Genomic DNA, 57671 nt, shown 5'->3' with positions numbered 1-57671 from the left:
TATAGGAGATGAAATTAGAGAAGCGATTTAGATATCGAAATCGGATTAAATAAAGATATAGTATCATGAGTGCACAAAAAAAGCTGTTTCTAATACAAGAAACAGCTTTTTAACTAGGTGGTCCCACTTGGGCTCGAACCAAGGACCCCCTGATTATGAGTCAGGTGCTCTAACCAGCTGAGCTATGGGACCTAAAACGGAGGGCAAATTTAAGGATTTGATATAAACACGCCAACATTTTTTTCTATTATTTTAATTGTCTTTTATTCTTAAGCCGTATAAAGGCTTTGATTCTTCTTTAAAAAAGGAAAAAAGAGCTATAAAAACGATAATATTTATTTTGTAATATCCTGATCAATAGGTTTTTCTTGGCATAACTCTATCAAGACCCCATTTGTACTTTTAGGATGTAAAAAAGCAACTAATTTATTATCAGCGCCAGGTTTAGGCACCTTATTGATTAATTGAAACCCTTCTTTTTCTAATCGATCCAGTTCTAATTCGATATCATCGACATCAAAAGCGATGTGATGAATACCTTCTCCTTTTTTGGCAATAAATTTTCCGATAGGCCCATCCTCTCGGGTACTGGCCAGTAATTCTATTTTACTATCTCCCACCTTAAAAAAGGAAGTGGTTACAGCTTCGCTTTCTACGGCTTCTTGCTTATAAGGAGCGACTCCCAAAAGTTTCTCGTATAATGTATTTGCTTGCTCGATATCTTTGACTGCAATACCCAGGTGTTCTATTTTATTGATGTGGTTCATAATATACTTTTATCACTATGTCGCAAAAATACATATAAATTGTACTTTTGCACCATGGAAACAAACAGACAGAAAAAAATTGGAGGAGTATTACAACGCGATGTAGCCGATGTGATACAACTTGCATTACGTGAAGCGGGAGTACAGGGGATTTTGGTTTCCGTTACCAAAGTAAGCGTAACTACAGATCTTTCTATAGCAAAAGTATATATGAGTGTCTTCCCGCATCAGGAAGGAGAAAGAGTATTAAAAGAGGTAAACCAGGTAAAATCACAAATAAAACATCAGGTAGCGCAGCGCACCAAAAATCAGTTACGTCGTATGCCAGAATTATCCTATTTTATTGACGATTCTCTCGAGTATATTTCTAATATAGAAAAAGCTGTAAAGGGTAAAGAAGATCCTATAAATAATCCCGAACTTCTCGAAAAACGTAAAAAGAAGTAATTTTTAGCGGTCCTCACAAATAGAAAAATCATAGAAAGTAGAAGAAATAGAATTTTCTTTTCTCTTATCTTTATTGCAGAATTAAAATTTCATACACATCTAATGCTCATCATAAGGATTTGAATTTTTCATACTACATCGCAAAGCGATACTTGTTTTCTCCTGGTAGTAGCAACGCCATTAATATTATTACAATTATTGCTGCAACTGGTGTGGTCATAGGAGCGATGGCATTATTTCTTGTGTTGTCAGGATTTGCGGGGCTTAAGGATTTTAGCCTTCAATTTTCTTCATATTTTGATCCCGATCTTAAGGTTTTTCCGTCAAGCGGAAAGACATTTACATTCACCAATGCCCAAAAAGGAAAGCTAGCTAAACTTGAAGGAGTTGCCAATTTTTCTGAAATAGTAGAAGAGCGTGTTTTCTTAGAGTTTGTAGGTAAACAAAAGATGTCTTATATCAAGGGAGTAGATGCTAATTATCACAATGTTATTCATACCGATAGTATACTGGTGTTTGGGGATTGGTTAACCGATAATGATTTCCAGATTGTTGCGGGTAATGGTATTAGCAGAGAGCTTAATATGGGAGTAGAGCAAACTTATACAAATCTGCTTAGTATTTATGTACCAAAGCCAGGTAAAGGTATTCCCAGTGATCCTTCAAAAGCATTTAGATCAGAGAAAGCTGTAAATATTGGGGTGTATAGCGTAAATGAAGAACTTGATAAAAAATATATTTTTGCAACTACAGGGTTAGTGCGCAAATTGTTGAAATTACCAGAAGATAAAGTGACTCATATAGAGCTTAAACTATTACCACAAGCTAATGAAGAAGTGGTGATACAAGGATTACAACAGATTTTTGATCATAATGTGATTGTAAAAAACAGGATGCAACTTAACGATACATTGTATAAGATGTTGAATACTGAAAACTTAGTATCCTACCTGGTGATCACGTTAATTGCTATTATTGCTTTGTTTAATGTTGCTGGAGCTATTATTATGATGATTATTGATAAGAAAAGCAATGTAAAAACGCTCTATAATGTAGGGGCTTCTCTGCCTAGTATTAGAAAAATATTTTTGTTTCAAGGTTCGCTTATGACCGTTTTGGGCACAGTATTAGGCTTGTTATTAGGGTTTATTGTTATCATATTACAACAGCAATTTGGATTATTAATGATTACGCCCTCATTACCGTATCCGACTCGTATTACTGTAATTAGCTTTGTTGTCGTCTTTTTTACGATTACTATTATCGGTTTTATAGCTTCTTTATTGGCCTCTAGTAGAATTAATCAGAAATTAGTGAGTTGACTCTTCTGAGGTTTAAAGTAATACGGTTGTATTTTTCTGAAAAACTATACTATACAAGCAAACTAAAATATCTCATAAATTAGGTTCGGAATAAAAAAATTATACGAACTCAAATCCTGAAAATGTTGATTGTACTTCATCAAAAGCGGCAAATACATCCCGGGAGAGATCACTGGTTACCATTTTGGTTCGGTATTCTTTAAAATGAGGTATTCCTTTAAAGTAATTGGTATAATGTCTACGGGTTTCAAAAACACCTAGTTTTTCACCTTTCCAATCGATTGCCATTTGCAAGTGTCTACGAGCTGCATTTACTCGTTCTTCTATAGTTGGTGGTGGTAAATGTTCGCCGGTTTTAAAGAAGTGTTTTACTTCCTTGAAAAACCAGGGATAACCAATACTGGCACGACCAATCATGGCCCCATCAAGACCGTATTGATCTCTCATTTCCATAGCACGTTCGGGCGTATCTACATCACCATTACCAAATACAGGAATGTGCATTCTCGGGTTGTTTTTTACTTCGGCAATAGGCTTCCAATCTGCATTACCTTTATACATCTGTGCTCGTGTACGACCATGAATAGAAATGGCTTTGGCTCCCACATCCTGTAGCCGTTCTGCAACTTCTACAATTCTAATAGAGTTATGGTCCCAACCCAATCGTGTTTTTATAGTAACGGGTAATTTGGTGTGTTTAACCATAGCTTCGGTAAGAGAAACCATAAGGTCAATATCTTTAAGAATCCCTGCTCCTGCACCTTTACTTACTACTTTTTTTACAGGGCACCCAAAATTAATATCAATAATATCAGGGCCCGATGCTTCTACAATCTCAACAGATTTAAGCATTGAATCCAAATTAGCCCCAAAAATCTGAATACCAACCGGACGTTCTTTTTCATAAATATCAAGCTTCATAACACTTTTGGCAGCATCACGAATTAGCCCTTCACTAGAAATAAATTCTGTATATACTACATCGGCACCTTGCTCTTTACACAATGCACGAAAAGGAGGATCACTTACATCTTCCATTGGGGCTAATAATAATGGGAATTCTCCTACATCTATGTCTCCTATCTTGGCCACAGCAAATCTTTTTTTTGACAAAAATACAAATTCTTTAAGACCTTGCAGATCTCTATGACCTGTGAAGTCTTGTTTTTTTGAAATAGGTAAGATCTAAAAATACTGGGAGAGATAGTATAAAGCTTCTAAAATCAATTATATTTGCAAGTCATTAAGAGGATGAAAATTGCGTGAGGGATAGGGGTAAGCTACCGTGTAGCGCGGATAGCCCGACCCATAATGTAATGACGGGTCACGCCCTAAAACGTATTGAAAAAGAAGAATGAAACCCATAATGGGTATTTAAAAATGATTGATATACCTTTATAAATGATTATGTTAGATTTGATGGTATACAAGAGAGAGACTACATGAAAAATATTAGAAATTTTTGCATTATTGCACATATTGATCACGGCAAGAGTACACTGGCAGATCGATTATTGGACTTTACCGGATCAGTAACCGCTCGTGAAGCGCAAGCACAATTACTTGATAGTATGGATTTGGAGCGTGAACGTGGGATTACGATCAAGAGTCATGCGATCCAGATGGAATATAAACACAAAGGAGAGGAGTATATCCTTAATCTTATTGATACTCCTGGTCATGTTGATTTTTCTTATGAGGTTTCTCGTTCTATTGCTGCCTGTGAAGGAGCACTACTAATTGTAGATGCAGCACAAAGTATACAGGCGCAGACCATTTCTAATTTATATCTGGCGCTCGAAAATGATCTGGAAATTATTCCGGTACTCAATAAAGTAGACTTACCAAGTGCTAATCCAGAAGAAGTGACCGATGATATTGTAGATCTTTTGGGATGTGATGCCGAAGAAGTAATTCCTGCAAGTGCTAAAACAGGGATAGGTATAGAAGAAATTCTTACTGCCATTATAGAACGTGTTCCTCCACCAGAAGGAAATCCTGAAGAACCTTTGCAGGCTCTGATTTTTGATTCGGTTTATAACTCGTTTAGAGGTGTAGAAACATATTTTAAGGTAGTTAATGGTGAAATTAAAAAGGGGCAACAGATTAAGTTTGTGGCTACCGGGAAAAACTATTCTGCCGATGAGGTAGGAACATTGAAATTAAATCAGGAACCTAAACAGGTAATCAAAACAGGAGATGTAGGATATCTTATTACAGGTATTAAAGATGCACGCGAAGTAAAAGTAGGAGATACTATTACAGATGCCAAAACACCTACACAAAATGCAATTGAAGGTTTTGAGGATGTAAAACCCATGGTATTTGCAGGGATTTATCCTGTAGATACAGAAGATTATGAAGAGCTTCGTAATTCTATGGAAAAATTACAACTTAATGATGCTTCTTTGGTGTTTGTACCAGAGAGTTCGGCAGCACTAGGTTTTGGTTTTAGATGTGGATTCCTGGGGATGTTACATATGGAGATTATTCAGGAACGACTAGAGCGTGAATTTAATATGACCGTTATCACTACGGTACCTAATGTATCTTATCATGCGTTTACCAATAAAAACCCCGATGATATTATAATTGTAAATAACCCATCTGATTTACCAGATCCTTCTTCTATGAACAGAGTAGAAGAACCGTATATCAAAGCTTCAATTATTACCAAATCTGATTTTGTAGGATCCGTAATGTCTTTATGTATCGAGAAACGAGGAGAAATAACAAACCAAACCTATTTGACTACAGAACGAGTAGAGCTTACCTTTGATATGCCATTGGCAGAGATCGTATTTGATTTTTATGATCGCTTAAAAACAGTATCAAAAGGATATGCATCTTTTGATTATACGCCAATTGGTTTACGTGCTTCTAAACTGGTGAAGGTTGATATATTACTTAACGGAAATATTGTAGATGCGTTATCTGCATTATTGCATAAAGATAATGCTTATGATATTGGTAAAAAGATCTGTGAGAAATTAAAAGAACTGATCCCCCGCCAACAATTTGATATCCCGATACAAGCAGCAATTGGAGCTAAGTTTATAGCTCGTGAAACCGTAAAAGCTCTTCGTAAAGATGTAACAGCCAAATGTTATGGCGGTGATATTTCTCGTAAGCGTAAATTATTAGAAAAGCAGAAAAAAGGAAAGAAACGAATGCGCCAGGTAGGAAATGTAGAGATTCCTCAGGAAGCATTTATGGCGGTATTAAAATTAAATGATTAGAGATTTGGTTATTAGTTCCTTGTAAATAGGTTTAATTTATTTGTTGTGCAATTCAAATAAAGGGCCTATTATAGCGTTGTTTTTTTATAATCTAAGAATATATATACCCATGCTAAAGCCCCAATTAAAGCAGAGTTTAAAAGTCTTATCTTTTATAGCTTTCTTTGTTTTTTGTTTTCTTTCTTGTAGCAAAGATGATGATACTACAGATCCTACCGATACTGGAGTTGACCCAGATCCATCGGGAGAACAGACTGTTTTTGCAGAAGATTTTATTTTAGGTAAAGACAGCAAGCTTATAAACTATGTTTTGTCGGAAGCGGATTACAATAAGTTTATTGCCGGAAACGGCGATTTTGCTATGGTGTCTAAAAAGGTATATGAGTATTTAAATGACAATTTTGATTTTATTTTTATACTCTCTGTTGAAACTGAACAGCCTAATGGTTTGTATTATGGAGTAAATCAAAAAGTTAAAAACGATGTTCAGGGTGTGGGATCATCTATTTATGATAATACTGCATCGTATGGTTCTAAAGGTGTATTAAAGAGTGTTATTCATATGCCTAGAGTTGAATATATTAAAAACGGTCCCTTTTTACATGAAATCATGCATTATTGGGCAAATTATAATTTTATCCCAACCACAGTTGGTGGTCACTGGGGGTATTCTAGCGTAGGAGGCCAACTTGGTGGTTTTGATGAGCTTATTGATTTAGGAGGTGGTAATTATCAAGGAAAAATAGGTGGTGAAGATGGGTTTGGCACTTTTGCTAATGGAGGAAACACGCTTGCGTATGGTAATTTAGAGTTATACCTTATGGGATTAATAAAAGAAAATGAACTTAAATCGGTTCAGGTAGCAGAAAACCCACAGGCAGTTGCAGCTGGAGGTAAGTTTACAGCAGATAAAATCACAACTTTTACAGCGGCAGATCTTATTACAAAAAATGGAGCTCGTGTACCTTCTGAAGAGAATTCTCAAAAAAGCTTTAAAGGAGTTACAGTAGTTATTTCTACTTCGAAATTAGATGATGAAAGGATTACATCTATCAATAAAGATTTAGATAATTTTGCTAAAAAAGGAACTCCAGATTGGGGTAGTTTTTTCTTTAACTTTTGGCAGGCGACAGGAGAAAGAGCTACTTTTGAAGTAGAAATCTCTCAGGAAGATATAAAATAGTTAATTTTAACGGGATTTTTTAGCTTCGATCATTTTATGTAGCATATATTCTACACCATTCTCATTATTACTTTTTGTTGAGTAATTGGCAATTGCTTTTACGTTTGGATGGGCATTTTCCATAGCAAAGCTATACGTTGCTTTGGTCATCATTTCGAGATCATTGTTGTAATCTCCAAAAACCATAGTCTCTTCTGGTAATATATTATTATTTTTTTGTAATTGTTGTAGCGCATGACCTTTGTTGGCAAGGTTATGAGAAAGGTCTAGCCATATTTCTCCAGATACTTTTACTTTTAATTTGTTCTCTAGATGTTTTAAAGCAGGATAGAGGTATTCTTCTGCTCCTTTTTGATTACAAATCGCAATTTTGAGATATTGATCATCGATTACTTCTGCAAGATTTTCTACAATTTCATATCGATAATAATATTCATTAAACATATCGATAAAATCTTGCCCGTAATCTTCAATATACCCTCGTTTTCTTCCACAAACTATTACCTGCGAACCTTGTAATGTTTTAGAGATATCAAGTAATTCCAGATACGTTTCGCGATCGATCTCTGTAGTCTGAAGTTCTTTGTCTTGTTGCATAGTCAGAGCTCCGTTTTCGGCAATGACATAGATATCATCTTTAATTGGTTTTAGTTTATCAATAATACTATAGTATTGTCTTCCACTAGCTGCAACAAAGGTTACGCCCAGGCTATTTAGCTCTTCAAAAAGTTCAAAAAAACGACGACTTACTTCACCATTAGTGTTAAGAAGTGTGCCATCCATGTCTGTAGCAACCATTTTGATTCGTGATAGATCCATAGTAATTTATAATTTTAAATTGTAAAGGTATTAGAGTTAGGGTAAATACAGGGTATTATAACTGTAAAATTTGTATTAAATTGCCAGTAAATAAAGAGCTTTGATCGGTTTGATAATACCTGTCAAAACAGATTGAATATTAATTAAAGGAATCCTGAGTTATGTCAGGGCAATACCATGAAATTTTTCCAAAAAGAAATACAATTACCATCATATTCCAGGGGATTTCACTTGATTACTTCTAAAATTCTTGCCGAAATAAATGAAATCAAACAGATACGAATGGGACAATTACAAGTGTTTATTAAGCATACATCTGCTAGTCTTACTATAAATGAGAATGCGGATCCCACAGTACGACAGGATTTTGAAAGTCATATGAATGTTATGGTTCCAGAAAATGCTTCTTATTATATACATACCTATGAGGGTCCTGATGATATGCCTGCTCATATTAAAGCTTCATTGATGGGTACTTCTGTTTTGGTTCCTGTTACTAACGGAGAATTAAATCTAGGAACATGGCAAGGTATTTATCTCTGTGAGCATAGAGATTACGGAGGCCCGAGAAAACTGGTTTTAACAGCTTATGGAGTATAGAAATTAGGAGTTAATCGTGATTATATATATAAACGATTTTGCTTTTATACTAATTAAACTTGCCATTCTACCGCAAACCAGAATGACAAGCATTATAGATTTTATGAATCTAATTTAATATTATAACTAAAATACTTTACGATTCTAAAACCATTGTGCCCAAGGTATTCTTGATAGCATAAGAATCCAGGCAATGGTATAGAAAATAGCCAGTGTTTTAAATTTAGGTGTAGAAGTAAGTTTCTTTTTATGTTTAGAGTATCCCATTGTGATAAAAACAATGGTTAAGATCATTACCATAGGGTGCTCTACATTATATAATCGTAATGTAGCATCTTTCATAATTTCTCCCATTTTGTGAGTTCCTGAGAACCAAACGACCAGAGGAGATACAAAGAAAATAATAATACCTATTAAAAGCTGAATATGAGTAACAATAAGTGCAAATAGAGAAACTCTAAAGTCTTTAGGAGCATATTCTCTTTTGGTAAAAAACCCAGCAAGGGCATTAATAGTTGCTAGTGTAACAATAAGAACAACAAGGTAAGCCCAATACGAATGGACGATTTGAATAGCTTCGTACATAATGATGTGTTTAGTTTATTCAAAGGTACATATAATGCATAAAAAAGCCTCATCCTAGTAGGATAGGAGTCTTTATTTAGACTTATTCTACGAAGTGTATGGGCTTTGTGCTTATTGTTACTCATAATAAGTTTAGGTATATATGATATATCAGTTTTATTCTAAAGCTTCCTTGGGAACCTCTCCTGTTAAGGTTTCTAAAAATAAATAAATCTCGTTAATTTGCTGTGGATTTAATTTTTGATTTAATTGAGTTTCTCCCATAATTGAAATGGCTTTTTTAAGATCTTTAACACTACCATCATGAAAGTAAGGTGCTGTTTTTTCTATGTTAAGTAATGAAGGAACCTTAAAGACATATTTGTCGGCTTCATTTTTAGTGAGATCAAATCTACCGTTATCTATTTTTTCACTGTTTGTATACTCCCAGTAATTTGCAGTAAGCCCAAATTTTTGATACATATTACCTCCTAGTAATGCCCCTGTATGACAGGTAATACAACCAACACTTATAAAAGTTTCCATACCTTTCTTTTCATATTTGTTTAATGCAGAACCATCGCCAGCCATGTATTTGTCAAACTTAGAAGGAGTAATTAATTTTCGTTCAAAAGCACCAATGGCTTTTTCTATATTTCTGTAGGTTATAGGGGCTTTCTCTTCTGGAAAAGCTTTGGCAAAAAGCTCAACATATTCTTCGATTTTTGATATTCGATCTACTACTACCGTTTCGCTGGGCATCGCCATTTCTATTGGGTTTAGTATAGGGCCTCCGGCTTGTGCTTCTACATCGGGTTCTCGCCCATCCCAAAATTGGGCCATATGTAGTGCGGCATTTAGAGTTGTAGGAGAGTTACGCCCTCCTGGTTTACCATCATTACCTATCGAAAAAGATTGATTGTCAACTCCATATGTTTTTAGATTATGGCAGGTATTGCAACTTTGTGTATTGTCTTTAGAAAGTCGTTTGTCATAATAAAGTGTTTTACCCAGAGTTACTTTCTCATGAGTTATAGGGTTTTCTGGATTTTCTGCTATTTTGGGTAATACACCAAAAGTTTTTCGAGCTGTTTTGTCAAGTTCTGATACTGCAACCGCCTTATTTCCGATTGAGGAAACAGGGACGTAATCTTTGTCTTTTTGTTTAGAATCGTTTTTACACCCTACACATATTGCAAGGACTAACCCCCATTGAAGTAAGTTTTTCATAATATTGTTTTTGTGTTAATATATATATGTTAAAGTTGGATTTTTTACTGTCGTTATCATATAGGGATACTTACAAATAAAACAGTGTTTTTTTGAAAAAAAAATAAGCTGTTGTAATTGTTTTAATATCAGAAATTTACAACGGGGTTTATGATGGTTTATTATTCATTTAAGTATTGATAATAAAGACCAGAAATTGAAAGCATAAAAAAAACCTCATTCGATTTTCGAATGAGGTTTTTGATATTTGTTTTATAAATTCTCTTAGTTGAATATATAACGTAATCCTACTTGCATTTGCCATCTAGATGATTGAAGGCCATTGTCATCTATTTGTTCAATTCCGTCTTCAAAAGAACTAGCATCAAAGGTGAATTCAGGATCTGCTGTTCCCCCTCTTACCGTTTCGATTAATGCAATATTTCCAGGGATAAATTTACGTTTTCCCCAATCTTTATTTAAAAGATTAGTAAAGTTGAAAATATCAAGAGAAAGCTGAAGCGTATTTTTCTTATCACCAGTATTGATGTAAAAATCCTGTAAGAATTTTAAGTCAATAGCATGACTCCAAGGACCTCTATCTCCATTACGTTCTGCATATCCACCTCTTCTTTTTCTTAAATAATCATTTCCTTCTATAAAAGCATCTAATGAAGCCCACTGTTCTGCAGGAGTAGCTGATCCCGGGATGATGTTTCCGTCACTATCTCTAAAAGGAACAAGGTTAATTTCACTTGCGTTTGATGGGATGTAGATAAGAGCGTTATCTCTAGAATCATCATTTAAAAGGTCTCTACCTTCTCTGTAAACAAAAGAGTGAGGAGTGCCTTGTGTACCTTCATAAAATAATGCAATTGTTGATTTCATAAACCCTAGGTATTCTTTTTCATAACTAACATTAGCAGAAAAACGAGACCCTTGTGAAAAATCAGATCTTGATCTTGGGATATTAGAGTTCTTACCATTTACCGTTTGGATATTTCTCCACTGTGAGCTGTTCTGTGAAGAAGTACCATCAAAAACAGATTCTGATTCACCATAAGAATAGGATACACTTCCTTGAAATCCGTTGTCAAAAGGTTTTCTTAGGGTAAAAGATGTATTATAAGAGAATCCTTCACCAGTATTGGTTCCAAGAATTATTCTTCCATAAGTATTATCGATTCGATCTCCGAAACTATCACTGTAGTACGGTCTGTTATCAGCACCATTTAAAGTTCCTTCTGGTCCACGAATATTTAAGTTTTGATAATAAATATTAGTAATAACATCTGTGTATAAAAAGTCTGCACTTGCAATTAATCCCCAAAGTGGTAATTTTTGATCAACAGCAATATTATATTTCATCACCTGAGGTAATTTTAGATCAGGAGTGAAAATGTCGATATTTCCTGCTGTTTCTCCAGTTCCTGGTGCTACGGCTACAGGTTGTTGGTTAACATTTGGGTTAAAAGTTATTGTAGAAGGATCTAGATTAAATCCGCCAGTAAATCCACCAGTAATACCATTATTGTTATATGAACCACCTGGCCATACTAATGGGATTCTTGAAGTAAAAATACCAAAACCACCACGTACTTGAGTAGTCTTGTCATTTTTCACATCCCAGTTAAATCCAACACGAGGAGATAAATGTGCAGAAGGTCTTATTTTTTTACCTACTCTTGCTCCTTGAAGATCTTTTCCTGCAGCTTCAAGAAGAGGAATAGTTCTATCATTAAAATCAGCATTTTCAGCACCCGCATCAAAAATAGGAACATCAACTCTTAATCCAGCTGTTAGTTTAAAATTATCAGTTACGCTTATTTCATCCTGAACATAAAAACTTGGTTGGTATAATTTAAATTCGGATGCTCCAGAAGACTCATCACCTACAGCAGTACCTCCTACTAGAGAATATCCTTTTTGATATTCATCAATAATACCATTAAAGAAATCATTTAAACTATTAAAGGTGTAATCTCCGTAATTAAAAGCGAAAAATAAGTTTTTAATTTTTGAAAACTCATGTTGAGTACCTATGGTTACTGTATGTTTACCACTATAAATCTCAAAATTATCGGCTATATTAACAATATCCTGATCTAATAAGTTTGCAGTAGAAAAAGGTTCTGCTCCAAAAGAAATTGTTCCTCCACCATCACGAATATCAACAGTTGGAAACGGATTACCAGAAGGATCACGATCATCTCTTACCGATTTATAACCAATAAGCAAGTTATTAGAAGCCCAGCTTCCTATAGACGAACTAAATTCTAAAGTAGTTTCATTTTTAGTACTTTTAAAAAGCTCAGAACCATTAATAAAACCAATATTTCTGTTACCACTATTTCTTGCTTCTAAATTATCAGCCTTTACAAAATTGTGCTTTACACTTAATTGATGGTTATCATTAATATTCCAATCTAATTTAACAGTTAACTTATCACTGTCTAATGTTCTTGTGTTATTGTCAAACCCACCAGTATCATAACCATATGTAGTCTGTAAGAAATTAGATAGATTTTGGACATCAGCCAAAGTAGCATTTCCTTGGTAGTTGCTAAAGTTAAATGGCTGTGGAGTTTCTTGTTCTTCTCTCTCATAATTAACAAAGTAAAATAATTTGTCTTTTATGATTGGGCCACCAATACGAGCTCCGTAAATTTTTGCAGAGTAATCAGATAATTTTTCTCTTGATTCGCCAGTTCCTACTAAATCTGGAGGAGTTTTTCCTGAAAGACTTTCGTTTCTAAAATACGTATAGGCAGATCCTTCTATGTTATTTGTTCCTGATCGAGTGATTGCATTTATAGCACCTCCAGAGAATCCTGATTGTCTTACATCAAAAGGAGCTATGTTAATTTGAAAAGTTTCAATCGCATCGATTGAGAATGGGTTTACCCCTGTCTGACCACCATCGGTACCTGACCCAGCAAGACCAAATACATCATTACTTACTCCCCCGTCGATATACAAAGCATTGTATCTGTTATTTTGCCCAGCTAAAGAAACAGAAAAACCATCGTCTCCTTCAGTTATTTGAGCTTGAGGAGTAATTCTTACAAAGTCGGCAACAGATCTTGATACCGAAGGTAAAGAATTAATTTGCCTCTCTGTCACCGTAGTTTCTGTACCTGTTTTACCAGAATCAAAAACACTATTGTTAGTTACTGTAATTATAACTTGTTCAAGTGCACTAGCTTCTTCAATCATTTGAGTGCTGATATTTTGCGAGTCCCCTAATTGAAGAAAAGTATTGTCCTTTACATAATCCTTAAAACCAACATAAGAGATAGTAACCTTGTAAGGTCCACCAGTTCTCATATTTGCTATTCTGTAAAAGCCATCAAAATCGGTAATCGCACCATATTTTGTTCCAGATGGAGTGTGGATTGCAACTACATTGGCACCAGGAAGAGCTTGTCCTGTATTATCAGTTATCTTACCATTAATGGAAGATTTGGTTACCCCTTGCGCAAACGTTTCCCCAACGACTGCCATAAGGATTACAACAAATAAAAATGTAATCTTTTTCATGAGTGTGTTTTAATTGTTTTTAATTGTCTCATGAAACTCTTAACGATTAAAATAATGACACTAAAAGGTTTGAAAATCATTTAAATCGTATCCAGTTTCGTAAATATTTGATAGAGTTAATAATCTTCGCAAAAGAACGAATCTTTATGCGTGCATAGTTTATTAAAATGTTAAATTTTATACAGATTTGTATTATAGTTTTTAAGATAATTTTTTTTTGTACCAGATTGATTATTAATTAATTGAAGATATTAAAAAGTTATTAACTAATAAATTGTTAATTAAAAGTTGATACAATCTTGCAACATTAAGTAAAAAAAACGTCTAGAGTATGAAAAATAGACGCTAAATAGATTAATATTAACATATTACTAGTGTCAAAAAGAGAATAAGTTTCAAATCAATTTGTAATCATAAATTGATTTGAAACTTATTTTTTTATTCCCTGAAAATAGATTTATTATTCAGATTTCTTTAAATACCGTTGTAAAAGCGTATTTGTTGACGAATCATGTTTTTCAATCTCATGAGTATCGATTTCTGATAAGATAGTAGTAGCCAATTGCTTACCTAATTCTACACCCCATTGGTCATAGCTAAAAATATTCCATATGATACCTTGAACAAAAATACGTTGTTCATACATTGATACTAATGCTCCTAAGCTTTTAGGAGTAAGGGTGTTAATTAAAATAGTAGTAGTAGGTTTGTTACCTGCAAATACTTTAAAAGGCAATAGTTTTTTCAGTGTTTCTTCAGATGTATTTATTGCATTTAATTCCTGAAGCACTTCTTCTTGTGTTTTACCATTCATCAAGGCTTCCGTTTGTGCAAAAAAGTTGGCCATTAATTTATTTTGATGATCCTGATCCCCAAATAAAGAGTGCTTAAAACCAATAAACTCTGCTGGAATCAATTTTGTCCCTTGATGAATCAATTGAAAAAAGGCATGTTGGGCATTGGTACCTGGTTCGCCCCAGATAATCGTACCCGTTTGGTAGTTAATAGGATTACCATTGCGATCGATACTTTTTCCGTTACTTTCCATAATACCTTGCTGCAGGTATGCTGGTAATCTATGCAAATATTGAGAATATGGGATAATAGCTTCACTTTCTACATTAAAAAAATTATTATACCATATACTAAGCATTCCTAAAATTACTGGAATGTTTTCTTCAAAAGGAGTATTCTTAAAATGCTCATCCATTTCATGAGCACCTGCTAGCAGAGCTTCAAAATTTTCATAACCTATAGATAAACATATAGATAGCCCAACTGCGCTCCATAAAGAAAAACGACCACCAACCCAATCCCATAGTGGAAAGATATTTTCTTCTGCAATCCCAAAGTTGGTCACATTAGAAATATTACTTGATACGGCTACAAAATGGTTTCCTACCGCTTCTTTTGGTGCATTTTTGGTGAACCAATTTCTTGCTGTTGTAGCATTGGATATCGTTTCTTGAGTAGAAAAGGTTTTAGATACAACCACAAATAAAGTAGTCTCTGGGTTTAAATTTTTTAAGTTTTGATGAACATGATCTCCATCTACATTAGAAATGAAATGTAGGTTAAGGTGATTCTTATAATAAGCTAAGGACTCTGTAATCATAGCAGGGCCAAGGTCAGACCCTCCAATACCAATATTTACAATATCGGTAAAAGCTTTACCTGTATATCCTTTAAGATTTCCTGAAATAACCTGATGGCTAAAGGACTTTATTTTTTCTTTTACGTTTGTAACTTCTGAAATTATATTTTTATCATCAATGGTAACTTGATATGTTGATGGCGTCCTAAGAGCAGTGTGTAGAACAGCTCTATTTTCTGTTTCATTGATAGTGTTTCCGTCAAAATAACGTTGTACGGCTTCATCAAGTTTTACTTCTCTAGCCAGATCTAATAACAATTTTTTTGTAGTCTTATCTATTCTGTTTTTAGAATAATCTACATAAAAATCCTTCCATTCAATCGACAAGACAGTAGCACGATCTGGATGTTGTTCGAAAAGATCTTTAAGATGTGTGTCTTTTATAGTTTTGTAATGAGATTGTAATGCTTCCCAGGCTTTTGTGGTGGTTGGGTTAATAGTTGGTAATGTCATGATCTATAAAATTTCCTGTGGTTTTTGTGGTTTAAAAGAAATACTATCTAATTCGGTCTTTAAAGGTTGAATGTGGTTATGAAACCTTTGTTTAAGACTATCGGCTAGTGGTTTTGAAGCCGGAAGATCTTGTTTAAACGGATCTACTTCTTTTCCGTTTTTCCAGAATCTGTAACATACATGGGGACCTCCGGTATTACCGGTCATCCCAATATATCCTATAACATCTCCTTGTTTTACAAACTCACCTACTTTTACAGCTTGTCTGCTCATATGTAGGTATTGAGTGTCATAAGTAGCGTTATGTCTTATTTTTACATATTTGCCATTTCCACCTCTTCGTTCAGATTTGGTTACGACTCCGTCTGAAGTGGCTAATATCGGTGTGCCTATAGGAGCAGCAAAATCAGTACCTCGATGCGGCCTTACTTTATTACCATAGTATTTGATTCTGCGTTTAAGATTATATCTCGAAGAAATTCTACTAAATTTTACCGGAGCGGTAAGAAACGCTCTTCGCAGATTATTAGCTTTTTCATCATAATAATCTATAGAATTGTTAATAGAGTCATCCATAAACCTAAAAGCATAGATTGGTTTACCTCTGTGCTCAAAATATGATGCTTTAATTTGGTCAACTCCAGCAGGAATAGTGTCATCAATAAATTTCTCGGTATAAACTACCTTAAATCTATCTCCTGCCTGTAATCTTGTAAAATCAATAGTCCAGGCATAAATATCTGCCATGTTATATGCAACCAAAAAATTGAGATCCATATCATCAAATGTTTGCATTAAACTGCTGTTTATAATTCCTGAAGCAGTTTTTTCAACCAGTGTTACCGGTTTTTTGCTTTTTTTGGCAATAATACTATCTCTAAAATCGATCACAGTATAATCGATTTTGTTATTTTGATATACAAATACCTGTGCTTTTTCTGTGGTATCTTTTGATTTAAGAAGCATATAAGGTTTTCCTGCCTGGATCCTGGCTACATTAAAAGTATCTTTAATAGTATTTGTGATCTCGAATACTTTAGTTCTGCTTATGCCATGAGTATCCATAATAGCACCAAAACTATCTCCGGGACGTATGGTGTCTTTCACAACATTAAAATCATTTAGGATATAACCAAATTCGGTTATAATAGGAGGTGCTTTTTCTTCCTCGATAACTTCGGGAACAATAATTTTTGCTTCTTTTGTTTCTTTCTTACATGAAAATAATACTACCGCTATAAGTAGTAAATAACCTATTTGCTTCAACTGACGACTATTTTATTTTGCGGTATTAAATTGATGAGTAACCCATTGTTGACCCCAGTTTTCTTTTTCTTCTTTGGTCCAAAGATTAGGAAAAAACATGATCCTTTGAAAACTAGGAGGTAAGAAACTTTTCCAGTTTGTTCCTCCAGTAGCCAAAACTTCACCCTTCTCTTTATTGAGATACCTATAGGCGGCACCCATGTGCATTAATAACCAGTTAACATTCACATTAGTGTCAAAAGTACGTAATGCTTCGATAAGGAGCACATTATTTTGCTCTTTTTCTGGTAGTTCGAGGTATTTATGAAAAATAGTACTGTGTTGTACTTGGTTAGCAATACGCATCATTCTTGGGGTATATCGATATTCGAATTGCTTAAGAGTAAGTGTTTTTTCACCTGTTTCTTTATCGGTAGCACCAGATTTCCAGTATAAATGTTCGAATACTTCTTCGAGGACATCTTTTTCAGAAAATAGATCTCTTTCTTTAGTACTTACAAGGTTTGCCAGAGGGGTCGAATATATCTCGATCAACCTGAATTGTACAGATTGAAAACCACTTGCAGGTAGAAGAGACATTCGATATTTAAGAAACTGTTCTCTGTCCATTCCTCTAATCATGACATCAAAAGAATTGATCAGGACTCTAAAATAACGATTTACCCGATCAATTTTAGCGGTAAAAAACGCTGCATTTTGTAATTTATCATCAATAATTTGCTTTAGCTCGTGTATAATTAGTTTAAAATAGAGCTCTGTAATTTGATGATAAGTGATGAAAATTTCTTCATCAGGAAAATGTGTTCTAGGGATTTGTAAACTTAATAAAGTGTCTAAATGTATATAATCCCAATAGGTTAAATATCGATCATGAAGCAGGCCATCTAAATATGATCCCAAATCCTGGCCAGAATTTTTAAATTTTTTTTCTAGTTGCTTTATTTTTTCGGCGATCTCTGGTTGTATAGATTCATTCATTAATCTACTATAATTTTAAATGGATGTTTAAGTCCTTTAAATGCATCTAAATCTGCTTTTATCGAACCAACTAGGATATCAGCTTTTATTCTTACAGGCATTCGATTGTCATCATCACTAACCCATACAGTCATACTTTCTTCTTCTTTAAAAACTCTATCTGCCTGAACATAGGGTCTAAATTTTAAACATGCAATTTTACCCATTTTGGTTTTAATTACTTCTCGTCCTAAGAATTTTAACTTAAAACGATAGCTTTCGTTATCAAAAAACATATTTACATACTGTTCGTCTCCTTTTTTTAGAGAAGATGTATTAATATTATTACGCAAGTAGTAAAAAGAAGACATCATATCCTGTACATCAGATTGTATAGGGTAAGACTTTTTTGTATTGTGCTTTTTGTTGAAAACTAATGCTTTGTTTTCATTATGATCGAAGTTAATTTCTATATTCTTGGTATGTCCTCCTTCATTTATTTTTCGAATAAAACGATATGGTTTTACTCTATTGATATCAATATAAGTTTCATAATAGTCTTCTACTTTAAAAAAGACGCTTAAAAAACCAGATGATTTACCTGTACCAATTATATGATGTACCGGTTTCCCATTTAACTGTTCTTTTTTAATTTCAAGTGTAGCATAACTAGCTGTAAAAAGGCCATAATGAATTCTAAATTTAAACCATTCTCCAGAATCGAATGCTTTATGGCTATCTTGAGCAAAAGCAGGAACTATACTTGTTATCAAAAGCAATATTATAATATACTTTTTCATAGTTTAGGGCATTGTTATAATTTGATATATCTATTAATTACAATATCCATTCCAAAAATACTATTTAATATGAAGAGATAAAAATGAATGTTGTTATCTAATCTAAAAATATAAACAAAAAAAGAGAGCCACCACAGCTCTCTTCTTTACTTTTATTAACCAACTAAAAACTTAAATTATGAGAATAATTATTGTTTTAGATATAGGCAGTAACCACTCCACCTATATTTGCAAAAATGAACTTTTTTTGAATAATTATCAAACGAAAACGTTTTTTTATTATGAAATTTAACAAAAGTTTATATCGTTTGCTGTGAAAAATGCATTTTTCTCAAAAATCAAAAAATAGCTTTAATCGATAAAAAGAGCACATTTTGGTTGCTTTTTTAACCAAGAACTGTCATAAGTCTGAAAAATTTTTTAATCTATTTCTCACAGGATAGACTGATTTGTTTTTTAATTAAAAATCGTATATCTATAATTTACTTAATTTATAGGCTCGTATTGTTTTACTACCTGATCTATTTTTCCAAAAATAGTCTCTCCTTCTTTATTTTTCATTTCGATTTCTATACGATCTTCAAAACTCATAAAAGGAGTAGATGGTTTCCCGTTTTTTATAATTTCTAAACATCTAACTTCTGCCAAACAGCTTGATCCATTAGGACTTCCTTGATTTGCAACGGTACCTGATCCTATTACCGACCCTGCCATTAAAGATCTTGATTTGGCTGCATGAGCAATTAATTGGCCAAAATCAAAAGTCATATCTACTCCTGCGTTGGGTGATCCTATAACTTTAGAATTTAGTGTAGAGATTAATGGTAGATGTACTTTAGCATTACTCCAGGCATCATCTAGTTCATCTGGCGTAACTACTACTGGAGAAAATGTAGTCCATGGTTTTGATTGATAAAACCCAAATTGTTTAGCTAACTCATTAGGAATTAAATTTCTTAATGAAACATCATTAATGATTGCTACAAGTTTAATGTGCTTTTGAGCATTTTTTGCACTTACACCAGCAGGAACATCATCTGTTATTACAGCAACTTCAGATTCAAAATCTATTCCCCATTCTTCTTTTTCAATTTTAATATCTTCATTTGCTCCAATAAACGCATCAGAAGCTCCCATATACATTAGGGGATCTGTCCAGAACGTTTCTGGTAATTCGGCATTTCTGGCTTTTCTTACTAATTCTACGTGAGTAACATAGGCACTACCATCTGCCCAATGATACGCTCTGGGGATTGCAGCCATGGCTTCTGTTGGATCAAAATCGAAAGTATTTGGTAATGTATTATTTTGTAACTGGTCGTACACCTTTTCTAGTTTGGGAGAGATATCATCCCAATTATCCAAAGCTTCCTGCATAGTTTGAGCAATTTCAGGAACTTTTACAGCTTTGGTTAAATCTCTGCTTACTACAACTAGTTGTCCGTCTCGGCTATTATTTTTTATTGTTGCTAATTTCATTGTATTGTTTTTCTTGAAAGTTTATAACTCATAATAATTTACTTTTCAGGAAACTATTTGTATGAGAAACTTTTGTTTGATTTTTAGAAATATTATACCATACATTATATACCAATTAAAAGATGAGTTCTAAATAATTGGTATATAAATGGCAAGAAAATAATAAGTCTATTTTCTTAAAATGTGGTGTTAAGGCATTCTATAGTGTACCTCTTTGCTCTTGTTCTCTCTCGATAGCTTCGAACAATGCTTTAAAATTACCTTTACCAAAGGATTGAGCTCCTTTACGTTGTATAATTTCAAAAAACATTGTTGGGCGATCTAAGACTGGTTTGGTAAAAATCTGAAGCAGATACCCTTCATCGTCCCGATCGATAAGAATTCCTAATTCTTTAAGTGGTGCAAGATCTTCATCGATTTCGCCAACTCGATCCAAAACAGTTTCATAATAACTGGCAGGAACAGTAAGAAATTCTATCCCTCGATTCTGAAGTGCAGAAACGGTTTCAATAATATTATCGGTAGCTAATGCTATGTGTTGTACTCCGGCACCATTATAAAAATCGATATATTCTTCAATTTGAGATTTTTTTCTTCCTTCGGCAGGTTCGTTTATTGGAAACTTTATACGTCCGTTGCCGTTGCTCATTACCTTACTCATTAAGGCTGTATATTCTGTAGAAATATCTTTATCATCAAAAGATACTAATTGTGCAAATCCCATAACTTTAGCATAAAACTCGCACCATTTGTTCATCTCATTCCATCCTACATTACCCACCATATGGTCAATAAACTTAAGACCTGTAGTTTCTGTTTTATAGGGCTTGTTCCAAGCCATATAACCAGGCAAGAATACACCATTATAATTTTTTCGTTCTACAAAAATGTGTACAGTTTCTCCGTAAGTGTGGATTCCTGAGAATACAACACGACCGTTTTCATCTTCTTCGACGGTGGGTTCCATATAAGATTTAGCACCTCTTTTTACAGTTTCTTGATAGCTTTTGGTAGCATCATCAACCCATAGAGCAACTACTTTTACGGCATCACCATGAGCATTTATATGTTTATTAATATCTCCATCTGGTTGTAGAGGAGAAGTAAGAACCAATCGTATTTTATCTTGTTGTAGTACATAAGAAACACTATCCTTACGTCCTGTTTCTAATCCGGCATAGGCAATAATTTGAAAGCCCCATGCTGCTTGGTAATAGTAGGCAGCTTGTTTGGCATTACCTACATAGAGTTCTACATAATCTGTTCCTAATAGCGGCAAGAAATCTTCTGCTTGAGGAACTATTTTTTCTAAGTTCTGAGGTGTTATATTGGTCGACATAATGTTTTTAAATAATATAGTTAAAAAATAAATCAATGAGAAAAAGGTATTTATAATTTTCTCGAATCGTTTAGTTTAAAAACATTACCACATGGCTCTTAAATGCGCTGTAATATCTTTCCTGTAATTTAGCATAACAAATTATCTTTTTTAAAGCTATTTTGGTTATAAAACATTTTCTAAAGGTTACTCAAGCCAGGATTTATGGTAATCTTCGTCGGCTATTTTCATAGCCTCTTCGGTAACCATAAGAGGTTTAAAGGTGTCCACCATAACAGCTAATTCATCGGTTTTGGTTTTTCCAATACTTCGTTCTACTGCCCCGGGATGAGGACCGTGTGGTATCCCGGCAGGATGTAAGGAAATATGCCCTGCATCAATGTCATTTCTACTCATAAAATCACCATCTACATAGTATAACACTTCATCACTATCTATATTACTATGATTATAGGGTGCAGGAATACTGTCTGGGTGGTAATCATATAGTCTTGGTACAAAAGAACAAATTACAAAAGCATCGGTCTCGAATGTTTGGTGCACTGGTGGCGGTTGATGTATTCTACCAGTAATAGGTTCGAAGTCGTGTATCGAAAAAGCATAGGGGAAATTAAATCCATCATATCCTACTACATCAAATGGATGTGTTGCATAGATCATATCAAAAATTTCGTCCTGCTTTTTTACTTTAATTAAAAAATCTCCTTTTTCATCATTAGTTTCTAATTCATAAGGAGCTCTAATGTCACGTTCGCAAAACGGAGAATGTTCTAGTAATTGCCCAAACCAGTTACGGTATCTTTTTGGAGTATAAATTGGTCTTCTTGATTCTACAATAAACAATCGATTATCAGAAGTATCAAAATCGAGTTTGTAAATAGTTCCTCTGGGAATTAAAATATAGTCTCCATATTTAAAATCGAGATTACCTAAGTGACTTCGAAACTTTCCGCTTCCGCGATGAATAAAAATTAATTCGTCGGCATCAGTATTTTTATAAAAATAATCGGTAGTGGACTCCTGCGGAGCAGATAAAATAATGCTTGCATCACTATTGGTTAATACATTTTTTCTACTTTGTAGATAATCCTTTTCTGGATCCACTTTGAAACCGTGAAATCTATAAGATTTGATATTGTTTTTTATAGCTACTTTGGGAGCTACACTATAGCTTCCTTTGATTTCTTTTACTTGTGTTGGTCTATGACAATGGTATAAGTTGGTCGACATTCCGTCAAAACCTATTGTTCCAAATAATTGTTCATAATATAAATTACCATCTGGTTTTTTAAAGATGGTGTGACGTTTTGGAGGGATTTCCCCAAGAGTATGATAAAAAGGCATGATGTTGCAAATTTAAAATATTAACTACTTTTTTTGATAAGACAATAATAAACAGCAAATCTACCTTATTCGGGATTGCGCTTAATAAGGTAGTGTAGTAGTAATAATAAATCCTGCCAAAACAAGTTCATAACATTACAAATATCGTAAATATTTCTATTCTTTCGTAGTATAATTTTTTAAAACCAAAAACCGATGCTAAAAAACCAGCTACTTTCGTCTAGTTCTGGGGAGTAAGAATATTTGACTTGTATTGGTCCAGCAAAGGTATCCAGGCCGTACCCCAAGGCATATCCAGAAAATTCTGGATCTTCAAACCATTTTCCGGTACTAAATAGTTTATTGCCTACATTTGCAAAGTTGGCAGATGCGTTAATATGGTTCTTTTTAAATATCTCATAATCTACAGATAGTAAGGCTTTCACAAAACTTTGTCCTGTCATTCCAAAAAAATCATATCCATAAAAAGGAATAAAATTATTAATGGTTTTAGCGCCAAAACCTCCAAGTAGAAAATCGAGAGAACTTAGGGAAGTATTTCCAATTTTAGTACCCGCTTCCAGACTAATATTCATAGAAAGCGTGTTGTATAAAGGTGTAGCGAACCCTAATTGCGCTTTAGTAATTGAGAATTCATCAAAACTTTCAGTAAAGTCAGAAGAAAAAAGATAAGTATGAATATCACCTTCAAATAAAAATCCACGCTTCGGAAAATATTTGTTGTCATATGTATCTAATTTAATATATCCAAAGGCACTCCAATAATCACTATCTTCAAATACAGTTCTTGGAATTTGATTTTCATCTTCTCCAAACGTTTCAGAAATAATACTAAGGCGTTTATATTCTGCACCTAATCCAACAGAAAAGGTTTGTTGTAATAAGGTTTCTGCATAGATTTGTGCATTATAGTCGGTATAATCTACATCGATAGTATTAATATCTAAATCAGGGATTTCTCCAAATCTTCCTATAAAATCAAAATCAATTGCTTTTTTAAAATTGGTATAGCGAAATTTTAGTCCGGTACTCCAATAAAAACCTTTATCAATATAGTAGTCCAGGTTATAACGAATGTTATCACCTAAAGCTATATCGGCAGAAAATACATCATTGTCAAATAATAGGCTTTTTCTGGTAACATTAATTAAGGCTGCAGTTTGATATAGATCATCATAATGAAGTGCAAAACGTAATAACATTTTGTTGTCACTCTCTTTTACATTAAGTATTAGGTGTTTACCATCTTTTGTATCGATGAGTTTGTGGCTTACGCGATCAAAGTTTCCTGTTGCAGATAAGTTGTTAATGCCTTCATTTAATTTTCCGTAAGTTGTAACACTAGGAGTTTTTAGTTTTAACTTCCCTTTGATGTAGGCTCTTGTATATCTTTCATTTCCTGCAATGGCTAAACTGCTTACCAATATGTTTTCTGAGTTTTTAGCAATTACAGGATTCTTTGGTCCAGGTTTTTGACGCATTGCAATTGCTTTGAGCTTTTCATAGTTTGCAAATGCAGCTTTTTCTCCATTAGCAATGATTTTATCAGCCTGGTCAAAAGATATTACCGAAAAATCTGTTATCGAAGGTTTAATGTATAAATCTGTTTCAGAAACTTTATTTTTCATAGCTTCATAAGTTCTGAAGTTATTTATTTGAAGCATGATATCGGTTACCGAAGTTAGTTGGTCCCTAGACATTAAACTGTCTTGTACATCAATTCCTATAACTATTTCGGCTCCTTTTTCTTTAATTTCTTTAACAGGATAGTTATTGGTCACTCCTCCATCTGTCATTAAAATTCCATTTAATTCTACCGGGCTAAAAACAGAGGGTAATGCACCACTGGCAGCAACAGCATCGGGCAAGTATCCTTTGTCCAGAAGTACTTGTTCTCCGGTTTCAATATTAGTCGCCATACAGAAAAAGGGGATTGGGAGATTGTTAAAATCGCGTACTTCACTTACATGAGCTGTAAATCTTGAGAATTGGTTATAAAAATTCTGCCCTTTAGATAACCCTTTGGGTAAACCGATTTTAAATTTATCAAAAGGAAGAGTTACTGCATATTTTTCTGAGTCTTCTCGTTCATAAAAAGTTTTGGCACTTCTCGGAAGTTCATCTTGTATAAATGCATCAAAGTCAACAGCTCTAAAGATAGAGTCGAGTTCTGCTGCACGATATCCAGAGGCATATAAAGCTCCTACAATAGCTCCCATACTGGTACCACCAATGTAATCGATACGTACTCCCGCATCTTCTATTATTTTTAGAGCGCCAATATGAGCAAGTCCTTTTGCACCACCTCCGCTTAAGACTAATCCTATTTTTACATCTTCTATAGCGGGATCATCATGAATCTCTAAGGGTTGTTTTTCTTGCGACCAAATTATATCAGGAATAAGGAACACTAAAAGTAGTATTCCGGATAAAAAAAATCTTAATGTATTGTGTCTGGCCACGCTTATTCTTTTTTAGAAAGATAATAATTGTACACTTTGGTTGCGCGCGAATCTCCAATCACTTCACTTAATTCGTGTTTAGAAGCTTCACTTATTCTTTTTACAGATCTAAAGGTTTTTAATAATTCTATAACGGTTTTTTCTCCAATCCCAGGAATTAAATCTAATTCGGTGTCCAAAGCAGCTTTGCTTCTTTTTTGTCTATGGAAGGTGATTCCGAATCGATGTGCTTCATTTCGTAAATGTTGTATAACCTTTAGAGACTCTGATTTTTTATCTAAATATAGTGGTATAGAATCTCCGGGATAGTAAATCTCTTCTAGTCGCTTGGCAATACCGATTATGGTTATTTTTCCTCTTAAACCTAATGTGTCCAGAGCTTTTAATCCTGAAGAAAGCTGCCCTTTTCCTCCGTCTACAATTACTAGTTGTGGTAATGGCTGGTCCTCTTCGGTTAATCGTTTGTAACGTCGATATACAACTTCTTCCATAGAAGCAAAATCATTAGCACCTTCTACTGTTTTTATATTAAATTTTCTGTACTCTTTCTTGCTGGGTTTTCCATTTTTAAATACTACACAGGCGGCAACAGGATTAGTCCCTTGAATATTCGAATTATCAAAACATTCTATATGTCTTGGCTCTTCGGGTAGCCTTAAGTCTTTTTTCATTTGTGCCATCAGACGTTTTATATGCCGATCTGGGTCCATGATCTTGATTTGCTTAAAACGTTCTTGTCTATGGTATTTTGCATTTCTTAAAGATAGGTCTACGATCTTTTTTTTATCACCTAATTGTGGTATTGTGATTTTTAGACCTTCTCCTACTTCTACATTAAAAGGAACAAATATTTCTTTGGATGTAGAGTTAAAACGTTGCCTGAGTTCGATAATGGCAAGTTCTAAAAGTTCTTTGTCAGATTCGTCCAATTTCTTTTTAACTTCTGTAGTGTGAGATCTAATTATAGCACCATAGGACAGTTGAAGAAAATTTATATACCCATAGGATTCATCTGATATGATAGAAAACACATCGACATTACTTATCTTAGGATTCACCACTGTTGATCTTGCCTGATAGTTTTCTAGTATTTGTATTTTTTCCTTAATCCGCTGGGCATCTTCAAACTCCATTTTCTCTGCATGTATCATCATTTGGTTCCTAAAACGATTTAGAGAATCTTTAAAATTTCCTTTCACAATTTGACGAATGGCTTCAAGGTTTTCGAGATATTCTTTTTCATCTTGTAATCCTTCGCAAGGCCCTTTGCAATTGCCCAGATGATACTCTAAACAAACTTTATATTTTCCATTATTTATTTTTTCCTGAGATAAATCATAAGTGCATGTTCTAAGCTGATATAGTTCTTTGATAAGATCCAAAAGCACATGTACTGTTTTTACCGAAGTATAAGGGCCATAATACTCTGAGCCATCTTTGATAAGATTACGAGTAAGAAATATCCTTGAGAAACGCTCTTTTTTGATACAAATCCATGGATATGTCTTATCATCTTTAAGCATGACATTAAACCTGGGTAAATATTTTTTAATCAGATTGTTTTCTAGTAACAGAGCATCTGTTTCTGTTTCGACAACAATATGTTTTATAGTATGAATTTTCTTTACAAGAACCTTAGTTTTATAGTTATCGTGATTTTTTGTAAAGTAAGAAGAGACTCTTTTTTTTAAGTTCTTTGCTTTTCCTACATAAAGCAATGTGTCGTCTTTATCATAATATTGATATACTCCAGGACTGGTAGGTAATATTTTAATTTGTATGTCTAAAGTAGCTTCTTGCATATTCTAATGGTAAAGTTAAGGGTTTACCTGAATTGTAATGCAAATATTGAGAGTTTAAATTTTTGTTAATTACTGTTCGTGTTATGGTTTTCTATTAAATAGAGAAGATGTAATACAATGCTTATTGATTTTTATTACATTAGTAGCAAATATCAATCATATCTTTTGGAGAAAGAAAAGAAAATAATTGGCAGAACTGATAAAGTGGATTTTCCTCTTTTAGAGCTAAAAGGTATCGATGCCAAAATCGATACAGGAGCATATACTTCATCTATTCATTGTATCGATATCAGAGAGATTGATCAAACATTGCAATGCAGTCTTCTTGATGCAACGCATTCAGAATATAATGGTAAAAAATTTACATTTAAAAATTACGATATTACAGCAGTAAAAAGTAATAATGGAAAAGTAGAAGTGCGATATGCCATTAGAACACAGATTATTGTATTTGATAAAACGTACCCCATAACCCTTACATTATCTTCTCGCGATGATATGCGTTTTCCAGTATTGATTGGACGCAAATTTTTAAGCGGTAAGTTTTTAGTTGACCCTCAATTAGAAAATCAGTCTTATAATCAAAATTTGTAATGAACATTAAAATCTTGTCTCGTGGTACGAGTTTGTATTCTACTAATGCCTTAGTTCAAGCAGCAGTAAAGCGCAAGCATAATGTACAGGTGATAGACCCTCTTAATTGTGATATTATTATTGAAAAACAAAAGCCTGAAATTTATTATCGAGGTAAAAAACTAGATCATGTAGATGCTGTGATTCCCAGAATTGGAGCTTCTATCACTTTTTATGGGACTGCAGTAGTACGCCAGTTTGAGTTAATGAATGTATTTACTACACTTAAGTCACAAGCATTACTACAATCGAGAGATAAACTAAGAAGTTTACAAATATTATCTAAAGCAGGATTGGGACTTCCCAAAACAGTATTTACCAATTATTCTAAAGATGTTTCTGAAGTGATATCTCATGTAGGAGGAGCCCCTCTAATTATTAAATTACTAGAAGGTACTCAGGGGTTAGGTGTTGTATTGGCCGAAACTAAAACGGCTGCAGAATCGGTGTTAGAAGCGTTTAATGGGCTACAGGCTCGCGTAATTGTACAAGAATTTATAAAAGAAGCCAAAGGAGCAGATATTAGAGTTCTTGTTGTTGATGAACAAGTCGTTGGAGCTATGAAAAGACAAGGGAAAGAAGGTGAGTTTCGATCTAATTTACATAGAGGAGGTACCGCATCAGTGATTACCCTTAGTGAAGAAGAAGAACAGGCAGCTATAAAGGCGGCGAAAGCTTTAAAAATAGGTGTGGCAGGTGTAGATATGCTACAAAGTGATAGAGGACCTCTTATTCTCGAAGTTAATTCTTCTCCCGGATTAGAAGGTATAGAAAACGCTACAGGAAAAGATATCGCAAAAACCATTATTCGTTATATTGAAAGAAGTTTATAGCACAATGACCAAAGTAACAGAAAAAAATATACTTAATATTCTTGGTAAAGAAGTATTACCTGGCACGAGTGCAACTATAAATTTTAATATAGCCAAGTTATATACTTCTACCAAAGTAGAAATACCGATAATTATAGAAAGATCAAAAAAACCAGGTCCTACAGTACTTATTACAGCAGGAATTCATGGAGATGAGATCAATGGAGTAGAAGTTGTAAGGCAAATTATTGCTAGAAAAATCAATAAGCCTGCAAAAGGTAGTATTATATGTATCCCTGTACTTAATGTATTTGGGTTTTTAAGTATGGATCGATTTTTTCCTGATGGTCGAGATCTTAACAGGGTTTTTCCAGGAACCAAAAATGGGTCTCTAGCAAGTCGTTTTGCCTATCAATTTATAAATGAGATTTTACCAACAGCAGATTTTTGTTTAGATTTTCATACAGGGGGAGCCAGTAGATTTAATGCTCCGCATATTAGAGTGGATCCTAAGAATGAAAGATTGATAGAGTTAGCAAAGATTTTTAATGCCCCATTTACTCTTTTTTCTAAGAATCTAGAGGGGTCATATCGAGCTACTTGTGCCAAGAAAGGAAAGGACATATTATTGTTTGAAGGAGGAAAATCTCAAAACAGTAGCAAAGAAATAGCAAGAGAAGGAGTGCAGGGGACTATGCGAATCTTGGACTATCTGGGAATGCTCAAAGTCGAATTCGAAGCTCCAGTTCGTGATTCTGATACTCAGATTGTTATAAAAAGTGTATGGATGCGCGCAAAATACAGCGGTTTATTACATATTAAAGTGCCCATTGGTAAACATGTAGAAAAAGGAGAGGTTATGGCAACAATTACAGACCCTTATGGTAAAATGAGACATGTGGTTAAAGCAAATAATGAAGGATATGTTATCAATTTAAATGAGTCCTCGATTGTGTATAAAGGAGATGCTATTTTTCGTATAACCAAAGAATTAGTAAATGAATAAAAAAGAACTGCGTACTAAATATAAAACCCTTAGGTCTCATTTAAGTAACGAAGAAGTTGAGAAATTAAGTATTGATATCGCAAACCGATTACTCGAGCTACCTGTTTGGGAAAAGTCGTATTATCATATTTTTCTATCTATTCATCAAAAGAAAGAAATCAATACAGAGTTTTTGTTGAATATTCTTCTGGGAAAGGATAAAAACGTAATCGTGTCAAAAAGTAATTTTAAGGACAATACATTGCAGCATTTTTTACTTACAGACACTACTGCATTAAAAGTAAATTCCTGGGGAATTCCTGAGCCAGTTGATGGCATCCCGATCCCCGAAGATAAAATAGAAGTAGTTTTTGTACCGTTACTAGCATTTGATCAAAATGGAAATAGAGTAGGTTACGGAAAAGGATTTTATGATAAGTTTTTGGCAAAATGTAATCCCAATACTTTAAAAATCGGTCTTTCTTTTTTTTCTGCTGAAGAAGAAATAGAAAATGTAACTGCCTCAGACATACCACTTGATTTTTGTGTTACTCCAACAAAAGTGTATTCGATTAAGAAATAAATAGAGGTTTCCTAAATTAAGAAATACTTTTGTATATTTCGATATCTTTAATTTTGTACGCTATAAAAAATGCCCCAAAATATAGAAAGCGTTTGTATCATTGATGATGACCTTATTTATATTAATCTGGTAAGTAAGATCATTGAACTAAAAAAACTATCAGAATCTGTTTTGATTTTTAATAATGGTAAAGAAGCTTTAGATTTTTTTCTACAATCCTTACAGCAAGAAGAAAACGAAGAGATACCACAGATTATCTTTTTAGACCTTAATATGCCAGTGATGGATGGTTGGGAATTTTTGAATGAGTTTTCTAAAATCAAAAATCAAATTAGAAAAAAAATTGACCTTTATGTAGTAAGTTCTTCAATAGACTCCAGAGATATAGAACGTGCCAAATCTATCGATATAGTATCAGATTATCTTACCAAACCCATTAAGTTAAATGACTTCGAGAGGATATTGATCTAGTTAGAGTTTAAGATCTGTTTTATTTTTTTGGGAATGCTTTTTTATTAAAAACAATCAATAGAAATACACCAATACTTATTGCAGAATCAGCAATATTAAATACAGGATCAAAGAATGAAAAATGTTTGCCTCCCATAAACGGAATCCAATCTGGCAAAATATCATCATAGAAAGTAAACTGAATCATATCGACCACTTTACCATAAAAAACACTTTCGTAACCACCGCCTTCTGGTAAGAAACTTGCAATCTCTACAGGTGTACTTTCATTAAATAAAATACCATAAAATATAGAATCAATAATGTTTCCAAAAGCACCGGCAAAAATAAATGCAATACAAAAAGTAAGAATAGTAGGACTGTTTTTACGAACAGAATCATACAACCAATATCCGATACCGGTGATGGCCACCAATCTAAATAGAGTAAGAACCAGTTTCCCATAATTCCCAGGAAGTTCAAATCCCCAGGCCATGCCTTTGTTTTCTACAAATATGATACGAAACCAACCAAATACCTCTACACTTTCATGAAGAGTAAAATGAGTTTTAATATAAATTTTGGTGATCTGATCAATAAGTAACACTAAAATTATAACTAAAATAGATTTCTTTAAGGACATATAGTACTGGTTTGCTTGGGTGCTAAAAGCGACGGACAAAAATAGTGTTTTATTAGTGAATCTCAAATTTGCAGAGTCCGAAAGACAAATTCAAATGTGCAAATAGAGTCAATCCCTCTTATTTATTAAGGTTTCTTCGATTTTTTTTTTATCATTTTACTCTCCTAAATGCTTTTATCAGTACCAACTACTTAAAAAAGTTTAACCATCTCATTATAAAATGCTTGAGATGGTTAAACTTTTTTATACCTAAAATGATATTTTTTGCAGTATTATTGCTTTCTAATGAATATGCTACCACTTACAGTTCCTAGTTTTAGTTGGCTTCTTGCATCTCCAAAAGTACCGGTTACTTTGCTTCCTACTATCCTATTTTTACCATGATCAAATTTCATGTCTTTATCAGAATAAATCATTCCGGTAACTGTTTCGGCTTTTAATCTCGATTTTGAGACATTAATATCAATATCACCACTTATGGTTTTAAGATTAAGATCTCCGTTATAGTTTTTAATATCAATATTTCCGCTAATAATATCTACAATTAGTTCTCCCTGGTAGTTTTCAGACTCAACATTTCCAGAAATACTTTTTACTCTTAGTGTAGAATTTTTTGGAAGATACAGAGTATACATAGCATCGATGTCTAAATTATTGCAAGGCCCCCAATTGTTTTTATTGTCAGATCCACGTTCTTTCTTCCATTTATCGAATAGATCACCATAGTCTGATGATATATCCAGAACAGATGAAGTGTTTTTTATTTTTAAGTTAAAATAATCATCAAATTCTCCGCCATTAATGCTTACGTTGGCTTTTAATGACACGTTGCTTTTATCCCATGTTTTGATAACGATGTCTTGGGCAAATTTAAATTCTACCTTGATTAGATCAGCAGAAGTAGTAAGTTCTTTTTGGATTACTTTTTGCGCTTGTATTTGTAATGAAACAAAACACAGCAGGATGAGTTTTAATACAGTTTTCATGTTCGTTGTTTTTTTTGATTAATTGATGACCTCGATTATTTTTTTCTCAGGTAAATATTTCCTGTAGATGACCTTAGTGTAATATCAACTCCACCATTATTAATTTGGGTATTGATAGCTCTTTTACCACTAATTACCTTCATGTTTTTATGTTCAACAGGGAATTTTATATCAAAATCGGTATATATTTCTCCCATAGAAGTCTTTAATTCTAAGTTTGCCGGAGTGCTTGATGGCAGACTTACGTCGATTGCTCCTGTAGCAGATACAATAGAAATTGGGGAACTTTGACTTACTTTGTCGAATACAATATTAATTTCACCAGTTGCCGTCTTAGCTACAATAGGACCAGTAACATTTTTTAATGTAATACCTCCTACATTGGTTCTTGCTTCTATTTCAGAAGAAAACCCGCTAAAAGATAAACTCCCCAGATTACTACTCTCTGTAGTAATGTTGATCTCTTTTGGGAGATAAATCTCTAAAGTTTCACTATGCATACCTTTAAGGTTTCTAATGATAAGAGTTTCTCCTTCTTTTTGAACGTAGATTCCTATACCGGTGTTATCGCTTCCACCAGAATATACTGCTTTTAATCCTCGGGCTTTTTCAGGAGTTTCTCTTCCTTCTCCCTTGATCAATACTTCATTTTGGCTGTGAGTTTTTGCTATAACTCCAGATTCTGAGGCTATTTTTACTTTTTTGATTCCTTGTAGAGAATGTTTATAATCTTGTGCAGTTAGATTTCCTACTACTATAAATACTAGTAATGCGATTGCTATTTTCTTCATGACTATTTGTTTTTTGATTGAATTTTTAAATTAAATTTGGTAACCCGATTTTGACCTGATCTTTTACATAATCGGGTGTTTCTTCATTCTGAAGTAATTTTTCCATAGAAGGAACTGCGCGTTTTTCCTGAATAGAAACTAATATTTGAATTAATTCAATTTGTATACCTGGATCTTGTTCAATATCCAAGGCATTGATTAATGCTTTACGAACCATCTCAGAATCCGAAAATTTTGCCAGTGCTTCTGCTGCAGCTAATCGCACATTGCTATGATCGTCATAATGCATTTTATTGATTAAAGCATTTAGGATGTCATTTCCTGGTTTTTCAAATTCCTCTGCATAGTTTACGGCTTGTAGGCGTTTGCTCGCAGATTCATTTTCTATTAAAGAAATGGTCATCGTTTGCTTCATTTGGTATTTTTCTTTTTCTAATACCGCCATTTCCTCAGAAAGTGATGCGGTGTTCTCTAGTTTTCCGTAGAAATACCCCGAAAAAACAAGTGCAATGGTTGCAGCGATCTGTAAAGCTGTTTTCCATGAACTTTTGGTTTTTGGGTTTAAGGATACAATCTTAGGATCATTGATTATCTCTTTTTCTTTCCTCAACATTTCTTCAAAGTTCATTTGTAAACTTTTATCCGGAAGTTCTTGAGAAGAAGTATCATGTATAGCTTCAAAAACGGTTTGAAGTTCTTGTAAGGCTGTTTTGCACTGCTTACAATTTTTAAGATGTGCTTCTACCTTTTGATATGTTTCCTGATCTAGATTATGATCTATATAATCGATCAGTTGATTTTGTATGTCTTTACAGTTCATAACAATTATATGTTTTGTAAATAATAATCTTTTAATTTATGGATAGCCCGATGAACTTTGGTTTTTACAGCTCCTGGTGTAGAGCCCGTAATCTCGGCTATTTCCTGGTATTTTATTCCTTGATATCTATTCATGACAACGAGCTCTTTATCGGTTTTATTAAGTTGATTTAATGCTCGGTATAATTCTTCACTAGTCTCTTTTATTTCAATATGATCTTGTTCTTTTTGCTCTATTTTATATTCAATATTTTCGAAACGTTGAGCGACTGTTTTTTGACTTTGATAATGATCGCTAAATATATTTCTGGCAATGGTATAGATCCATGATGAAAACTTTCCTTTTTTATAAGAAGTTCTATATTTAATTGCTTTATAGAAAACTTCTTGTGTAATGTCCTGGCTGATCTCTCGATCTCTTGTCATTTTTAATAAGAAATTAAAGATTTTGATATGGTATCTTTCAAAAAGGACACTCATTACATCCAGGTTGCCATTGGATACCAGAATCATTAATTCTTCGTCAGTTAGATTTTTCAAGATGTTACTCTTTTGGTTGGGTTCTATTACTAATACCTTGTTTTTTTAAAAAGGTTACATACAAGATAAAAAAAAGACCTCACTAGTTTAAAAAACCGGTGAGGTCAAATCTATAATTATAGATTATTTGTTTGTTTTAACTCTGCATATTTTTTGCTTCGATACTTAATGTAGCATGCGGAACCAGTTTTAATCGATCAGGATTAATTAATTTCCCTGTTACACGACAAATACCATATGTTTTGTTTTCAATACGTAATAAAGCATTCTTTAAATCGCGTACAAACTTTTCTTGTCTAATTGCAAGTTGTGTATTTGCTTCTTTAGACATCGTTTCACTTCCTTCTTCAAATGCCTTGAACGTTGGTGAAGTGTCATCTGTACCGTTATTTCCGTCATTTTTGTAAGCACTTCTTATTAATTCTAAATCTTTCTGTGCTTTTTCCATTTTCTCTACGATGATTTCCTTAAACATCGCTAAATCAGCGTCGCTGTACCTTACTTTGATATCTTCTGCCATACTTCTTAATGTTTTTTTATTATCAATTGGGTTGCAATGTCGTCAAACGCAATTTCTGTACCATTTATTACATCTGATGCAAATTCAATTGTCTCGGTTAAGGTTTCATTTTTAATATAATTCTCATTAGTGGCGATAGCTTCTTGAATGGCTTCATTTTCCTGAAAAACAATTTTTATCTTATCAGTCACCTCAAGACCACTATCTTTACGAATGTTTTGAATACGATTTATAAGTTCTCTGGCGATTCCTTCTTTTTTAAGCTCAGGACTTATCGTTACATCCAATGCTACAGTCAAAGCTCCAGAATTTGCTACTAACCAACCTTCAATATCCTGAGAGCTTATCTCTACATCATCGGTACCTAATGTAATAATTTTATCATTAATTTCTACATCAAAATGCCCTGTTTGTTCAAGAATTTTAATAGTTTCTTGATTGAAAGATTGTATCTTGTTGGCAATCAGCTTCATATATTTTCCAAAACGAGGGCCTAATGTTTTAAAATTAGGCTTGATTTGCTTTACCAGAATACCTGATGCATCATCTATAAGTTCTATTTCTTTAACATTAACCTCACTTTTTATAAGTTCTGCAATGTCATTGATTTCATTCTTTTCGGCTTCGTTTAGCACAGGAATCATAATTCGCTGTAATGGCTGTCGAACTTTGATTTTTTCTTTTTGACGAAGAGAAAGTGTCAAAGAAGATATGGTCTGGGCCTTTTGCATCTTGTGTTCTAAAGATGTATCTACAAAATCCTGATTATACTCAGGAAAATGTGCCAAATGAACACTTTCAAAAGCTTCTTTTTTGGTTCCCGTTACCAAATCTTTATATAATCGATCCATAAAAAATGGCGCTACCGGCGCTCCTAATTTAGCAATCGTTAGCATACAGGTGTATAATGTTTGATAAGCAGAAACTTTATCTTTTTGATAATCGCCTTTCCAGTATCTTCTTCTACTTAGGCGTACAAACCAGTTACTTAAATTTTCCTGAACAAAATCAGAGATTGCTCTGGTTGCCTTGGTAGGTTCGTAATCATTATAATAGGTATCTACATTTTTGATCAAGGTATGTAGTTCACTTAGAATCCAACGATCAATCTCGGGACGTTCTGCTAATGGGATATCCGCTTCAGTATACGTGAAATTGTCGATATTAGCATATAAAGTAAAGAATGAATACGTATTATATAGTGTACCGAAAAACTTACGGCGAACCTCTGCAATCCCTTCAGCATCAAATTTCAAGTTATCCCAGGGATTGGCATTACTAATCATATACCATCGGGTAGCGTCTGGTCCAAAAGTTTTTAAAGTCTCGAAAGGATCAGCTGCATTACCAAGTCTTTTAGACATTTTTTGGCCGTTTTTATCTAATACAAGACCATTAGATACTACATTTTTATAGGCAACATCATCAAAGATCATAGTTCCTATAGCATGTAACGTATAGAACCATCCACGAGTTTGATCTACTCCTTCGGCTATAAAATCGGCCTTTCTTCCTCCCGCTTCTACCTTTTCTTTATTCTCAAAAGGATAATGCCATTGTGCATAAGGCATTGATCCAGAGTCAAACCATACATCAATAAGATCGCTCTCACGTTTCATTGGTTTTCCCGAAGAAGATACCAGGATAATTTTGTCTACTACATTTTTATGAAGATCAATTTTGTCATAATTCTCTTCGCTCATATCACCAACAATAAAATCTGAGAATATATCTTTATCGAGCACTCCTGCATCAACAGCCTTTGTCATTTCGGCTTTTAATTCTTCGACAGAGCCAATGATAAGTTCTTCTTTACCATCTTCTGTTCTCCATATCGGTAATGGAACTCCCCAGAATCGAGATCGAGATAAATTCCAATCATTAGCATTAGCCAACCAGTTCCCAAAACGGCCTTCACCAGTTGCTTTAGGTTTCCAGTTAATACCCAAATTAAGCTCATGCATACGATCTTTAAAATCGGTTACTTTGATAAACCACGAGTCTAAAGGATAATATAAGATAGGCTTATCGGTACGCCAGCAATTTGGATAACTGTGTACATATTTTTCGACTTTAAAAGCTTTATTTTCTATTTTTAATTTAATGGCTATTTCTACATCTACAGATTTCTCTGGAGCTTCACCATCATCGTAATATTCATTTTTAACATATTTACCACCCAAATCACCCATTTGTGGGATAAATCGTCCTTGTAAATCTACAGTAGGTACAAGATTATCATTTTCATCAATTACTAATAATGCAGGTACTTCTGGCTTTGCTTGTTTAGCTACCAACGCATCATCTGCACCAAAAGTTGGCGAAGTATGTACTATTCCGGTTCCGTCTTCGGTAGTTACAAAATCACCGGCAATAATTCTAAAAGCATTCTCTGGATTATGATAAGGTTGTACATAATCTATAAGTTGTTCATATCGAATATCGACCAGATCTGCTCCTTTACATTCTTTTAAGATGAAATAAGGAATTTTTTTGTCTCCTTTTTTAAAAGTTGTAAGCTCTTCTTTAGTTTCTGCCTGCACAAATTTGCCAGCAAATTGCTTTCCTACCAAATTTTTTGCAAGAACAACATGAATCGGTTCAAAAGTATATTGATTAAATGTTTTTACAACTACATAATCAATTTTAAGACCTACTGTTAATGCTGTATTCGAAGGAAGAGTCCATGGAGTTGTCGTCCAGGCCAAAAAATAGATAGCTTCTTCTATCTCCTGCAAAAACGAAGGCAATGTTTCTTTTTTAGCTTTAAATTGAGCTACCACAGTAGTATCGGTAACATCCTGATACGTACCTGGCTGATTAAGTTCATGTGAGCTTAGTCCTGTACCTGCTTTAGGAGAGTACGGCTGTATTGTATATCCTTTGTATAATAATCCTTTTTTATAAATCTGAGAAAGTAACCACCATACACTTTCCATATACTTAGACTTATAGGTAATATATGGATCGTCCATATCTACCCAATATCCTATTTTTTGTGTAAGATCATTCCAGATATCGGTATAACGCATCACGGCTTTTTTACAAGCTTCATTATACTCTTCTACAGTGATTTTTTTACCAATATCTTCTTTGGTAATTCCTAATTCTTTTTCTACACCAAGTTCTATCGGAAGTCCGTGTGTATCCCACCCGGCTTTACGTTGTACCTGATATCCTTTTTGTGTTTTATACCGACAAAAAATATCTTTAATTGCACGAGCCATTACATGATGAATTCCCGGTAATCCATTTGCTGAAGGAGGGCCTTCAAAAAAGATAAACGGTTTTGCTTCATCTCGTTCACTAATACTTTTTTCAAATATGGTATTCTGTTGCCAGAAATCCAGTATTTCGTCAGCTACTTTAGGTAAGTCAAGTCCTTTATATTCAGGAAACTTCGTGCTCATTTGATCGTTCTTTCTATTAAGTGTGCGAAAATAAGGATTTTCTGGAAAAAAGAATAGAGATTATCTAGAATACCATAAAGTTTGTTGCCATATCATTTTGCTTTTTGATTTTAGCCTGGGTTAAAATAATTAGTTGGCGAAAAGAAGTAGATATAAGTGTTGTATTTGGAGATAAAAAAATAAGATCGTCTAAAAAGTAATTTTTAGACGATCCCATATAAATTTATTATCTCTGTAAAGTTTCGCAACCAGTTGATTTTGTTGGTGATAAAACTATTTCCAAGTAGCTTTTTTAGCTGCTTCATACATTTTTTCTACCTCTTCTAAAGTATAGTTGACCAAACTAAATCCAGTTGTCATTTCTAAAGCATCTCCTTTTTCATTCATTTTAACATAATTAAAATTGTGACTAGTTTCTCCATCCTCGGTTGTTTTGTAAATAAAACCATTTGAATCTTCTTTTATCAATTCAAACCCCTCTTCCTCTTGACTTAATTCCTTATGAAAAGCTACAAGTTCGTCTAATGTTCTTTCAGAAGGCGCACTATCCATATTTATCTCTAGCTTAAATTTATCTTTTGTTATACCTAAACTTATTGTTTTTACACCATCAATTTCTCCAGCACCCATTCCTTCTCCTATAGTAGCTTCTCTTGGTCCTTCAATAATTGTAGGGATTCCTTTTTCTGATAAGTCATAAGAAGCTACAGCTGAAGTTTCGGCTATTGTTTCTTCACTATCATTTGATGTAGTATTATTTTTTTCTCCACAAGAAGCTAAAATTAGAGAGAAAATAAAACTGATGATTACTAGAGTATTTTTTTTCATAAGTATTGTTTTTAAGTTTTTATTAATCTAGGTTTTCTATGTAATCTCAAACATAGCAGGATAATAAATACTATACATGGTAAGAAAAGAACTTTGTGGTGAATCCCTTAAAAAAAGGGATGGTTTTTTAAGGTGTTTATTGATAGAAGTAGATTTTACAATGCTAAGTTCATGTAAACGATATATTACATGAGTATTAAAAATGAAGATTTTCACTATTTTCGTGTTATGAATACAAACTTACATGTCGCATTACTCCAATCTCACCTGGCATGGGAGAACCCAGTACAGAATCGTGCAGCTTTTACTCAAAAAATAAATTCGATATCCCAGAAAGTAGATCTAATTATCTTACCCGAAATGTTTACTACAGGTTTTACAATGAATGCTATAGAAGTAGCAGAAAAAATGGGTGAAGATACGTTGCAATGGTTAGAAAAGATGGCCAAATCGGCAGATTGTGCAATTGTAGGAAGTATTATTATTGAAGAAAAAGGAAACTATTATAATCGATTGGTTTTTATGCTTCCTGACGGGACTTATGAGGTGTATGATAAACATCAGTTATTTACACTTGCCAAAGAACAAGAAGTTTTTACCGCAGGGCAAAAAGATGTAATTATAGAATATAAGGGTTGGAGAATTAAACCACTAATTTGTTATGATCTCAGGTTTCCGGTATGGGCGAGAAATACTTCGGGATATGATGTGTTATTGTATGTAGCCAGTTGGCCAAAACTTCGAATTGATGCGTGGGATGCATTGCTAAAAGCGAGAGCTATCGAAAATATGTGTTATTGTATCGGGGTAAATCGCGTAGGCCTAGATGGTAAAGGATATGAATACAACGGTCATTCTGGAGTATATGATGTTTTAGGAAATTCGGTTTTAGAAGAAAATCCTATCGAGAGAGAAGCTATTTTATACGTAACATTAGACATGTCTCATGTCAAAAAAACAAGAAATAAATTACCTTTTCTCGACGATAAAGATGATTTTAAATTAATCTAATGTAAAGGTTTGCTTTATTTCCCAATTTGCTCTAACATCAATGGGTTCTGCAAAGTAACGGATTTCTTCGGGTTGTATTCCTTTTAAAAAATTACCACTGTCCCATTTGCCATTATTATTACGGTCAAAAACGATTCTGATGTAATATTTGGACGGGTCGAGATAATCAAAAACCAAAGTTTCCTGACTGTTTACAACTTTTTCTGAAATCACTTCTTCTTGTTCGTTAGTGACTTGAACCAGAATCGGATAAGCTTCTACTTTCTGAAGTGTTAAGAAAATAGTTCCATAATCGGTTAATTTCTTTGTTCTGAAATTGATTTTTATAGTGTCATTAACGTTGCCGGTAAAATCTTTAATAGCATTTGGTAAAAACTGTAAAGTGTAGGCATTACTCTCAGCTTTTTCAAAAGCTAGTTTTGCTTCATTTTTTGCAATATCTAATTTGATAGAAAAAGGAATTTCGAGTGTATCCTTATCGGTTAGAGAGATTAATTGTTCATTAATACTATCCAGAGCAGTATTTGCGGTAAAAACAAAATCTGTATTAAGTGGAAGTGTAGCTCCAATATCAGAGGATACTACAAGAGAATCTTTATACTGATCTTTAAACCGGGTAAGTATAGTATCTCGATATTTTTTGACATTAGTTACTTCAAATATTAATGAATCGGCTTCAAAAAATGGTCTAAACCAATACTGTAATGTGTCTTTGTCTTTATCAGGAAAGATTCGAGTTTCAAATGTATCTGGTGCTTCACTTAGCAGCTTGATTTTCATGCTATCTATTTCACCTTCATATGGAAAAATAAATTTATTTTTTGAGACTTGTTTTGGATTTAGTGCCTTAAAATCCAAAACTTCTTTAAATATGTTAAGGTTAAAAACTTTGGCAGTATCTTCAGGAAGTGATATTATCTCTTCATAAAACCCTATTTTATCCTGTTTAGGCTCATAGGTATAGTTGTTAGAAATATCTTTTAACGCAATGAGCTTAAATTTTCCTTCTTTCAGATTCTGTAAGCTAAAAGCTAAGCTATCTAAAGTATTAGTGATATATCTGGGAACGGTTTTATATACTAGTGAATCAGAATAGTTTTCATCAATTTCATACAACGCTACGGTAATATAAGAATCTGCCTTTTTTTGAATAGCGTCGCCAACGGTACCTTTTATACTTAATGAATCAAGGGAATCTCCTGTAGAAAAAACATACCTAAAAAAAGGATTAGGGTTTTCTTCGTTATTGTCTACTACACTTTCACCAAAATTAATACTGTAGGTTGTGTTTTCTAATAAGGTATCGAGAAATTTAATTTTTATGTACTTACTAGCTCCTCCCAAAGGAGTAATGGTTGGTTTAGGATCCATAGGAGGAGAAACGATAATTTGTTTTTGAGGATCTTTTAATTTTACATATTCATCAAAATAGATTCTGATCTCTTTTTTGTCGAAATTTGTAGAGAAATTGGGAGGCATAGCTTTTATAAAAACCGGGGGAGCCTCATCTTTGGGACCACCGGTTATAGAACCTTTTTTGGCACAACTAATCACAATGACAAGTGATACCAAGGTAAGCAATATCATATGTATTCTTTTGCTCATATCTCCGCAATAATTTTAGGACACAAAGAAACAACTATATTTAAAAAACAAAAAACTTAATAAAAGTCTATTTAACAGCTAATTCAAAATTAACTTATAAATAGAAGTGTGTTGGGTCAATTGCGTTTATATAACAAGGTTTCAAATGTAAATTTATTGTATATCAAACCTTATTTTAACTTATTCTGTTATAGCTATTGTGGCGACACTTATTTTGATACCAGGAATAGATTTTAATGCATTTACACAAGATTCTATGGTAGCCCCTGTCGTAACAATATCATCAACCAACAAAATATGCTTATTTACAAGTAAAGACTCATTTTGAACTCCGAATGTTTCAACAGTGTTTATCCATCTGCTAATTCTTCCGCGTTTGGATTGTTTTTTATTGTAGGAAATTTTTTTCAAAACAGAATCAATATATTCGGCATTTAGTTTTTTGGCAATTTCGACTCCGAATTTTCCTACTTGATTATATCCTCTTTCCCGTAATCTTCTTTTGTGTAAAGGAACTGGTATTACAGAATCAATAAACTGGTATTCAGGTGTTTGAATTAGTTCCTGACCAAGCCATTTGCCCAGTTCTTTTCCTATTTCTTCTCTTCCGCGATATTTTAGATTATGAATTAAATTTTGTACTAAGCTATCTTTATGAAATACAAATAAAGCAGTAGCATTTTCAATTTTGACACGGCCATAAAATACTTTTTCAATTTTTTTTGCGTTTACGTTATGAAAATTGCCCAAAGGAAGCTCGTGTCTACAAGAAGTACACAGTAACCTTTCATTCGCATATAAAGGACTGTCACAGGCAGCACAATATATAGGGTAGAATAAATACGCTAAGTCTCTTAGCATTTTATTAGGGAGATTAACATTAATTATTATATTTAGCTATTAAAATAACCATCAAAAATTATAAATCTTAATTATGACAACTCAAAACAATAACTTAACCCTTAAGATCCTTATCGGTGTTCTAGGAGCACTGTTACTTATTCTAGGGATATTTACGTATAAGTTTTACAACGAAGAGAAGCAAAATAAAGCAATTTTGCAACAAGAAAAGGATCTTATTGAAAGTGAATTAGGAGAATTGATAACAAAGTATGACAATGCTATTGCCCTTAATGAAGTAATGGATGATCATTTACTTAAGGCAAAAGAACGTATCGTAGTTCTATTGGATAGCGTAAAAGATAATGATGCTAACCTGGCTTTGATCTCTCGTTACAGAAGAGAAGTAGGTAAACTTAAGAAGGAACGTGAAAGATTGTTTAAGCTTGCAGATAGTTTAACGGTTGCAAATACACAATTAGCTACAGATTTAGATAGTACTTCTGTTGCATTAAATAAAAGAATAATCTTATCAGACTCTTTACAGACTCAAAACAGCAAACTTGCTGATATTGTAGAAAGAGGTTCAGCACTTACTGCGGCAAATATCAAAGCAGAAGGAGTACGTGTACGTGGCAGTGGTAAAATATCAACTACTACTAGAGCAAAAAGAGCCGAAAAAGTAAGAGTTTGTTTTACACTTGCACCAAATAAATTAACCGAAAAAGGAGATAAAAATCTTTATGTACAGGTGGTTAATCCTAGTAATGTTTTGATAGGAGATAAAATAGCTGTAAACTTTGATAGTGCAACACTTACTTATAGTGGGACTAATAAAGTATTCTATGAAAATGAAGCACTAGATGTTTGTGTATTAGTAGATACAGCAGAAGGAGAATTAGTTAAAGGAAACTATATTGTAAATGTATTCTCTGGACCAAAAATGATCTCAAACACTCAGTTTGAACTAAAATAATTTTTTAGATATATAATTAATAACCGTCATATTGCTTAAAATATGACGGTTTTTTTATGCTTTTGTCAGAAATTACTTTCGATAAGTAATCCCTGCATTAGCAACAGATGAAGATTTTATAAAAAACAAAATCAGATTCGTTTTCAATTCATTTAAATTCAGTTATTTTTGCGCAATGGCAAAGCAAGAAGATAAATTTAAAAAGGTTATTGCCCATGCTAAGGAGTATGGGTATATTTTTGGTTCTAGTGAAATTTATGATGGATTAAGTGCAGTATATGACTATGGTCAAAATGGAGTAGAGCTTAAAAAAAATATAAGAGAATATTGGTGGAAAAGTATGGTGAATATGCACCAGAATATTGTTGGTCTTGATGCTGCAATATTTATGCACCCTACAACCTGGAAAGCTTCGGGTCACGTAGATGCCTTTAGTGATCCACTTATTGATAATAAAGATTCTAAAAAGAGATATAGAGCCGACGTACTTATCGAGGATTATGCAGAGAAGCTTTATCAAAAAGCTCAAAAAGAAATCACTAAAGCCAAAAAACGCTTTGGAGATGATTTTGATGAAGCCCAATTTGTAACTACTAATCCAAGAGTGGTAAAATACCTTTCTAAAAAAGAAGAGGTTTTACAGCGTATGGCAAAATCTTTGGATAACGAAGATCTTGCAGATGTAAAAGCACTGATAGAAGAATTAGAAATTGCTGATCCGGATACTGGTTCCAAAAATTGGACAGAGGTGCGACAATTTAATCTAATGTTTGGTACTAAATTAGGAGCATCTGCAGAATCTGCTACCGATTTATTCTTAAGGCCAGAGACTGCTCAGGGTATTTTTGTGAATTTCCTGAATGTTCAGAAAACGGGACGAATGAAAATACCATTTGGGATTGCTCAAACCGGAAAAGCATTTAGAAATGAGATCGTAGCGCGCCAGTTTATTTTTAGAATGCGGGAGTTTGAACAAATGGAAATGCAATTCTTTGTACGCCCCGGTGAGGAAATGAAATGGTATGAATACTGGAAAGAAACCCGATTACATTGGCATTTATCACTAGGATTGGGTAAAGAGAATTATCGTTTTCACGATCATGATAAACTAGCACACTATGCAAATGCTGCAGCTGATATTGAGTTTAATTTCCCATTTGGATTTAAAGAATTAGAAGGAATTCACTCCAGAACAGATTTTGACCTTAAAGCCCATGAAGAACACTCAGGTAAGAAATTACAGTTTTTTGATCCCGAGTTAAAAGAAAGCTATGTTCCTTATGTTGTCGAAACGTCAGTTGGATTAGATAGAATGTTTCTTGCAGTATTCTCTACCGCATTGCAAGATGAAGAATTAGAAGATGGTTCGAGTAGAGTAGTATTAAAATTACCAGCAGTCGTTGCGCCTGTAAAAGCAGCAATACTTCCTTTGGTTAAAAAAGATGGCCTGCCAGAGATTGCAGAACAGATTGTCGATGATCTAAAATGGAAATTTAATGTTATTTACGACGAAAAAGATGCTATTGGACGTCGATATAGAAGACAAGATGCCAATGGTACTCCATTTTGTATTACAATAGATCACGATACTATAAAAGACAATACAGTTACCATACGAGATCGAGATACTATGGAACAGAAACGAGTGGCGATTACAGAGCTTAAGGCTATCATTTCTGAAAAAACAGATGCCGAGTATTGGTTAAAATAATTTTGGGATAAGTTTTTCCCTGGTAAAGCTGCTTCATTACGAGGCAGTTTTTTTATTTTAATAAAAACATGAATACAATATAATCATTGATGATTATTGATAATTTTTTTTAAAATTAACCGTTTTTTTATCAATACTTAGGATAAAGTGCCTTACAACTGTCTTATTTTGAAGTTTAGTTGTATTTTAGTCTCTAAGTAAAGAGCCAGGTCTTAATATAAATTGTTGCTTATGCTATTAAAGAAAATTGTAGTAGTTTCCTTTTTGTTTTTTGTTACCATTGGATTTTCACAAAAGAAAGAAACCATGAATGCCAGTATGGTAACTACTGCTACTTATATGAGGGCAATAGGGCCATTGGCAGGGAAAAAACTATTGCCGGGTGAACCAAGAGAAGGTAAGATTAATCCTAGAAGAACAGATGCCAACAAAATTGTTCCGGGAAAAGGTCTTCCCAAAGGAATGGATCCTTTACTTGCCAAACAAAAGAGCAATCAGATGATGAGAGCTGGTAAAGCTCCTTCTCTTACATTCGAGACAAATTCTAGCAATAGAGCTCCTTCTGATCCTACAGGAGCTGTTGGCCCGAATCATTATGTAAGTGCCAAAAACTTTGCTTTTGCAATACACGATAGAAGTGGTAATGAGTTAGTAGCTTCCTCATCATTAGCGAATATATTTCCAGGAGAAACCCTTGGAGATCCAATTGTATTTTATGATAGTTTTGCAGATCGATTTGTAATCACTCAGTTTTCTAATACTCCAGATGGATTTTTGGTAGCTGTGGGTCAGGGACCAGATCCTGTAAATGACGGATGGTATACCTATCGATTTAATACAGAAGGGTTTCCTGATTACACAAAATTTTCAATTTGGTCTGATGGATACTATGTAACAGCTAATAAAGATCAAAATTCGGTACAAACCAGCGAGATCGTATTTGTAATCGAAAGAGAAAAAATGCTACAAGGAGCAGAACAAGAAAATGTAAAAATGGTGGGATTTCCACTTCCTGGAGCTAGAATAGGAGGGTTTTACAGTCCGGCATCATTTAATGCTTTAGGAAAAACATTACCTCCTGATGGTGATGCCAGAATTATTTATTTTCAGGATGATGAGTGGGAAGGTGTTGATCAGGATATTTTAAAATTATGGAAAGTTAATGTAGACTGGGTTTCTCCCAGTCAATCTACAATTACAGAAGCAGAAGAACTTACGGTAACACCATTTGACTCTACTTTTGATGGCGGGTCTTTTGGTAACTTACCACAACCTGGTAGCGATCGAAATATTGATGCATTGCAAGGGGCAGTTATGTTTGCCAGTAATTACAGGCGATTTTGTAATTATAACTCTGTAGTACTTAATCATGTCGTAGATATAGATGCAGATGCAGATGATGTAGCAGGAATACGTTGGTACGAATTACGACAAAGTGGAGATGGTCAACCTTGGACTGTATTTCAGGAAGGAACCTATACTTCTCCCGATGGTAAAAGTGCCTGGTGTGGAAGTATGGCTATGGATATTTATGGTAATATTGGTATGGGGTACACAACAATGGGTACAACAAGTACCGGGGCGAGTGCAGATAGTTTTGCTTCAATTCGATATACCGGTAGACTTGCAGGTGATCCATTAGGAACGATGACCGTAGCAGAGCAAGATATCAAGATCGGAACCGATATACAACGCGAAGGAGATCCACAACGATACGGAGATTATGCACAGCTTACTGTAGACCCTGTCGATGATCAAACGTTTTGGCACATTGCAGAATACTTTGAAAATACAGGAGACAACTCGAGAAATGTTGTAGGAGTTTTTAAAGTGGCTGGTGCAGTTACAACCGATGTAGGAGTAGTAAGTATAGACACGCCAGGAAATGACGCCACTTTTACTAATTCTGAAAACATTACTGTAACGGTTAAGAATTTTGGATCTACAGCTCAAAGTAATATCCAGGTTACATACTCTATTAATGGAGGACCCCCTGTTAGTGAGCTGTTAGCGGGTCCTATAGCACCATTAGGAACAGCTTCTTTTTCATTTGCTACCAATGCAGATCTTAGTACAGAAAGAGTGTATACTATAACAGCAGAAACTAATGCAGCGGGAGATATCAATCCCGAAAATGATTGTAGTGAGGTAACGCTCAATAATTTATTTTCTGTTGATGTAGGAGTGGCAGAATTAACATCTCCTGCTCTCGATAGTGGTATTACAGCTTCTTCAGAAGCCGTTGTTATTACACTATATAATTTTGGTTCTGCTGCGCAAACTAATATTCCGGTTTTTTATACTTTAAATAATGGAACCAGAGTAGAAGAAGTTTTTACAGGTACCCTGCAACCACAAACCGAAGCAAGTTATACATTTACCACTCTGGCAGATATTACAGGAACAGGGACTTTCGAATTTCTATTAGGAACGGCTTTAGCTGCAGATCAAAATACAGCTAATGATACAATTACCCGAACAATAGAAAGAGCGTTTTGTAGACCAACAGCTAATTGTACGCGATTTGGAGATGGAATTAAATCTTTCGAATTGGCAAATGTTACGAATACTCAAATTGCCTGTGATACAGGATATGAAGATTTTACAAATGATTTCACCATCAATTTAAATCGATCTATAGGAAACTATACATTAACCGTACAAACTGGATTTGCAGATAATAACGGATCGGAGCGGGTATCTATGTGGATTGATTTTAATGACAATATCGTTTTTGAAGAATCAGAATTGTTGGTTGATAATCAAATTATCGAAGCTGCTGATGCCGATCAGGACTTTACGGTTTCAATCGCTGCTGATGCTGTGTTGGGAAGTCATTTGCTTAGGATTCGTGCAGGAGATGTTAATACCAATAGTGGAGCCCCTCTTAATAACCCCTGTGGTTCGATGGATTTTGGAACAACTCATGATTATACCGTAGAGATAGGAGAAAATGAAGAGTTAAATACGGGATTGATTGTAATTACAGAACCAGACAACCAATTTTTGATTACCAAATCAGACTCTGGCCCAGAAACCGAGACGAGACTTTATATTTTTAATATTCTTGGGCAGGTCATTGTTTCTAATATAGTGAGAAAAGATGCCAATGGTAGATTTGTATACGATCTGGATATGTCCTATGCGAGATCAGGAGTCTATTTTGCACGATTTGGTAACAAAAGAAAAGCAGACGCTACGAGGTTTGTTGTACAATAATACATTGTGCATTTGAGACTTTTTAATTCGAATTGACGCCTTTTTATACTATTAGTTTCTAAAATGCACAACGGGTTAAAATAATACGTTTATTCTTTACGCGTATTAATTTCTGTAATAGAAACGGGACGAGCATTATTGCATCTACTTGCCATTCTAAGGTTAGAAAACTTTACCCAAACCTGTTTGGGAACCTCGGTTTTATAAAAATCACCAAGATTAATAGGATCCAGGTTATCTTTATATTCTTCAACATTTAGAATATAAGGGCACCCCTCAGATTTACTACTTACTATAGTACCTTTACTAAATCCTTTTTCTATCATTTCTTTTGATGTCGAGATTTGAATATCATTTTTTGTGGTTGCAGCACCTTCAGGATTTACTCCTTTTGCAGGAACACAATTATATGCACTAAATAGTAGAAGTAAGCAGGCGGTTTTAAGCATGTTTTTCATGATTTGTGGTTGTTTACTATAAAGATCATAAAAATTTATTAGAATATGATGGGATTTATACGTCAATTTAAATTCATAATTGATGATTAAAATGTATCGATATGACGCTTCATTTTCTTTAATAATTGGTAGATTTGAATTATCAATGTCGTTTAGTTAAGCTTTTAGTTGTCAGTCTGAGCCTGTCGAAGACATTTGAAAAAACAGATTTGAAAGCACTTCGACAGACTCAGTGTGACAAGAAATTTTAAATCTTATCCTTAACTAAACGACATTGTTTGAATTATGTAAACCAAATAGTATTTTGAGTATGAAAATCGTCTCCTATAACGTAAACGGAATTAGAGCAGCAATAAACAAGGGGTTTTTAGAATGGTTACAACAAACTGACCCCGACGTGATCTGTCTTCAGGAAATAAAAGCAAATAAAGAACAGTTAGATCTCGATCTGTTTTCAGAAGCCGGATATCCACATAATTACTGGTATAGTGCTCAGAAAAAAGGATATAGTGGTGTTGCTATTCTTTCTAAAACAAAACCTGATCATGTAGAGTATGGTACCGGGATTGATTATATGGATTTTGAAGGCCGTAACCTGAGAGCTGATTTTAATGGAGTATCGGTAATGAGTTTATACCTCCCTAGTGGTACCAATATAGATCGTTTGGAGCATAAGCTGAAATATATGGCAGATTTTCAGACCTATATTAATGAACTTAAAAAAGAACACCCCAATTTGGTGATATTAGGAGATTATAATATATGTCATAAAGCAATCGATATTCATGATCCGGTGCGTAATAAAAATGTATCAGGATTTTTACCAGTAGAGCGTGAGTGGATCGGTAATTTTATCGATAGCGGTTTTATAGATTCTTTTAGACATTTTAATACAGAACCACATCAATATTCATGGTGGAGCTACAGAGCTAATGCCAGAGCGAATAATAAAGGATGGCGTTTGGATTATGGTATGGTATCTCAGCCTTTACAAGATAATTTAAAAAGAGCCGTTATTCTATCAGAAGCCAAACATAGTGACCACTGCCCTATTGTAGTCGAATTAGATGTATAGATGCGTATAGGATAGTGATATTTTATTTCAATGTAATACTATTACATCTAAGTAGTCTATAGAATAAAGACTGTCAATTCGAGTGCTGCGCTTTCAGGTGCGGTGTATCGAGAATAAGTTTTTTGAATGTGAATATATCGTATTTTGCGCTCATGTTGAAGGTCTGATGAATTTTTATCCATTCGTAATACTGACGTTCCAAAGCAGAGCTTTGAAAATCTTTTTCACCAGTATAAGATTTGTTTTGCGTTAGAAAATCTTGAAACCTTGGAAAGATTTTAGCAACACTAATCTGGTTTTCAGTACAACTGAAAAATACCTTGAAAAAGAGCCTTTTCTTTTGTTTCGTTTTCTTTTGGGCGAGCAAAGAAAATGAAAAGAAGTTTAAATTGAAGTTATTTAGCTTAAACATAAAATAAAGTTATTTTAATAGTAATTAGTGAATTAAAAACATATTAATAGATAGCTTATGGGACCAAATTTAAACCAAATAGGTTTCAAGCTTCTTAATTTTTTATAATTAAACAACCCCATAAACAACATAAAATGATAAAAAGAATAGTATCTGTTATACTTGTTGGTACTCTTATGACTTCTTGTGTTTCTTCTAAAGTGTACAAAGAATTAGAAAGCAAGTATGCTCGTTTGAAGCGAGAAAATCGTAAAACCAAAGACGAATTAGCAGCTTTAGAAAAAACAAGCGATGCCAATAGAAAGGCATTAGAACAATTAGATGCCGAATATCAAAAGGTTAAAGCCGAGAGAGATGATTTGCAAGGAAAATATAATGCAGCACAGGCTAATTATGAAAACTTAAAAGATTCGTATGATGCATTAGAGAAAAACAGTTCGGCAGCGATTGCGGCCAATAGTAAGAAAAACAGAGAACTGCTAAAACAACTGGAGGAAAAAGAAAGAGCGCTGGCCGAAGAACGTAATCGTTTGGATGCATTACAACGAGACCTCGCTTCTCGTTCTAAGAGAGTAGATGAATTAGAAGGGTTAATTGCAGCCAAAGACGCCAAAATGCAGGCACTTAAAAGTGCAATATCTAAAGCACTGCGAAATTTTGAAGGAAAAGGCCTTACTGTAGAAGAGCGCAATGGCAAAGTCTATATCTCTATGGAAAACAAACTACTGTTTGAATCTGGTAGTTGGGCAGTAGGAGCACAAGGACAAAAAGCAGTAAGACAACTCGGTAAAGTATTGGGCGATAATACCGATATTGCTGTTTTGATCGAAGGGCATACCGATAACGTACCCTATACAGGTAACGGACAGCTATCGGGCAACTGGGATTTGTCTACCAAGAGAGCTACTGCCATTGTAAATATTTTGTTACAAAACCAGAAAATTGACCCACAAAACATCACTGCGGCTGGTAGAGGAGAGTTTGCTCCTGTAGCATCTAATGATACCAGTACAGGAAAAAGTAAAAACAGAAGAATCGAAGTGATCCTAACTCCAAAATTGGATGAAATCACTAAACTGTTGAATGATATCTAAGAAGTAATTGAAAATAAAAAGAGCGACACATTGTGTCGCTCTTTTTGTTTGAAAAAGAATTGTATTTTAATTAAATAAATCCTTCAAAATATTCTCTACATCAGCATCTTGATTCTCTGCTAATGATGTCTTTAGTTTTAAAAGCTTGGCATGAAAAGTTTCAATCACACGTTCTGCATTCATTTTATCTAATAAAATATCCTTACCCGCAGTAGTCAATAGATGATATTCAAAGTGATTTAAATGCTTAGGTTTAGATGGATCTAATTTTTTTTGTACCGATATAGTTCCTTTACCAGTAATAACAGAAATCACATTGCCTGCTGCAGTCACTTTATTAGTTTGTTCACCAAGATCAGTAGCTAAGGAGTATACCTTATCAAATATAACTTTCTGGGTTTTCCAATCTTCTTGAGCTTGAAGTGATAATCCTGTGCATAGCACAAATGCAAGTAAAAATAATTTTTTCATAGTTTTGGGTGTTAAAATAATGTATTATAGTTTATAGGTTAATTACACCGGTTATCAGAACGCGATAAAATTTATTTTATTGTTAAAATAACCTTAAAAATTGCCTCAAAATAGGTAATTTATTTGATAAAAACCAAAAAGCGTGCCACAGATTTTAGTAAACAAAAAATAAAATCCTTAATTATGCATATAATGAAAAAGCATACTGTTTTTATATAAAACCCCGTTGTGCATTTTAAGTTAAAATAGTTTTCAAAATGTCAGTTCGAGTGATTTTTTGATAAAAAAATTGTATCGAGAACCCATTTAAAGGTTAAAATTCTTATTCTCGATACATATTTTACTCATTTTAATCGTAAAATTCACTCGAATTGACAGAATTTTATCAAAATGCACAATGGGTTATAAAAGTATAAAAATAAGGAAAGCAGATAACAAAAGGACGTTGTCAAACGTTTATTATACCAGTTCTGATTTAAATTTACTCATAAGAAAAATGATGGATTTTTGACTTAGATGAAAAAGAAAATTCAAGCATAGCAGGGCTACGGTTGTGTTTTATTTTGAAATATTAGACAAAAGAAGCGGTTTTATTGAGTAAATTTAGATTGGAAATGGTATTATACCCAAATTAATTTAAAACTATAGAACAAATGAAGAGGCTATCCATTTTTGTAATATTACTAGTATCCGTGTTCAAAGGAGTAAGCCAGGAAAGCGAAGAAGAGTATCAAAATGAAGAAGAAATACAAAGTGAAGAAGAGGTACAGGAGGATGAAAAAGGAGAAAACAACTACTTTGATATCTATGCATATTTTAATTTCACCAATGATGAATATTCCAATGCCTTGGATAAGGTAAATGATATGGATCCAGAAGATCAAAATGTCCTATATACGTTGGTAGTAGAAGTGCAAAAAGATATAGTATTAAAAGATCGCTTGTTCGGGGAGTTGATCGCAAGACCCAAAAAAAAGAATCCTTTCAAAGGTAAAGACAGCCCAGGATTTACCTGTATCCTACGTGGTCTTATAGAAAACAAAACAGTATATAATGAGGTTATTAAAGGCGGAGGCTCTGAGGATCGTGCCAGAAATGTCGCAGCCCTCGCCGAAAGAACCATCCGGAGAAAATGCGGTATCGCCAAAAAAAGTGAATAAGGTATAGTACGAACTGTTTATATATTCCAGTAAATTCGAGTCAGAGGTAGTATTATCTCAATATATTGACGAAAAGCATAACCTCGTTCTGCTACTCCAGGTTTAATTTTTTACCATAAGCAGTTCGGCAATACAAGGATGGTAGTTTGATTATTAGGAGGTTTAGAATATTATAGTATCTTTAAAATACCTTAAATCATTAAATACCTACATAGTTATGTTTATTATCTTCGGAACAAGAGGACTAAAACACACCGTGAGTGAAAGTCCTGTTTTATCAAATTCATGTCCAAATTGCAATAATGGAAATCTCGTAAATAAGCTCTATCGCAGATGGTTTACCTTATTTTTTATCCCCATGATTCCACTGGATGTAGTAGATCGATTTTATCAATGCGATAGCTGTAAAAGTGCCTATAACGAAAATATAAAAACGATCTTACAACGCTCGCAGGATGAGATTAACGAGAATCAAAAACGAGCAAAATTAGTATTTGCCAAAGCACTTATAGCCTCGATGACACATATGTCGATTATCGATGGAGATTTTGCTGCAGAAGAAGAGCGCGAAATTATGGATGCTATAGAAGGGTTCCCAGAAATGAAGGAAGAATTAATGGCGATACATCAAAATATAAAAGCAACTGGTAACCAGGATAACCAGGTCTTTAATTTTCTTAATGAAGCACGAAATGAACTATCATCAGAAGCGCTAATTAATATTTTGGCACAAGCAGCTGTAGTACTATTGGCCGATGGAGCTATCGAAAAAGAAGAAGAAAACCTTATGAAAGAATATCTTATCGCTTGTGGATTACCAAAAGAGATGTATCAGACATTAATCGATAAACTGATGCAAAAAGATATGACTAAGATTAAAAAAGAACAATTGAATTAAGGCTTCTGATAATTTTTTTACCTAGCGTTGGTATTTGGCATAAGCTTAATCAATAGAATACTGTCGGATCGAGTGTTTTTTAAGGGATAATTTCTTGATGTTTTTTAGGGTGAGACACCCTTCACGATAAGGAGGTGTCCCCTTGTCGATATGGGGAGTACCCTATCAAAAGGTGGTTCGAGCTGATATTTTAATGCTTCGAGGGATGATGATGACTCTTCGAAAGGATACATTCAGGCTTCGAGCTGATATCATATGGCATAAAGGGCTTGAGAGGAGGGATAAAAGTGATAATTTTTGGGGTTCGAAGCCATAAAGGCAGCCCTCGAAGGACTTCAGTAACGCTTCGAAAGGTGTTGTAAAGAGGTATCGTCTTAAGTTTATAACTGGTTGATGGTGTACATATGCCCGTCACACTGAGCTTGTCGAAGTGCTTTCAAGTTTGCGTTTTCAAATGTCTTGGACAAGCTCAGTGTGACAAGAAATTTTAAATCTTAACTTTTTCTATTTTCCAGAAAAAGTTAAGATGAATTCATTATAAAGTAGACGCTACATCGAATCTGTTAACAAGCAAAGAATAAAAAATAAGTAATGAGACGATATAAACCTATATCTTTGTTATCAATCCTACCCAAAGATCACCTAAAAAGGAACATACTGTTTTTAGATGATCTATTTTTAGCACAGTACACTTCTCTTTAAAGAGATGAAGCGCTGTAAATGATAAAATATAAAACTATAATTTGTTTATTGATTAAAGTTCTTTTATGAAAAAATTATCATCGATTTTTCTAACCTCCTTTTTCTCTATTGTTTTGTGTATGGTATCGTTACATGCTACTCATGCACAAGTAACAAATGATACGGTAGTAGCTTTTCAATATTATAAAAAAGCAGATTCGTTATTGGTACATAGGTATTCAGATAGTTCTATTGTTTATTTTAAAAAAGCTTTGTCTATTTATGAAAAAGCCAAAGCCCAGGAACGTGTTGTAGCTTGTTATAACGGATTGTCATCAAACTACATCTTTTTAATTGAAGATGAAAAGGCAATGTCTTCTATGCGACAGGCATTGTCTTTATGTAATACTCATAAATTAGATCAGCAAAAATCAAAAGTTCTGGATAATTTAGGAGATTATTATTATTACATAAAATCCAATAATAAAAAAGCCGAAGAATATTATAAAAAAGCATTAAACATTCGAGAAAAACTAGCTTTTCAATACCCTTCAGATTTATACAATTTCTATATTAATTTGGCCAGGATAAATATTTATAAAGGTAAGTATGAAGACGTAAGAAAAAATGTTGAAAAGGCACTTGCTTTAATTACTAAACATCATGGATCTAGTCATTATAAAATAGCAGATATCTATGATATAAAGGGGCATTATCACCTCCGAAAATGGAATTTCGAACAAGCACGTGATAATTTTGAAAAAAGTCTTAACATCAGAAAAGAATATTTTGGCGAAAACAATTTACAAACAAGTCTTTCTATTGGTAACTTGGGAGTATATCATTATATTAAGGGAGAAATTGATACTGCAATCAAGTATCAAAATAAAGTATTAGCTATTGAAAAATCTTTTTTTGGTGAAGGTCATTTAAAACTAAGAAAAGTTAATGTTAACCTGGCCAATTCATACAAAGAACAAGGGCTTTATGACCTGGCGTCAGAAATATTAGTGAAGACTTCGAAAATGATCCGAAAGGAGTTGGGAGAGGATCACTTAGACCTTTATCTTGTTTATTATAATCTTGCCAGTATATATCATCTTACAGGGCGTTTGAATATGGCTCTTGACTTCAACCAGAGAATCATTCGTCTATTAGAAAAAAACAATCAAGACGATAGAGAGTTTGCTTTTATTTATAACAAATTGGGGCTTATTTATAAAGAAATGGACAATTATATAAAAGCAATAGAGTATTTAAAAAAATCAATTGATTTAAAAGAAAAAGTTTATGGAGAAAGTCATATCGCAATTGCAGATGGTTATAATAACTTAGGAACAGTATATATGCTTAAAGATGAAAAGGATAAAGCGCTTCAATTTTTCATGAAATCCCTAAAGATTAAAAACAAAAGATATAAAGGAAGTCATGTATCTCTTGCCAATAGTTATAAAGAAATTGGTCAATTATATACTAGAGGTAAGAATATAGATCTTGCCTTAAAATACCTTCAAGATGCCTTAGAAATAAGAATTAGTGAATATGGAGAAAATAACCCTAGAGTATCTCATATTTACAACCTATTAGGAAATGCTAATTTGGCTAATAATAACTATATTTTGGCTATTTCTAACTTCAAAAAAGCAGTTGAATCAAACCTAAGGTCTAATTCTTCAACAGAAGTAAAGTTTTCTAATTTTTTGAATCATAATGTTTTATTGAGTTCTTATGAAGGGCAAGCTAAAGCATATTTATTGGCATACAGAAAAAACTTGAAAACGAATAACCTTTTGAAAAGCCAGAAACAATGTAAAATTTCAGATTCTTTGATACGTTTTGCAAGGTTTCATAATGCGAATTACAAGGACAAAGTATTTTTTTCTAAAAAGGCTAAAGATATTAATAAGGTTGGGATAGAAGCATCAATGTTGCTGTACAATAATGATATTTTAGATCTACAAGATGTTCTTTATTTTTTTGAGAAAAGTAAAGCAAATACTTTGATAGAATTGATTAACAATGATTCTAAAAGGTTTTCAGGATTACCTGAAAAGATAATAGAATTCGAAAAAAAATTAAAAATTGACAGATCCTATTATCAATCAAAAATCCAAAAAGAAAAATCTGAATCAAGTAAATTGATAGAATTCAAAAACAAATTATTTAGTATAAACAGGAAGCAAGATTCATTAAATGAGATATTAGAAAAGAACTACCCTAAATATTACCAGTTAAAGTATAATGACAAAGTAATTTCAATTGTCGATATTCAAAAAAAGTTAGATCAAAAAACTACTTTATTAGAGTACTTTACTGCAGATAGTATCACCTATGCTTTTACGATTTCTAAACATGATATTGGTGTACAAGAACTATCTACTCCAAAACTTACCGAGCAAGTTGAGATATTTCGTAAAAGTATCATTAACAAAAACACAGGAGTATATAAACAACAAGCATATACCTTATATAATACACTTATAGCACCGATTAAAGATAAATTAGTTGGGGATCAACTCATCATTATCCCCGATGGACCACTATGGCATCTTAATTTTGAGTTATTACTCACTCAAAAAGATGATTCTAATAATCCAACCCTCTTATCTTATTTGCTTAAGAAATACGCGGTTACTTATGCCAATTCTGCAACACTATTATTTAATTCTTTTAAAAGTGATTTGACAACTAAACCATTACAAGAATGTCTGGCGTTTTCTTTTTCAGATAGTACTCAAACTACAGACACCCGTACAATGAGTATGGCAACACTAAGAGATGCTGGTGATGACCTACCAGGAACCCGTAAAGAGA

The 57671-nt window shown here is 33.6% G+C and carries 47 protein-coding genes and 1 tRNA gene (1 of these 48 running past the window's edge); 20 read left to right on the top strand and 28 right to left on the bottom strand.

From position 1 onward, the window contains the following. Nucleotides 1-31 carry the 3' portion of an MOSC domain-containing protein gene (locus tag DK441_RS10560; protein WP_160112039.1) on the top strand. Its footprint begins 251 nt before the window's first position, so 31 of the gene's 282 nt are visible here — the last part of the coding sequence; its start codon lies beyond the left edge, outside the window; the stop codon is at nucleotides 29-31. Between the two features lie 87 nt (nucleotides 32-118). Here DK441_RS10560 and DK441_RS10555 read toward each other — a convergent pair. Both DK441_RS10555 and mce read right to left on the bottom strand, forming a co-directional pair. Continuing rightward, nucleotides 119-192: transfer RNA gene (locus tag DK441_RS10555), tRNA-Ile, on the bottom strand. Between the two features lie 143 nt (nucleotides 193-335). Next, on the bottom strand, nucleotides 336-767 hold the full coding sequence (mce, locus tag DK441_RS10550; RefSeq protein ID WP_109098702.1) for a methylmalonyl-CoA epimerase: 432 nt from the start codon (nucleotides 765-767) through the stop codon (nucleotides 336-338). 54 nt (nucleotides 768-821) lie between these two features. On the opposite strand from mce, the gene rbfA reads away from it, so the two are divergent. After that, nucleotides 822-1214: a 30S ribosome-binding factor RbfA gene (gene rbfA, locus DK441_RS10545; RefSeq protein WP_109098701.1), complete on the top strand. Its 393-nt coding sequence runs from the start codon at nucleotides 822-824 to the stop codon at nucleotides 1212-1214. Nucleotides 1215-1333: 119 nt separating this feature from the next. Then, nucleotides 1334-2536: an ABC transporter permease gene (locus DK441_RS10540; RefSeq protein ID WP_109098700.1), complete on the top strand. Its 1203-nt coding sequence runs from the start codon at nucleotides 1334-1336 to the stop codon at nucleotides 2534-2536. Nucleotides 2537-2635: 99 nt separating this feature from the next. Here the strand turns inward: DK441_RS10540 and dusB are convergent, their stop codons facing one another. Beyond that, a complete protein-coding gene (gene dusB, locus DK441_RS10535; protein ID WP_109098885.1) occupies nucleotides 2636-3628 on the bottom strand; it encodes a tRNA dihydrouridine synthase DusB in 993 nt (330 codons plus the stop codon). Between the two features lie 350 nt (nucleotides 3629-3978). Between dusB and lepA the strand changes: the two genes are divergently transcribed. After that, nucleotides 3979-5775 carry a translation elongation factor 4 gene (lepA, locus tag DK441_RS10530; protein ID WP_109098699.1) on the top strand — a complete coding sequence of 599 codons (1797 nt, stop codon included), beginning with the start codon at nucleotides 3979-3981 and terminating at the stop codon, nucleotides 5773-5775. A 109-nt stretch (nucleotides 5776-5884) separates the two neighbouring features. Further along, a complete protein-coding gene (locus DK441_RS10525) occupies nucleotides 5885-6958 on the top strand; it encodes a hypothetical protein (RefSeq protein WP_109098698.1) in 1074 nt (357 codons plus the stop codon). 6 nt (nucleotides 6959-6964) lie between these two features. Here DK441_RS10525 and DK441_RS10520 read toward each other — a convergent pair whose 3' ends face one another. After that, a complete protein-coding gene (locus tag DK441_RS10520) occupies nucleotides 6965-7777 on the bottom strand; it encodes an HAD family hydrolase (protein ID WP_109098697.1) in 813 nt (270 codons plus the stop codon). Between the two features lie 177 nt (nucleotides 7778-7954). On the opposite strand from DK441_RS10520, the gene DK441_RS10515 reads away from it, so the two are divergent. Next, on the top strand, nucleotides 7955-8377 hold the full coding sequence (locus DK441_RS10515) for a secondary thiamine-phosphate synthase enzyme YjbQ (RefSeq protein ID WP_109098696.1): 423 nt from the start codon (nucleotides 7955-7957) through the stop codon (nucleotides 8375-8377). Nucleotides 8378-8521: 144 nt separating this feature from the next. On the opposite strand, the gene DK441_RS10510 is transcribed toward DK441_RS10515, so the two are convergent. From DK441_RS10510 to uvrC, 12 genes are all read right to left on the bottom strand, one after another. Beyond that, nucleotides 8522-8962, bottom strand: coding sequence for a hypothetical protein (locus DK441_RS10510; RefSeq protein ID WP_074406873.1), 441 nt, complete (start codon nucleotides 8960-8962; stop codon nucleotides 8522-8524). Between the two features lie 156 nt (nucleotides 8963-9118). Continuing rightward, nucleotides 9119-10171, bottom strand: coding sequence for a cytochrome-c peroxidase (locus tag DK441_RS10505; protein ID WP_109098695.1), 1053 nt, complete (start codon nucleotides 10169-10171; stop codon nucleotides 9119-9121). A gap of 264 nt (nucleotides 10172-10435) precedes the next feature. Next, nucleotides 10436-13690, bottom strand: a complete 3255-nt coding sequence (locus tag DK441_RS10500) for a TonB-dependent receptor (protein WP_109098694.1) — start codon at nucleotides 13688-13690, stop codon at nucleotides 10436-10438. Between the two features lie 460 nt (nucleotides 13691-14150). Further along, complete coding sequence (gene pgi / locus DK441_RS10495) at nucleotides 14151-15797, bottom strand: glucose-6-phosphate isomerase (protein ID WP_109098693.1); 1647 nt, start codon at nucleotides 15795-15797, stop codon at nucleotides 14151-14153. 3 nt (nucleotides 15798-15800) lie between these two features. Then, the gene (locus DK441_RS10490; RefSeq protein WP_109098692.1) at nucleotides 15801-17063 is read right to left on the bottom strand and encodes a peptidoglycan DD-metalloendopeptidase family protein; all 1263 of its coding nucleotides are present in this window, start codon (nucleotides 17061-17063) and stop codon (nucleotides 15801-15803) included. A gap of 12 nt (nucleotides 17064-17075) precedes the next feature. After that, complete coding sequence (locus DK441_RS10485) at nucleotides 17076-18041, bottom strand: tryptophan 2,3-dioxygenase family protein (RefSeq protein ID WP_074406877.1); 966 nt, start codon at nucleotides 18039-18041, stop codon at nucleotides 17076-17078. Next, on the bottom strand, nucleotides 18041-18820 hold the full coding sequence (locus DK441_RS10480) for a DUF3108 domain-containing protein (RefSeq protein ID WP_109098691.1): 780 nt from the start codon (nucleotides 18818-18820) through the stop codon (nucleotides 18041-18043). Before DK441_RS10480 ends, DK441_RS10485 begins: the two co-directional genes overlap by 1 nt. Nucleotides 18821-19306: 486 nt before the next feature. Beyond that, nucleotides 19307-20299, bottom strand: a complete 993-nt coding sequence (locus tag DK441_RS10475; protein WP_109098690.1) for a fumarylacetoacetate hydrolase family protein — start codon at nucleotides 20297-20299, stop codon at nucleotides 19307-19309. 199 nt (nucleotides 20300-20498) lie between these two features. Continuing rightward, nucleotides 20499-21638, bottom strand: coding sequence for a 4-hydroxyphenylpyruvate dioxygenase (gene hppD / locus DK441_RS10470; protein WP_074406880.1), 1140 nt, complete (start codon nucleotides 21636-21638; stop codon nucleotides 20499-20501). A 186-nt stretch (nucleotides 21639-21824) separates the two neighbouring features. Further along, nucleotides 21825-22982: a homogentisate 1,2-dioxygenase gene (locus DK441_RS10465; RefSeq protein ID WP_109098689.1), complete on the bottom strand. Its 1158-nt coding sequence runs from the start codon at nucleotides 22980-22982 to the stop codon at nucleotides 21825-21827. A 179-nt stretch (nucleotides 22983-23161) separates the two neighbouring features. Beyond that, nucleotides 23162-25444 carry a patatin-like phospholipase family protein gene (locus tag DK441_RS10460; protein WP_109098688.1) on the bottom strand — a complete coding sequence of 761 codons (2283 nt, stop codon included), beginning with the start codon at nucleotides 25442-25444 and terminating at the stop codon, nucleotides 23162-23164. A gap of 2 nt (nucleotides 25445-25446) precedes the next feature. Beyond that, nucleotides 25447-27246 (bottom strand): excinuclease ABC subunit UvrC, encoded by a 1800-nt coding sequence (gene uvrC, locus DK441_RS10455; RefSeq protein WP_109098687.1) that lies wholly within the window; start codon nucleotides 27244-27246, stop codon nucleotides 25447-25449. A gap of 165 nt (nucleotides 27247-27411) precedes the next feature. Here uvrC and DK441_RS10450 point away from each other — a divergent pair, with 165 nt between their 5' ends. The 5 genes from DK441_RS10450 to DK441_RS10430 all read left to right on the top strand — a co-directional run bounded on the left by DK441_RS10450 (nucleotide 27412) and on the right by DK441_RS10430 (nucleotide 30730). Continuing rightward, nucleotides 27412-27840: a RimK/LysX family protein gene (locus tag DK441_RS10450; RefSeq protein WP_235015750.1), complete on the top strand. Its 429-nt coding sequence runs from the start codon at nucleotides 27412-27414 to the stop codon at nucleotides 27838-27840. Then, nucleotides 27840-28712 carry a 30S ribosomal protein S6--L-glutamate ligase gene (rimK, locus tag DK441_RS10445; RefSeq protein ID WP_109098685.1) on the top strand — a complete coding sequence of 291 codons (873 nt, stop codon included), beginning with the start codon at nucleotides 27840-27842 and terminating at the stop codon, nucleotides 28710-28712. The genes DK441_RS10450 and rimK overlap by 1 nt, the downstream gene beginning before the upstream one ends. A gap of 4 nt (nucleotides 28713-28716) precedes the next feature. Then, nucleotides 28717-29697: a succinylglutamate desuccinylase/aspartoacylase family protein gene (locus DK441_RS10440; protein ID WP_109098684.1), complete on the top strand. Its 981-nt coding sequence runs from the start codon at nucleotides 28717-28719 to the stop codon at nucleotides 29695-29697. Then, complete coding sequence (locus DK441_RS10435) at nucleotides 29690-30259, top strand: 5-formyltetrahydrofolate cyclo-ligase (RefSeq protein WP_109098683.1); 570 nt, start codon at nucleotides 29690-29692, stop codon at nucleotides 30257-30259. The genes DK441_RS10440 and DK441_RS10435 overlap by 8 nt, the downstream gene beginning before the upstream one ends. A 69-nt stretch (nucleotides 30260-30328) precedes the next feature. Beyond that, the gene (locus DK441_RS10430; protein ID WP_109098682.1) at nucleotides 30329-30730 is read left to right on the top strand and encodes a response regulator; all 402 of its coding nucleotides are present in this window, start codon (nucleotides 30329-30331) and stop codon (nucleotides 30728-30730) included. A 19-nt stretch (nucleotides 30731-30749) separates the two neighbouring features. Here DK441_RS10430 and DK441_RS10425 read toward each other — a convergent pair whose 3' ends face one another. From DK441_RS10425 to DK441_RS10390, 8 genes are all read right to left on the bottom strand, one after another. After that, a complete protein-coding gene (locus DK441_RS10425) occupies nucleotides 30750-31352 on the bottom strand; it encodes a lipoprotein signal peptidase (protein WP_109098681.1) in 603 nt (200 codons plus the stop codon). A 272-nt stretch (nucleotides 31353-31624) separates the two neighbouring features. Next, a complete protein-coding gene (locus DK441_RS10420) occupies nucleotides 31625-32338 on the bottom strand; it encodes a hypothetical protein (RefSeq protein WP_109098680.1) in 714 nt (237 codons plus the stop codon). 35 nt (nucleotides 32339-32373) lie between these two features. Continuing rightward, entirely contained in the window at nucleotides 32374-33129 is a 756-nt protein-coding gene (locus DK441_RS10415) for a DUF4097 family beta strand repeat-containing protein (RefSeq protein WP_109098679.1), read from the bottom strand. A 25-nt stretch (nucleotides 33130-33154) separates the two neighbouring features. Beyond that, on the bottom strand, nucleotides 33155-33949 hold the full coding sequence (locus DK441_RS10410) for a HEAT repeat domain-containing protein (protein ID WP_109098884.1): 795 nt from the start codon (nucleotides 33947-33949) through the stop codon (nucleotides 33155-33157). Nucleotides 33950-33954: 5 nt separating this feature from the next. Beyond that, the gene (locus tag DK441_RS10405) at nucleotides 33955-34488 is read right to left on the bottom strand and encodes an RNA polymerase sigma factor (protein WP_109098678.1); all 534 of its coding nucleotides are present in this window, start codon (nucleotides 34486-34488) and stop codon (nucleotides 33955-33957) included. 136 nt (nucleotides 34489-34624) lie between these two features. Then, the gene (locus DK441_RS10400) at nucleotides 34625-35008 is read right to left on the bottom strand and encodes a TraR/DksA C4-type zinc finger protein (RefSeq protein WP_074406893.1); all 384 of its coding nucleotides are present in this window, start codon (nucleotides 35006-35008) and stop codon (nucleotides 34625-34627) included. A 5-nt stretch (nucleotides 35009-35013) separates the two neighbouring features. After that, nucleotides 35014-38418 carry an isoleucine--tRNA ligase gene (ileS, locus tag DK441_RS10395; RefSeq protein ID WP_109098677.1) on the bottom strand — a complete coding sequence of 1135 codons (3405 nt, stop codon included), beginning with the start codon at nucleotides 38416-38418 and terminating at the stop codon, nucleotides 35014-35016. A gap of 273 nt (nucleotides 38419-38691) precedes the next feature. Further along, nucleotides 38692-39246, bottom strand: a complete 555-nt coding sequence (locus DK441_RS10390; protein WP_109098676.1) for a hypothetical protein — start codon at nucleotides 39244-39246, stop codon at nucleotides 38692-38694. Nucleotides 39247-39435: 189 nt separating this feature from the next. Between DK441_RS10390 and DK441_RS10385 the strand changes: the two genes are divergently transcribed. After that, nucleotides 39436-40257 carry a nitrilase family protein gene (locus tag DK441_RS10385; RefSeq protein ID WP_370444309.1) on the top strand — a complete coding sequence of 274 codons (822 nt, stop codon included), beginning with the start codon at nucleotides 39436-39438 and terminating at the stop codon, nucleotides 40255-40257. On the opposite strand, the gene DK441_RS10380 is transcribed toward DK441_RS10385, so the two are convergent. Further along, on the bottom strand, nucleotides 40249-41862 hold the full coding sequence (locus tag DK441_RS10380) for an Ig-like domain-containing protein (RefSeq protein WP_109098675.1): 1614 nt from the start codon (nucleotides 41860-41862) through the stop codon (nucleotides 40249-40251). The two genes, DK441_RS10385 and DK441_RS10380, sit on opposite strands and share 9 nt — an antisense overlap. A 180-nt stretch (nucleotides 41863-42042) precedes the next feature. Continuing rightward, nucleotides 42043-42723 carry a ComF family protein gene (locus DK441_RS10375; protein WP_074406898.1) on the bottom strand — a complete coding sequence of 227 codons (681 nt, stop codon included), beginning with the start codon at nucleotides 42721-42723 and terminating at the stop codon, nucleotides 42043-42045. Between the two features lie 73 nt (nucleotides 42724-42796). Between DK441_RS10375 and DK441_RS10370 the strand changes: the two genes are divergently transcribed. The 3 genes from DK441_RS10370 to DK441_RS10360 all read left to right on the top strand — a co-directional run bounded on the left by DK441_RS10370 (nucleotide 42797) and on the right by DK441_RS10360 (nucleotide 48608). Beyond that, nucleotides 42797-43678, top strand: a complete 882-nt coding sequence (locus DK441_RS10370) for a hypothetical protein (RefSeq protein ID WP_109098674.1) — start codon at nucleotides 42797-42799, stop codon at nucleotides 43676-43678. Nucleotides 43679-43853: 175 nt separating this feature from the next. Further along, nucleotides 43854-45389 (top strand): glycine--tRNA ligase, encoded by a 1536-nt coding sequence (locus DK441_RS10365; protein WP_109098673.1) that lies wholly within the window; start codon nucleotides 43854-43856, stop codon nucleotides 45387-45389. A gap of 231 nt (nucleotides 45390-45620) precedes the next feature. Then, nucleotides 45621-48608 carry a GEVED domain-containing protein gene (locus tag DK441_RS10360; RefSeq protein WP_109098672.1) on the top strand — a complete coding sequence of 996 codons (2988 nt, stop codon included), beginning with the start codon at nucleotides 45621-45623 and terminating at the stop codon, nucleotides 48606-48608. An 89-nt stretch (nucleotides 48609-48697) separates the two neighbouring features. On the opposite strand, the gene DK441_RS10355 is transcribed toward DK441_RS10360, so the two are convergent. Further along, the gene (locus DK441_RS10355) at nucleotides 48698-49066 is read right to left on the bottom strand and encodes a hypothetical protein (protein WP_109098671.1); all 369 of its coding nucleotides are present in this window, start codon (nucleotides 49064-49066) and stop codon (nucleotides 48698-48700) included. A gap of 310 nt (nucleotides 49067-49376) precedes the next feature. Here DK441_RS10355 and DK441_RS10350 point away from each other — a divergent pair, with 310 nt between their 5' ends. Both DK441_RS10350 and DK441_RS10340 read left to right on the top strand, forming a co-directional pair. After that, a complete protein-coding gene (locus tag DK441_RS10350; protein WP_109098670.1) occupies nucleotides 49377-50141 on the top strand; it encodes an exodeoxyribonuclease III in 765 nt (254 codons plus the stop codon). Between the two features lie 546 nt (nucleotides 50142-50687). After that, nucleotides 50688-51647, top strand: a complete 960-nt coding sequence (locus DK441_RS10340) for an OmpA family protein (RefSeq protein WP_109098668.1) — start codon at nucleotides 50688-50690, stop codon at nucleotides 51645-51647. A 66-nt stretch (nucleotides 51648-51713) separates the two neighbouring features. On the opposite strand, the gene DK441_RS10335 is transcribed toward DK441_RS10340, so the two are convergent. Continuing rightward, a complete protein-coding gene (locus DK441_RS10335) occupies nucleotides 51714-52118 on the bottom strand; it encodes a hypothetical protein (RefSeq protein ID WP_074406905.1) in 405 nt (134 codons plus the stop codon). Nucleotides 52119-52771: 653 nt separating this feature from the next. Between DK441_RS10335 and DK441_RS10330 the strand changes: the two genes are divergently transcribed. From DK441_RS10330 to DK441_RS10320, 3 genes are all read left to right on the top strand, one after another. Continuing rightward, entirely contained in the window at nucleotides 52772-53278 is a 507-nt protein-coding gene (locus tag DK441_RS10330) for a hypothetical protein (RefSeq protein ID WP_160112038.1), read from the top strand. Nucleotides 53279-53495: 217 nt separating this feature from the next. Beyond that, nucleotides 53496-54176, top strand: coding sequence for a TerB family tellurite resistance protein (locus DK441_RS10325; RefSeq protein WP_051476004.1), 681 nt, complete (start codon nucleotides 53496-53498; stop codon nucleotides 54174-54176). A gap of 767 nt (nucleotides 54177-54943) precedes the next feature. Continuing rightward, the coding region (locus DK441_RS10320) for a tetratricopeptide repeat protein (RefSeq protein WP_160112037.1) at nucleotides 54944-57671 on the top strand (2728 nt) is incomplete at its 3' end.

The sequence above is a fragment of the Aquimarina sp. AU58 genome (assembly GCF_900312745.1).
In the GTDB taxonomy this organism is placed as follows: Bacteria; Bacteroidota; Bacteroidia; order Flavobacteriales; family Flavobacteriaceae; genus Aquimarina; species Aquimarina spinulae.
This window is presented reverse-complemented; position numbering and strand designations above follow the sequence as displayed.

Bases quoted from the DNA above. Each gene is read 5' to 3' on its own strand.
- hppD (WP_074406880.1), bottom strand. From the start codon at position 21,638: ATGTCGACCAATATAACACCTCAGAACTTAGAAAAAATAGTTCCTCAA.
- rimK (WP_109098685.1), top strand. From the start codon at position 27,840: ATGAACATTAAAATCTTGTCTCGTGGTACGAGTTTGTATTCTACTAAT.
- DK441_RS10475 (WP_109098690.1), bottom strand. From the start codon at position 20,299: ATGAAATTAGCAACAATAAAAAATAATAGCCGAGACGGACAACTAGTT.
- DK441_RS10385 (WP_370444309.1), top strand. From the start codon at position 39,436: ATGAGTATTAAAAATGAAGATTTTCACTATTTTCGTGTTATGAATACA.
- DK441_RS10375 (WP_074406898.1), bottom strand. From the start codon at position 42,723: ATGCTAAGAGACTTAGCGTATTTATTCTACCCTATATATTGTGCTGCC.
- DK441_RS10430 (WP_109098682.1), top strand. From the start codon at position 30,329: ATGCCCCAAAATATAGAAAGCGTTTGTATCATTGATGATGACCTTATT.
- pgi (WP_109098693.1), bottom strand. From the start codon at position 15,797: ATGACATTACCAACTATTAACCCAACCACCACAAAAGCCTGGGAAGCA.
- DK441_RS10440 (WP_109098684.1), top strand. From the start codon at position 28,717: ATGACCAAAGTAACAGAAAAAAATATACTTAATATTCTTGGTAAAGAA.
- DK441_RS10390 (WP_109098676.1), bottom strand. From the start codon at position 39,246: ATGAAAAAAAATACTCTAGTAATCATCAGTTTTATTTTCTCTCTAATT.
- DK441_RS10435 (WP_109098683.1), top strand. From the start codon at position 29,690: ATGAATAAAAAAGAACTGCGTACTAAATATAAAACCCTTAGGTCTCAT.
- lepA (WP_109098699.1), top strand. From the start codon at position 3,979: ATGAAAAATATTAGAAATTTTTGCATTATTGCACATATTGATCACGGC.
- DK441_RS10370 (WP_109098674.1), top strand. From the start codon at position 42,797: ATGACAACTCAAAACAATAACTTAACCCTTAAGATCCTTATCGGTGTT.
- DK441_RS10480 (WP_109098691.1), bottom strand. From the start codon at position 18,820: ATGAAAAAGTATATTATAATATTGCTTTTGATAACAAGTATAGTTCCT.
- DK441_RS10420 (WP_109098680.1), bottom strand. From the start codon at position 32,338: ATGAAAACTGTATTAAAACTCATCCTGCTGTGTTTTGTTTCATTACAA.
- ileS (WP_109098677.1), bottom strand. From the start codon at position 38,418: ATGAGCACGAAGTTTCCTGAATATAAAGGACTTGACTTACCTAAAGTA.
- DK441_RS10505 (WP_109098695.1), bottom strand. From the start codon at position 10,171: ATGAAAAACTTACTTCAATGGGGGTTAGTCCTTGCAATATGTGTAGGG.
- DK441_RS10340 (WP_109098668.1), top strand. From the start codon at position 50,688: ATGATAAAAAGAATAGTATCTGTTATACTTGTTGGTACTCTTATGACT.
- DK441_RS10365 (WP_109098673.1), top strand. From the start codon at position 43,854: ATGGCAAAGCAAGAAGATAAATTTAAAAAGGTTATTGCCCATGCTAAG.
- DK441_RS10510 (WP_074406873.1), bottom strand. From the start codon at position 8,962: ATGTACGAAGCTATTCAAATCGTCCATTCGTATTGGGCTTACCTTGTT.
- DK441_RS10355 (WP_109098671.1), bottom strand. From the start codon at position 49,066: ATGAAAAACATGCTTAAAACCGCCTGCTTACTTCTACTATTTAGTGCA.
- DK441_RS10380 (WP_109098675.1), bottom strand. From the start codon at position 41,862: ATGAGCAAAAGAATACATATGATATTGCTTACCTTGGTATCACTTGTC.
- DK441_RS10410 (WP_109098884.1), bottom strand. From the start codon at position 33,949: ATGAACTGTAAAGACATACAAAATCAACTGATCGATTATATAGATCAT.
- mce (WP_109098702.1), bottom strand. From the start codon at position 767: ATGAACCACATCAATAAAATAGAACACCTGGGTATTGCAGTCAAAGAT.
- uvrC (WP_109098687.1), bottom strand. From the start codon at position 27,246: ATGCAAGAAGCTACTTTAGACATACAAATTAAAATATTACCTACCAGT.
- DK441_RS10325 (WP_051476004.1), top strand. From the start codon at position 53,496: ATGTTTATTATCTTCGGAACAAGAGGACTAAAACACACCGTGAGTGAA.
- DK441_RS10515 (WP_109098696.1), top strand. From the start codon at position 7,955: ATGAAATTTTTCCAAAAAGAAATACAATTACCATCATATTCCAGGGGA.
- DK441_RS10520 (WP_109098697.1), bottom strand. From the start codon at position 7,777: ATGGATCTATCACGAATCAAAATGGTTGCTACAGACATGGATGGCACA.
- DK441_RS10465 (WP_109098689.1), bottom strand. From the start codon at position 22,982: ATGCCTTTTTATCATACTCTTGGGGAAATCCCTCCAAAACGTCACACC.
- DK441_RS10360 (WP_109098672.1), top strand. From the start codon at position 45,621: ATGCTATTAAAGAAAATTGTAGTAGTTTCCTTTTTGTTTTTTGTTACC.
- rbfA (WP_109098701.1), top strand. From the start codon at position 822: ATGGAAACAAACAGACAGAAAAAAATTGGAGGAGTATTACAACGCGAT.
- DK441_RS10350 (WP_109098670.1), top strand. From the start codon at position 49,377: ATGAAAATCGTCTCCTATAACGTAAACGGAATTAGAGCAGCAATAAAC.
- DK441_RS10500 (WP_109098694.1), bottom strand. From the start codon at position 13,690: ATGAAAAAGATTACATTTTTATTTGTTGTAATCCTTATGGCAGTCGTT.
- DK441_RS10415 (WP_109098679.1), bottom strand. From the start codon at position 33,129: ATGAAGAAAATAGCAATCGCATTACTAGTATTTATAGTAGTAGGAAAT.
- DK441_RS10485 (WP_074406877.1), bottom strand. From the start codon at position 18,041: ATGAATGAATCTATACAACCAGAGATCGCCGAAAAAATAAAGCAACTA.
- DK441_RS10335 (WP_074406905.1), bottom strand. From the start codon at position 52,118: ATGAAAAAATTATTTTTACTTGCATTTGTGCTATGCACAGGATTATCA.
- DK441_RS10330 (WP_160112038.1), top strand. From the start codon at position 52,772: ATGAAGAGGCTATCCATTTTTGTAATATTACTAGTATCCGTGTTCAAA.
- DK441_RS10400 (WP_074406893.1), bottom strand. From the start codon at position 35,008: ATGGCAGAAGATATCAAAGTAAGGTACAGCGACGCTGATTTAGCGATG.
- DK441_RS10425 (WP_109098681.1), bottom strand. From the start codon at position 31,352: ATGTCCTTAAAGAAATCTATTTTAGTTATAATTTTAGTGTTACTTATT.
- DK441_RS10525 (WP_109098698.1), top strand. From the start codon at position 5,885: ATGCTAAAGCCCCAATTAAAGCAGAGTTTAAAAGTCTTATCTTTTATA.